Genomic DNA, 41,987 nt, shown 5'->3' with positions numbered 1-41,987 from the left:
ACGCTGAAACGATGACAAAGGATGTAACTGATCCTCTCGAAAAACAATTTCGCAATTTAGAACACGTCGACACCATTACTTCTTCTACATACGAGGGATTATCACGTATCGACATTGCGTATACATCAAAAGCAAACATGAAAGATGCAGCACGCGAAGTCGAAAAAGCCGTCAATACAATTAAATTACCTAAAGATGTAACCAAGCCCGTAGTTAGTCAATTAAACACTTCTATGATTCCACTCGCTCAAATTACTATCCAGAAACAAAACGGTTTTTCAAAAGCAGATGAAAAACAAATTGAAAAAGAAATCGTACCACAACTCGAAAACATTGATGGTGTTGCCAACGTTATGTTTTTCGGAAAATCCACCTCTGAATTATCTATCGTACTTGATCCGAACCAATTAAAAAACAAAAACGTAACATCACAGCAGGTACTAACTGTTTTACAAGGAAAAGAAACTTCTACTCCAGCTGGGGCAATTACTGTTAATCAGGAAGAATACAACCTCCGCGTCATTGGGGACATAAAAAATGTAAATGACATTAAAAACATCACTGTGGCACCCCAAGTGAAATTGCAAGACATTGCTCAAATTGAAATCAAACAACACTACGATACAATCTCACATATAAACGGAGAAGAAGGCACAGGATTAATCATCATGAAAGAACCGAGTAAAAATGCAGTTGCCATTGGAAAAGAGATTGATAAAAAAGTTAAAGAGATAGATAAGGAATATAAAGATCAATTTTCCATTAAACTTTTGGCTTCAACCCATGAACAAGTTGAAAATGCTGTTACTAGCATGGGAAAAGAAGTAATACTTGGAGCAATCGCTGCAACTCTAATTATCTTAATCTTTTTACGTAACTTCCGAACAACACTCATCGCTGTTGTCAGTATTCCATTATCCATTTTATTAACACTCTTTTTACTACATCAATCTAACATTACGCTTAACATTTTAACCCTCGGTGGTTTAGCTGTTGCGGTTGGACGTCTCGTCGATGATAGTATCGTTGTCATCGAGAATATTTTCCGCCGTTTACAAAAAGATTCTTTCTCTAAAGATATCATTCTCGATGCAACGAAAGAAGTCGCAGTCGCAATTACTTCTTCTACTTTAACAACGGTCGCTGTTTTTTTACCTATCGGCCTCGTATCAGGAGCAATCGGAAAATTAATGTTACCTATGGTATTAGCAGTTGTATATTCTATATTATCATCCTTAATCGTTGCACTAACAGTTGTTCCACTTATGGCTTTTTTACTACTCAAAAAAACAAAGCATCGAAAGCCAAGTTCTTCATCACGATATGTCGCTACATTAAAGTGGGCTCTTTCTCATAAATTCATTATTCTACTTACTGCATTTTTATTATTTGTAGGATCAATTGCAGCTTATATATTACTACCGAAAGCAAACATAAAATCTGAAGACGACACAATGTTATCTATTAACATGACATTTCCAGCCCATTATAATGCTGAATCTCAAAAACAAAAAGCATTTGATTTTGAAAAAAAATTACTTTCTAATTCAGATATAACAGACGTTATTTTACGAATGGGATCTAGCGCAGAAGATGCACAATGGGGGCAAACAACTAAAAATAACCTCGCTAGTATATTCGTAGTCTTTAAAAAAGGTTCTGATATTGATCAATATATTAAAGAGTTAAAAAAGGAAAATAAAACTTTTGAGCCTGCTGAACTTGATTATATAAAAACAAGTTATTCAAGCTCTGGCGGCGGCAATAACTTACAATTTAACGTAACAGCTACTAACGAAGCGGATTTAAAAGAGGCGGCTACTATCGTTGAAACAAAACTAAAAAGCATGGATGATCTTTCTAAAGTAAAAACAAATTTAGAAGACTCTAAGAAAGAATGGCAAATTCATATTGATCAAACAAAGGCTGAACAACTAGGTTTAACACCAGAAATAGCTGCGCAACAAGTAGCATTCCTTATGAAGAAATCACCTATTGGCGAAATTACAATTAATAATGAAAAAGCTACTATTATGATAGAACAGAAAAAAGAAAACATTAATAAACAAGAAGATATTTTAAATACAAACATACTATCACCTATTAATGGACCAATACCTTTAAAAGACATCGCAACTATTTCAGAAAAACAAACACAAACAGAAATTTTCCATAAAGACGGAAAAGAAACAATCCAAATTACAGCCGAAGCTTCAAATGAAGATTTGAGTAAAGTAAACACAGCAGTAAATAAAGCGATGACTGACTTAGATTTACCTGGTGGTGCAAAAGTAAATATCGCAGGAGCTACTGAATCTATGCAAGAGAATTTTACAGATTTATTCAAAATTATGGGGATTGCAATCGGGATCGTATATTTAATTATGGTTATCACCTTCGGGCAAGCACGTGCTCCTTTTGCAATCCTATTCTCCTTACCATTAGCTGCTTTCGGTGGTATTTTAGGATTAATCATTTCACGAACACCTGTTGATGTAAATTCCTTGATCGGCGCATTAATGTTAATCGGGATTGTTGTTACAAACGCTATTGTATTAATAGAAAGAGTCCAACAAAATCGGGAACATGGAATGGAAACTAGAGAAGCCTTACTTGAAGCAGGTTCTACTAGACTACGCCCAATTATTATGACAGCTATTACAACAATCGTTGCTATGCTCCCACTCCTATTTGGCCAATCCCAAGCAGGAAGTATGGTATCAAAAAGTTTAGCCGTCGTTGTCATCGGCGGTTTGGCAGTCTCAACTGCTCTTACATTAGTAGTCGTTCCAGTTATGTATGAACTATTAGATAAAATCGGGAGAAAAAGACGCTCCCGTAGGAAAATAAGCACTTCTACAGAAACACCTGATATTTAAAAACAAAAGGCGTTATCTTCACAAATGAAGATAACGCCTTTTCTCTATTTAGTCATATAATCCATCATTTTTTCCACATATTGCTCTATAGGTTTACTAGAATCCACAATAAGGTATTCATTATTTGAAGGTCTTTTACTACCATTTAACCACTTTTTAAAACCTACTTCCGACTCCACCTTTTCAATTTGACTGATCATACGCTTACGTGTTTGCAGTCTCCTATTAATCTCTTCCATATCATTAAGATAACACTCAATATATTTATATTTCACACCATGTTTATTTGATAGTTCAATCCCTTTTTCAACCATTCCCTCATATAAACACGAACTATCCAATATAACACTATGCCCTTGTTCTAAATAAGAATCAATCAATACCCATTCGGCATCATACGCAAGCCCACCAACAATCGTTGATTCAATTCCTTTTACTTTTAATGATTTTAACAACGCGGATTTCAAAACATCATGATCTATAATTACAGCACCTGTTAATTTCGCTATATACTTAGAAACTGTCGATTTTCCTGACCCAGGAAAACCTGACATTTGCAGAAAAAACAAATTAAAGCTCCTCTCTAAATTACATCTGTTCTTCTTTATAATTAATCACAAATTCAACAATCATTACATCCATTCCTTCTATATTAAAATACAAAAGAACCCCCTACCTATAAATAGAGAGTTCTTCTTTATAATTTATGCCGCTTTTACCTTTTTCGTTGTTTTACTTTTTCTTTTCGTTCCTGTAAAGCGCTTGTGTAATATAGATGCTATCAAGCGTGAAATAACATTGAATAGTAATACCATAATAATTAATACAGCTGCAGATTTTGTCGCAATCAACTTCGCATCTGGAATAACTCCTTCAGAATTTAATTTCCAAATGTGAACCGCTAATGTTTCAGCTGGTCTAAACGGATTTAAAGGATGCGCAGGACTTGAGAAATCCGCTGCTGAATTTAAAATCGGGGATGTTAAACCCGCTGTGTAAATTAATGCTGCCGCTTCCCCAAATATACGACCCGCCGCTAAAATAATCCCTGTAATAATTTGTGGTAATGACGATGGGATAATAATACGAGCGATTGTTTGCCACTTCGTTGCACCTAATCCAAGACTTGCCTCTTTTACATTCTGAGGAACTTCTGAAATCGCATTTTCACAAACACGCGTTAAACCTGGTAAATTTAAAATAGTTAAAGCAAGAGCACCACCCATTACTGTGTATCCCCAACCTGTCATTGTAACGAACACTAACAAACCAAATAAACCAACAACAATAGAAGGTAAAGACGCCATCGTCTCTATACATAGACGAACAAAATTTAAAAAACGTCCTTGTTTTGCGTACTCCGCTAAATATATTCCAGCACCTAATCCAAGAGGAATAGATATAATAAGCGTTATAACAAGCATGTAGAAGGAATTGAATAACTGCGGACCAATCCCACCACCAGCTCTTGTATTGCTTGGTTCTCCAAACAAGAAATTAGGATCCCAAAATCCCCATCCCTTTTGTAAAATCTCAAATACTAAGAACACTAGCAAAGCTACAACTAAAGCCGCAACCGCATAAAAGATACCCGTCCAAACTTTATTTACCGTTCTTGCATTCATTATTATCGCTCACCTCTTTGCCCAATCGCTCGAATTACTAAAATAAACAGGAATGAAATAACAAGTAAAATCATCGCTAAAGTCCATAGCGCATTGTTCCAAGCAGTTCCGTTCAATGTATTCGTCATGTCCATTGTTAAAATACCAGTTAACGTCGCTGTCGGACTATATATTCCTTCTGGTAATTTAATCGTATTCCCGATTACCATTTGAACCGCTAACGCTTCACCGAAAGCACGCGCTAAGCCTAAAACAACACCTGTTAAAATCCCTTTTTTCGCAGCAGGAACAATCACTCGGCTAATCGCTTGCCATTTCGTTGATCCTAGACCATAAGAAGCTTCTAAATAATCAAATGGAACAGAACGTATTGCATCAGAAGCGATACTAGCAATAGTAGGTAAAATCATAATACTTAATACAACAATACCTGCAATTAAACTAAAGCCTACTCCCCCAAACGAATCACGTAATAGTGGTACTAAAATCGTAACACCTAATAATCCGTATACAACCGAAGGAATACCAACTAACAATTCTAGAACAGGCTTCAATACTTTATTTCCAAACTTTGGCGAAATTAAATTCATGAATATAGCAAGAGCTATAGCAATTGGTGCACTAATAATAACCGCGCCTAACGAAACCACCGTTGAACCTACAATGAAAATTAAAGCCCCGAAGGATCCTTGCTCAGCATTTGGATTCCATTTTGTCGATGTTAACATCTCAGTAAATGAGATACCACTTTGTGTAAAAGATTGAATACCTTTCCCACAAATAAACGCAATAATAGCTAATGTAATTAAAACAATAAAAATACCACAAAACGTAACAAGTGATCTTCCTATATATTCACTTTTCACGTAATTAATTTGTTTTTTCCCCTTCATCACAGGACAGACCCCACTTCACAGATTGAAATGAACAGGACTGGCCTTGCAGCCAGCCCCATAAAATTTTATTACTTATTTAATTTAGACATTGGAATGTAGCCCATATCTTCTACTTGTTTTTCAAAATCTTTACCTTTTACATAATCGATGTAAGCTTTCGTCGCTTCCTTCGCTTCACCTTTTGTTACCATATATTCGTAAGACCAGAATGGATATTTACCAGACGCGATGTTTTCAACTTTCGGTTCAGCACCATCAATTTTGACTGTTTGTAGTGCGCCTTTTTTCTCGCCCACCATGTAAGACATTGCTAAATAGCTCACCGAACCAGGAGTAGAGTTAATCGCTTGCTCTACTGCACCGTTAGAATCTTGTGTTGTACCAGTTCCATCATTAATTTTCGCGTCTTTCATAATCGTTTTTTCAAATGTAGCACGTGTACCAGATGAAGCTGGACGATTAATTACATTGATTTTTTCATCTTTTCCGCCAACTTCTTTCCAATTTGTTACTTTTCCAGTGAAGATATCTTGTACTTGTTGCATTGTTAAGTTATCAACTTTTACATCTTTATTTACGACAAGAGCGAATGCAATACCCGCTACCTTGTTATCTACTAATTCTTTCGCCTTTTCAGCATCTTTTATTTTATCTCCGGACGGAACATCTGAATTACCAATTTGTACTGCACCAGATGCTACTTGGTTAATCCCAGTTCCACTACCGCCACCTTGAACTTGAATAGAAACTTTTGAATTTTTCTCCATGAATTTCTTTCCAGCTTCCTCCGCAAGAGGTAGAAGAGCTGTAGAACCAGCCGCTGCAATCGTACCTGATAATTCTTGTTTTGTATTATCGCTTCCTTTAGCAGTGTCTTTACTAGTTGTATCTTCTGCTTTCCCACAACCAACTAATGCTCCTGCTACCACTAAAGCTGCTAAAGAAAATTTAATACCTTTTTTCATAACCATGTCTTGTACCCCCATTTGGATTATCACTTTTCGAATTCATTTTCTTTCGAACACAAATTCATTGTAGGACAACAATATTATGTGAGTGTTAAGCAATTTTTAATTTTAAGTAAATGACGATAATAATCCTTAAAAGCTAGAAATCCCAACATTTATAGTTAAATAACCAAACAAAAACCACACTAACTACGCTGCAATGTAAATATATTCTTAACAATGTAAATTCAATGTAAATGTTTTTCTCTCTTTTTCCCTTTTCGTTAAAGTTACATTTACAATTCCGCTGTATTTTGTAATTTTTACACACCTAATTCATGCACATTAAAAATAATTTCAGTAATATTTTTTAGTACAACTAAATAAATTGGAACAATTCTAAAAATAAATGAATATTTTTAAAGTACTAATTGACAACATAATCCAATGTAGTCTACTATATTACTAACAAAAAGTTTACCTTAGGAAACTTTTTAAACTCAAACTAAAAATATAGAGATGAGGTAACTTTTATGGTATCGGCTAATATAAAACCACTTTCCGAATTTAAAATAGGAGAGTTTGTACAAATTGAGAAGATACAATTAGAAGGAACTATGAAACGACGCTTATTAGATTTGGGATTTATCCCGGGGGCGACGATTAAAGTATTGCAACGCAGTCCACTTGGAGATCCGGTCGCTTATCAAGTGAGCAACACAACTATTGCACTGCGTAAAGAAGAAAGCTCCCTTATTTTCGGGGTATTAGTAGGAGATGATTTCAGATGAGCAAACATCGTATCGCTTTAGCTGGTAACCCGAATACAGGGAAAAGTACATTATTTAATACTTTAACAGGCTTAAAACAACATACTGGAAACTGGACGGGAAAAACTGTTTTAAAAGCTGAAGGAGAATATGAACATAACGGAAGTAATTATACATTAATAGATTTACCGGGAACTTACTCACTATACTCAAATTCCGCAGACGAAGAAGTAGCGAGGGATTATATTATATTTGAAAAACCAGAAGTAACTGTAGTTGTTATAGACGCAACTGCTATGGAAAGAAATTTAAATTTAGCACTTCAAGTGATGGAGATGACAAATAATGTAGTCATTTGCATTAACTTAATTGATGAAGCCGAGAAAAAAGGCATCGTTATTGATGAAAAGAAATTAGCAAAATCACTTGGTGTGCCTGTCGTTAAAATTTCAGCACGTAACCGAGTAGGTATTGGTCATTTGCTAAATGTTATTGCAAAAGTAGCAAATAAAAAACTAATTCCAACACCAATTAAAATTACTTACAGCGAAAAAATCGAAAATATGATTCAGGAATTAGAACCACAAATTTATAAAGTGTTCGGTGATACGTATCCAGCACGTTGGATTGCGTTACGTATATTAGATGGAGATAAAAATTTCTTAACTACACTTCAAAAACACCATAATGAACCACTTGTAAGGGAGGTCGTAATTAATGGAATCTCACTCAGCCAGTAAAGCTCTTCCATTAGACTATATTATTCAACATGCACAAACACTTTCAAAAGAAGATATACGAGATGATATAGTCGGAGATATTTACCGAACATCTGCAAGCATATGTAAAGAATCTGTCCAATATACAAATACTGATAAATTATATCGTTCCGAAAAACTAGATAAAATTTTCACATCTCCAATCTGGGGATTCCCAATTATGCTCGGTATTTTATCTATTATTTTTTATCTTACAATTGCAGGCGCTAACGTACCATCTGATATGATTGCCGAATTCTTCGGATGGGCCGAAGGATATTTAACATCTTGGTTCCAAGCAGCGCATGCACCTGAATGGTTACATGGCATTTTAATACTTGGTTTGTTCCGTGGTATCGGTGCTGTTATTAGCGTTATGTTACCACCTATGGCAATCTTTTTCCCTATGTTCGCGCTATTAGAAAACTATGGATACTTACCACGTGTCGCGTTTAATATGGACCGCTTATTCAAACGATCCGGTGCACACGGGAAACAATCTTTAACAATGGCAATGGGATTTGGTTGTAATGCAGCAGCCATTATGTCAACACGTATCATTGAATCACCACGTGAACGTATGCTAGCAATTTTAACGAACAACTTCGTTCCTTGTAACGGTCGCTGGCCTATGTTAATTTTAATGGCTTCACTATTTATGGCTGCTGGTTATACAGGCAGTATGCAAACATTGGTTACTGCTGGCGTTGTAGTTGGAATGGTTGTACTTGGTGTTATTATGACATTAACTGTTTCTTGGGTACTATCAAAAACAGCCTTAAAAGGGGTTCCAACTCACTACACACTTGAGTTACCTCCGTACCGCAAGCCAAAAGTTTGGAATACAATTGTTCGCGCAACACTCGATAAATCAATCTACGTTTTAAAACGAGCTATAGTTGTTGCTGCCCCTGCAGCTGCATTAACTTGGTTACTTGCTAACATTTTTATCGGTGACACAAGCTTACTTATGTATTTTGTAAATTTCCTAGATCCATTTGCTAAAATGTTAGGACTTGACGGGTTTATTCTAGCTGCATTCATTCTTGGACTACCTGCTAATGAAATTGTAATCCCAATTTTATTAATGTCTTACTTATCAACTGGGGCTTTAACTGAAATAGATGATTTTAATCAAATTAAAAATCTATTCCTAGAAAATGGTTGGACTTGGTTAACAGCGTTAAACACAATGTTGTTCTCACTTCTTCATTTCCCGTGCGGAACAACACTGGTTAACATATACAAAGAAACAAAAAGTGCAAAATGGACATTCTTATCGTTTGCAATCCCTACCGTTATCGCCATTGTTGTGACATTCCTCTCTACACAATTGGTACATTGGTTAGGGCTGGTATAAAGCAAAGCATACATAGAAGGTATCCCCCTTCACATATGCTTTGCACGAAAGAAACCTGAAATTATTCAGGTTTCTTTTTTTGCACATCAGTATTCCACGGCTGTGCTCCATACGTTGTGAGTTTTTTATGAATAAAATATATAGTTCCTGGAAGAACTGCCATTAATATCGTGCAACTAATTCCTAATCCAGTAAACAACTTTCATCACCTTATTTCACTCTTTTCGGTAAAGCTGAACCTGAATGTTCAATTGTTGGATGAACATGAACAGTAATTTCAGCATTACTAAAGTAATTTTCGCCTTGATCCCAATTCTTACTTACCTTTTTCCACTCTTTATAATTATGTCGCTTATACACTTCCCCTAACTCTAGTACATCTACCTTATATTTTTTTTGAACAAGTTTAATTGATTTTTGAATACGCTTCTCCATTTCTTCCGATATATCCTTCTCTAAACGCTTTTCATTCAAAACCTTTTTATGATCACTAAAATGCAACTCAGCCAATGTGCCTTCCAGAGATAAATGAATATCAAACTTTGGTTTTGTAGCATTCGTTGTGGATACTTTAATTTTTCGACGTAACTTATGAATTTCATATGTAATAAGTTGATTCTTTTTACGGATGGTAAAAAAACCTCCAATTTTTTTACCTATTATATAATTCATCCCTACTGTTTCTTCCCCACTCAAATTGCCTACACATTTATTATCCTTTCCACGAAACAATGCTGCACCGTTCATTTGTACTCCTTGTTTTGTTAGTTCCAGAATAGGTAATACAAAACTTCGGTTAGAGATCATCTTTTCCTGCACCTCACCAATTCTTGCAGCCTCAATCATTTGGGCATTTTTCGGAGGGTGTTCAGCTAACATATCAATATACTGCGCCGGTAAATTTTCAGGCTTGGCACTTTGTTTTAAAATAGCTTCGGCATTTTTATTAGAAACGAACAAACGAATATTTCTTCTCATCTCATGATCGCGAATATATACATCTAACGTATTTTGTAAAATGTATGGATGTGAAAGTAATTCTTCAGAGAAAATAATCACCTGTATATGAGGGAAAAATAATGTACGACTAATTTTTTTGGCGATTATTCTTATTTGTTCAAATACACTATCTGCTTTTGCACTAACATTAATATAATTTTCGCTATCCCCACCCCCTTGTCCACCCTGTTGAGACAATTTACTGGGGAGTACCATCTGATAGGTCCCTTTCATAATTGGATTCGCTTTCTTCTCCTTCACAATATCGTAAGCCGCTCCTACTACAAATCCTCTTTCTTCTATCTCTTCTAACTCAGAACACCCACTCATAAATCCAGTTAAAGCCATAACCATTATAATTTTAAGAAGGTGTTTCATTTCCACCATTCCTTCTTTTTATTTTATATACAATTAAAACGAGCAAAGGAGCTAACACAACAAACCCCATATCTATCCAAGCTAAATAAGTCCCATAACTTGATAAAGTATTTAAACTACTAGGTATCATATTCACCATAAAAATAATAGGGGCACTTATGAAAATAAAAATTTGTTTCTTCACTTTCGGAAACATAGCACAAAACAATAAAGATGCGACGTCATAATACATTGCTGTAGTGTTATAAATAGTAATAATCCAAGTCGTAAAAAAAATCGCATCAAACCTTTCTAAAAATCCTCCACCAATTTCAATTTCTTTCCCTAATTCAATTGTTGGATATGTCAATCCACGTGTTGTCATATACGTAAAAACACTAATACAAGTTACATAAATTAAAATGTATGACAGCACGTTTACCATCACCGCTTTCGCGACTGCCATTGGCGCTTTTTTCGCTGTCTTATCATTCAGCAACACCGCATAAAATAAAGCTACTTCAAATCCAATAAACGTAAAAATAGAATTTTTAACTCCAACAGCATATTGACTTACTTTCGTTTGAAAAGCTGGTAGTAAATTATTTATTTCCATTAAATTTATATTCAATAAAGAAAGAAGTACTATCGCAATTAAAACAATAGGCAAGAATAAAACATTTAACCTTAATAAGGCTGCTCTTGATCCTGCTATTCCATAAATAACAACTAATAAGAAGAAAAAAGACAGTAGTTGTATTGGTGTATCACTAAATAAATACGTTTGAGAAATAACTGAAATCATTCGCGATTCATACGCTGTCAAAGCAGCAAACGTTAATACTAAAATACTACTAATTGTGTATGCAACAGGCTTTGTCAAATGCGCACTCGTATATTGAACAAAATTTTGTTTTGGAAATAAGATAGCCACTCTCGTCACAAACCAGCCTAAAACTGCGCAAATCAGTCCACCCAAAAGCAAGATAATCCAACCGTCCGAAAATAAAGTTTGGTTAGCGATATCTCTTGGCATAGACAATGCCCCTATACCAATAATGGTCGATGACACCGCAAACCCAATTTCCCGAGATCCAATCTCTTCATCGCCATACTCAAATGGTTTCACTTATTTTCGCTCCTTTGGACGTATTGTAGAGTCTTTTGTTTGTAAGTACTCTGGTCTATCTTTCAACATCGATTTTGGCATGCGAATAAATTCTTCTTTCCAATCTTTATAAAATGCAGGAGCAATGGGAGTTGTATACGGTATACCAACACTTGTTAAATTTGTAATATGAATAGCAAGTGCGATCAGAGCTAGAATAATCCCATACAGTCCAAAAGCCGTTGCAGCTAATACAAAGACGAAAAGTAAAATTCGGAACGTAATCGTAATACTATATACAGGAAGCGAAAACGTAGCAATCGCAGTAACTGCAATAATAATAACTAAAAACGGATTTACAATCCCTGCATTTACCGCAGCTTCTCCAATTACAAGACCTCCTACAATCCCTATCGTTTGCCCCATCGGTTTCGGCAATCGGATTCCAGCTTCTCGTATTAATTCCATAGTCAAGGCCATCATTAATGTTTCAATATATGCAGGAAACGGAACACCTTCCCTCGCACCTGCAATTGAATAAGCCAATTTAGAAGGAATAAGTCCTTGATGATAAGATACAAGTGCTACATACATAGCTGGTAACAAAACCGCAATTATGCCTGAACCCATACGTAAAAATCTTAATAACGTTCCAATCACCCAGCGCTCGTAATGATCTTCTACAGATTGAAAAATATCAACAAAGACAAGTGGTGCAATAAGAGCAAACGGGGATCCGTCTACTAAAATGGCCGCCTTCCCTTTCGCTAATGAGGCTATAATATTATCAGGCCTCTCTGTATTCAAAAACTGTGGAAATGGGGATAAATTATTATCCTGAATTAATTGTTCAATCGTACCTGTTTCCAAAACGACATCTGTCACTATTGATTGAAGACGGCGATCTAACTCTTTTACAATGTGAGGATTAATAATATCTTCTATATATACTAGGGTTACTTCTTTCTGCGATCGCTTCCCCATAATATAAGATTGGAACCTCAACTTTGGATCGCGTAAGCTGCGTCGGATTAACATTTTATTCACATTAATATCTTCATTTAATCCAACTCTCGGTCCGCGTATTAAATCTTCTGTCACTGGTGGTTCTAAACTTCGCTTCTCCCAAGCCCTACTATTAATAATGATAGCAGTTTGAATATTATCAATTAATATAACTGTATCTCCCGCTAAAATCGCATTTATAATATCCGGAAATGTTGTCTTCTTACCCACTTCCGCAATAGAAATAAAACGATCCAATAACGTCTGAACGACAGCCGCTTCATTTTGCACTTCTTCATATTGAAGAGTACGAACTACATATTTATAAACATTATCCTTGTCTGTTAACCCACATAAAAACACAACCGCACAACGTGTAAAACTCCCAGCAAGAGCAACTTCTCTAATTGTTAAATCATTAGGCGAACCTAACTCATCCCTAATTTCTTTCATAACTTCAAATAAGTTACCTTCAAGCTCTAACAATTTCCCCACCTAACTTCCTTTTCAACAAGTTTTTAGTTAGATTCCGCTAATTGAAGAAAATATATACAAAAAAGAGCTATCTCTTTTCAAAGATAGCTCTAATAAAGTAAAACTTTAATCAACCCTCACCAATCGGGCTTTTACAGGCAGCAGGGCCCCCACCTAACTTCTTTGCTTCCGCTGAATTTTGAGGTGGGGGTCTTACTGCTTGTTAATGCGGGATAAACGAATTACTTTTCCACTATTATAGTGTTTTTCTTTATAAATACACCTTTTGTAAATCCACTGACTACAAACATCACAATTATATTAATTAACAATGCGACTATACCTACATTCAAATCTTTTATATACTGCGGGAAACTCGGAAACATCGTGGCTATAGTTGAACCAGATAAGGTAATATATGCGACCACTAATAGCCCAACTCCCATTCCTGCAATAGCTCCTTGCTTCGTAATAATTTGACGTGGAAACAAACTACATACAAGTGCAGGGAAAAGTTGTGTAACGATACTGTATCCCATTAATAGAAGCGCTCCTATCGTTTCTCCTCCTTTAAATGTAAATAAAACTGCCACGAGCGTTACTACAGGCACAAATAATTTTGCCATCTTAGCAACTTGTCTATCTGAAGCAGATGGAACTATCGTTCGATAAATATTTTTCGCTAACAGTGTAGAAGCCGCCATAACAAGCATCGAACCCGGAACCAATGCCGTTAATACTCCCGCACTACCAATAATTCCAATAAACCAAGGGTCAAACGTTTGAAGAGCAAGTCTGAACAATGAAAGGTCTACATCCGCTCCTTTTAATCCCGGAACCTGTAATATAGCAGCAAATCCTGCAAAAAATACGAAAAGTAAAACTAAAGAATACAATGGCATAATTGCTGCATTTTTACGAAATACTTTTTCATTTTTTGCAGAAAAAGCAGAAGCAAATGTATGAGGCCACATATAAAAACCGAGGGCCGTTAATATAATAGTAGAAACAAACCAAGAAATACTCATTCCTTCTTCAGGTAAAGATAAAAATCCCGGTTTCGCTGCCTCTACAGCCTCAAACATCGGCTGAAATCCTCCATAATAATGATACGGCAAATATATACCTAAAAACATAACGATAAACAGTATCATAATATCCTTCAAAGCAGCCGTCCAAGCCGAACCATGTATACCTGAAACCATTACATATATAGTTATAACAATAGCACCGATCCATACTGCAACAACAGGTGACACCCTTCCGTAAGAAGCTTCTGAAACGATAATTCCCAGTCCTTTTAACTGTAAAACAAGATATGGGATGATGGAAACAACACCAACAATCGAAACAATAAGTCCAAGCGCTTTACTTCTATATTTCTTCGCAAAAAAATCTGACTGTGAAACAAGGTTATGCTCTTTCGCATACTTCCAAATGGGTGGCAATAAAAAATACGATAAAAGATAAGCTAAAGCACCATATCCCAAAATATAAAAGGTAGGTGCTCCTTTACTATATGCCCAGCCGCTTCCCCCTAAAAATGTAAACGTCGTATAAATTTCACCTGCCATAAGGAGAAAAACAAAAATAGTGCCAAATCCTCTTCCTCCAACTGACCATTGTTCTAAATTCATATCTTTTCCATGTTGTGCCCGAATCCCTAAAAATAGTGCGAGAAACAAAAATAAAATAATGATAAGTAATGCAGTCATTTTACATCCTCCTTATTAGCAGGATCAAACACGTACACAAGCCCCATACAAAAAGATGTAATAAACACTGATAATAATACCCAAAATAATAAAAATGGCATCCCTAATACGTAAGGAGTAACTGAATTCGCAAATATTGGCCCAACTACTAAACAAAGAACTGGGATAAGCGCTAGAATGTGTATTTTCTTCATCTCATTCTCCTTTACTTATAAAGTTCATAATGGCTGATACAAAGACTTCCACTCCAATCGGTAATGCATCTTCGTCAATCGTAAAACGAGGGTGATGGTGAGGATATATAATACCTTTCTCTTTATTTCCCGCTCCAATAAAAAAGAATGTCCCCGGTGCCTTTTGTAAAAACGCTGAAAAATCTTCTCCAGCCATCGTCGGCTGTAAACGAACAACTCTATCCCTTCCATAAAGTTGTAATGCCGTTTGTTCAATAAGCTCTGTAGCTTCATAATCATTTACAACTGGTCGATATCCATATTCATATGAAAATGTATATTTCGCTCCGTAAGATTCCGTAATATGCTTCACAATCCGCTCAATCTTCTTCTCTGTTTCACTTCGTAATTCATGTCTTAAACTTCTTACTGTCCCTTCAATCTCAGCTTGCTCTGGTATTACATTATGAGTTGTCCCAGCATGAAATTGCGTAACAGATATTACGAGAGAATCTAATGGATTCGTGAGGCGAGATACAATTTGCTGAAGTTGCGAAACGACTTGTGTTCCGATTACAATACTATCCACCGTTTCATGAGGGATTCCAGCATGTCCACCTTTTCCCTCTATCTTAATTTTAAAAACATCCGGTGCAGCCATTGCAGGACCATAAATAACACCTATTTTCCCAACCTCTAACGACGCCCAAAGGTGAGCACCAATAATATAATCCACACCTTCCATTACACCTGCAGCAACCATCTCCTCTGCACCACCAGGAAAATTCTCTTCAGCATGTTGGAATAGAAAACGAATCTCCCCTTTAATCTTCTCTCTTTCTTCTACCAACTTATGTACAACCCCAAGTAATATCGCTATATGTCCATCATGACCACATGCATGCATTACACCTTTATATGTAGAAATAAAATCAAACTCATTTTCTTCATGAATAGGAAGAGCATCCATATCGGCTCGAATCGCAACTGTTTTGCCCGGATGTTTACCTACTAACTTTGCCATCACACTATATTTAGTCGGCCGTGACACTTCTAAATATGGGAATTTCTGAAGTATATCGAACACAAACTGCGATGTTTTCTCTTCTTGAAAAGATAACTCTGGATACTTATGAAAATGCCTTCTCCACTCAACTAACTGATTTTTTGACAAAACAAGTTCCTTTGCAACATCCATTTCTCTTCTCCCCTTCTTCACCAAGTTAAATGTTATTATAACGTGAATCGTTAACTTTTAAAAGAATCTTCTGAATTTTCAGCGTTAATAAACCAAAAAGAAAAAGCCATCCCAAAGATGACTTTTTCATTATTATAAAATAGTAATTGCTTGTTTTCCCATTTGCTCCCAAGCTTTCTCAAATTCTGCTCGCGGAACAGCCAAACGTGGATTATTTTTAAGAGGATCATTTACATATACAAAGTTTTGATCATATCCAATTACTACTGCACTATGCTCATAATATGTAATTTTCACTTCGCCTGAACTCGTATTCCATGTTTCAAAACTACTTTCAGCTAGCGGCTTAAACGTCGTATTAATAATGACCCATACCGGAGAACCAGAACTAATTACTTTATATATATCTTGCATGTCTCTACCTGTTAAATTAATTACTTTTTCAGGAACATATTTTTCTGCTAAATCAAAGATTGGTTTATTGTATACACCATATCCAGGCTCTGCCTTTGTATAAATATTTCCCACAAATCCCTCGTAAGGATTTCCACGCAAACCATTTTGTTCAAATGGAACACGATGAATTTCGCTAGCAAGTTGCATCTTATCTACTTGTACACCTTTATATTGCAGCAACATAGCTAAACTTGTCACTTCACACCCTCTAGGCAATTCTGGTAATTGTTTAATAAACGGAACATCTTCAATCATAGCTGCTTCTTTCATTTCAGATAGAAACTCTAAGCGTAGAACTTGCGCCTTTTGTATGATTTTATCTTTTCCTATAAAAAATGCAGCAGCAAGTATAATCCCAAAAACAAAAAGATATTTTAACTTTTTCATTATAAACAAAACTCCATTAATTATTATTTTACAGATACACCTCTTATCATTGTACCCTTCTTCTTACTAGTTTGCTAGAAAGATCATGTGAATTATCGCTCATAGAATTAATTATAAAAATTCTAATTATTTTTAATAAAAAGAAAAATAAATATACATTTACAGAATATTTTGCTAAAATCAAAATTGTTAACATAGTGAAGATATCACCATGTTAACAAACATTCTTAGAGTATTTAGTCATAGTTCGTTTTTTTACATACTCCATTCATTTCATAGCAAATAAACCGAGTGTGTGTTGCATCCCCCACTAATGATTAAAAACTCAGAATAAAACGAAGTTCACACATTCAAGAAAATACGGGGTGAGGGACATATGAATCAACAAATTGAACAAACAGATTTAAAACGAACAATGAAAAGTAGACACCTATTTATGATTGCACTCGGCGGTGTTATCGGAACCGGGTTATTTATGGGATCTGGTCAAATTGTCCATAATGCCGGACCTGGTGGTGCTATTCTTGCATTTTTAGTCGGTGGATTTGTTATGTATTTAACGATGTTATGTCTTGGTGAATTATCCGTCGCTATGCCAGAAGCAGGTTCATTCCAAAGTTATGCAAGCAAATTCATTTCACCTGGTTTTGGATTTGTTGTCGGTTGGATGTATTGGTTAAATTGGGCTGTTACAGTTGGCGTAGAGTTAACAACTGTAAGTATTTTAATGAAACGCTGGTTTCCAGACGTTTCTTCCTGGATTTGGTGCGTTACATTTGCAACAGCACTCTTCCTCGTAAACGCTTTATCAGCAAAAGCATATGCAGAAGCAGAGTTTTGGTTCGCAAGTGTAAAAGTCGCAACAATTGTTATTTTCATCGTACTTGGCGGCGCTGTTATGTTCGGTCTACTAGACTTTAATGGAAAGCCAGCTCCAATGCTTCATAATTTCACTGAAAATGGCGGGCTATTTCCAAATGGTGCATTAGCTGTTCTTCTTACGATGATTACAGTAAATTACTCCTTCCAAGGAACAGAATTAATCGGAATCGCTTCAGGCGAAAGTGAAAATCCTGAAAAAACAATTCCAAAAGCAATTAAAAACACAATTTGGCGAACTCTCTTCTTCTTCGTCTTAGCGATATCAGTTGTTGTAGGTTTACTCCCATGGCAAGAGGCTAATCTAGTCGAAAGTCCCTTTGTACTTGTATTTGATGTAGCCGGTGTCCCATATGCAGCAGACATTATGAACTTTGTTATTATTACAGCTGTATTATCCGTTGCTAACTCTGGTCTCTACGCAAATTCTCGTATGCTGTGGGCGATGGCAAAACAAGGAATGGCAAGTCCAGCATTTACGAAATTAACTAAAAAAGGTGTACCGCTAAATGCATTAATTTTCAGCCTAATTTTCGCTAGCCTGTCCTTACTAACAAGTGTATTTGCGGCAGATACTGTCTTTCTAGTTTTAACATCTATTGCAGCAATGGCTGCCGTTGTCGTTTGGATGTCAATCGCCGCTTCACAGTTTTTCTTCCGTAGAAATTTCGTGAAAAACGGTGGCAACATAAATGATTTAAAATATCGTACACCGCTCTATCCACTAGTTCCAATCGTAGCGTTTTCGCTGAATTTCATTACATTTGTTAGTTTGGCTTTCATTCCAGATCAAAGAATTGCTCTTTATTGTGGCATTCCATTTATGATTATTTGTTACATTTTATATCAAGTTAAATATAAAAAAATTGTCACACTTGAACAGCCACGAACTGTCATACGAGAAATAAACTAAATATACAAAATATTCAGCTATCTTTCTTATGATAAGATAGCTTTTTTCTATTTCTTGGATATCCTGGTATAACTTTATTTATCTTAAAATTTTCACAATCACGTTTTTCTCTGGAAAATAGTTTACAATGTAATCAAGTTACAAATGATATTCACCTTAAAAAGTGTGCATTTGTGTCTATTTTTTAACAATATATCAAAAACTATTGCCTTCTATAAATTAATAGGTTTATATTGTTTTATTGGCATAGTTTCAATCCAAGGAGAAAGGAGATTTTCAATCGTGCAACTAAAGAAAGCGTTTTGGAAGTTGGCTTCGCTTCTTCCGTTATCATTACTTCTGTTCCTCGGTGGCTGTGATAAAAAACTCGCAGTATTAAATCCGCAAGGACCTGTTGCAAAAGCACAGTATGATTTAATTGTTTGGTCATTCTTGCTTATGTCATTAATTATCGCAATTGTATTCATTCTGTTTACAGTCATCTTGATTCGTTATCGTGAAAAACCAGAGAATATGGACTATGAGCCACCTGAACAACACGGTAACACATTACTAGAAATTATTTGGACGCTTGTTCCTGTTATTATCGTTATCGCATTATCGATTCCAACAGTAAAAGCAACTTATGCTTCGGAAGAGGTTCCGAAAGAGTCCAAACATATTAAACCAGTTGAAATTTATGTTACATCTGCAAACTGGAAATGGTTATTCAGTTACCCAGAGGAAAAAATTGAAACCGTTAACTATTTAAACATCCCAGCTGGTGTACCAATTCAATTCAAACTGACTTCTGTCGGCCCAATGAATGCTTTCTGGGTACCAGAACTTGGTGGTATGAAGTACACAATGGATGGCATGATTATGGATCTTTATTTACAAGCTGATAAGCCAGGTTCTTACCTAGGCCGTAGTGCGAACTTCTCTGGTGAAGGATTCACACACATGGAGTTCGAAGTTGAAGCAAAAACTAAAGAGAAATATGACAAGTGGGTTAAAGAAGTACAAGAAACTGCTCCTAAACTAACAGAAGCTAAGTACAACGAAATTGTTAAACCTGGTGTAGTTGGTCGTATGACATTCTCTAGTCACCACTTAAGTTATGTAGATCCAAAATCACTTGAATATTGTGATTACAACTACTACAAAAACAAAAAATAATAGCTATTATTCCAACAGATTGGAGTGAACACAGTGAAGCTTGATGAATTCTTTGTCACAGGTGACCCGATTATTTACGGTGCAGACGCTTCTATCGTTCTTGTGACATTAGCAATCATTTTCGTACTAACAAAGTATAAAAAATGGAAATGGCTTTGGGACGAATGGTTAACAACTGTTGACCATAAAAAAATCGGAGCTATGTATATTATTTCTGCGGTTATCATGTTATTCCGTGGTGGTATGGATGGTTTAATGATCCGTGCACAATTAACATTCCCAGAAACAACTTATTTAAACGCTGAACACTATAACGGGATCTTTACAACACATGGTACAGTAATGATTCTTTTCATGGCAATGCCATTCGTTATGGGATTAATGAACCTTGTAGTACCATTACAAATTGGTGCTCGTGACGTTGCATATCCGTTCTTAAATGCTTTAAGTTTCTGGTTATTCTTTGTCGGAGCAATGTTATTCAACATCGCTTTCGTAATCGGTGGTTCTCCAGACGCCGGGTGGACTTCTTACTTCCCAATGGCAGGTACAGAGTTTACTTCGGGCGTAGGAAATAACTACTACGCAATTGCATTACAGATTTCAGGTCTCGGTACGCTAATGACCGGTATTAACTTCCTTGTTACTATCTTAAAAATGCGTACACCTGGTATGACTTTAATGAGAATGCCAATGTTTACTTGGTCAATCTTAATTACAACAATTATCATTATTTTCGCTTTCCCAGTATTAACAGTTGCTCTTGCATTAATGACATTTGACCGTCTATTCGATGCTCACTTCTTTACGATGGCGAGCGGCGGTATGCCAATGTTATGGGCCAACCTGTTCTGGGTATGGGGTCACCCTGAAGTATATATCGTTATTTTACCGGCATTCGGTATTTTCTCTGAAATCATTAGTACATTCTCACGTAAACGTCTATTCGGTTACAGTGCAATGGTATACTCAATGGTTGCAATTTCTTTACTAAGTTTCGTCGTATGGCTTCACCACTTCTTCACGATGGGTGCAGGTCCAGCGGTTAACTCATTCTTCTCGATTTCGACAATGGCGATTTCGATTCCAACCGGGGTTAAGATCTTTAACTGGTTGTTTACACTGTATAAAGGACGTATTCGTTTTACAGTTCCAATGCTTTGGTCATTGGCATTTATTCCAAACTTCGTAGTCGGTGGGGTTACAGGGGTTATGCTTGGAATGGCAGCAGCTGATTATCAATACCATAACAGCTACTTCCTAATCGCTCACTTCCACTACGTATTAATCGCAGGTACAGTATTCGCTATGCTTGCTGGATTCACATTCTGGTATCCAAAAATGACTGGTCATATGTTAAATGAACGCCTAGGTAAATGGACATTCTGGATCTTTATGAGCGGATTCAACATCTGTTTCTTCCCAATGTACTTCTTAGGTTTAGACGGTATGACTCGTCGTATGTACACTTACTCTGAAAGTCTTGGATGGGGATGGCTAAACCAAATCGCATCTGTTGGTGCGGTAATGATGGGTATCGGCTTCCTACTTCTTTGCTACAACGTAATTTGGAGTGCACGTCACGGTGAACGTGACACAACTGGAGATCCATGGGATGGTCGTACACTTGAATGGGCAACTCACTCTCCTGTACAACATTACAACTTCGCGAAGCTTCCTGAAATTAAAGAAGCTGATGCTTTCTGGTACATGAAAAAACGCGGAGAAACAGTTACACCAGCAGCAGAAGATATTAAACCAATTCACATGCCAAGTAACTCTGGTGTGCCTATTATTGCGTCTGGATTCTTCGGTCTTGCAGGTTTCGCATTAGTATTTAGCTGGTTCTGGCTTGCAGCAATCGGTGGTATTGGTATTTTAGCTTGCTTAATCTATCGTTCATTCGATTATGATGAAGGCTACTATATCAGTGTTGATGAAATTAAAAAAACAGAACATATAGCATGAGAGGTGAAATGACATGGCGGCTTTAGATAAAAGCTTACCTTTGGAATATCAATCCGAACAAAGCAGATTGAATATCCTAGGATTCTGGATTTTTCTTGGGGCTGAAATTATGCTGTTCGCAACACTTTTCGCCTCTTATCTAGTCCTTGCTGGTCGTACGGCAGATGGCCCAACACCAGCGCAATTGTTTGAACTTAAAACGCTTTTAATTCAAACATTACTACTTTTAACAAGTAGTTTTACATGCGGTATCGTAATTCATGAAATGCGTAAGCATAACCAAAAAGCGATGCTTGGATGGTTCGTCCTTACATTACTTTTAGGTGCAGGTTTCCTATTCTTCGAGATCGAAGAGTTCATTATGTACATTGGTGAAGGCGCAACAATTCAAACAAGTGCTTTCTTATCTGGATTCTTCGTTCTTCTTGGAACGCATGGAGCCCACGTAACAGGCGGTATCATTTGGGCAATTTGTGTTATTATCCAAATTTTAAAACGAGGTTTAACACCAGTTACAGCTCGTAAAGTATTCATTATCAGCTTATACTGGCATTTCCTTGATCTTGTTTGGGTCTTTATTTACACACTAGTTTACTTGAACGGGATGGTGGCGTAAATGGCTCAAAACAACAATCAAGCAAACGGACATGCGCATAGCGGATTCCCTTGGTCACACGTTTTCGGATTTATTTTATCGCTTGCATTAACGTTTCTAGCGTTATACGTGGCACTTTACACAACATTGCCACTTTCAACAGTCTTAACAACTATTATCATAATGGCTGTTGCGCAAGCATTGTTACAATTAATTATGTTCATGCATTTAAAAGAAGGAGAAGGAAGAGTTCAAATTCTTACAATGATATACAGTTTCTTCGTTGCAACTGCAACAGTTGGTTTAACTGTATGGATCTTCTTCTCAATGTAATGTACATGAAAAAGACTGCTGAGGAATCAGCAGTCTTTTTTTATTCCGCATTAACGAGCAGTAAGATTCCCTCCCCTATTACATCCACATTACGGAATTAACAGCATAATCATGAAAAATATACTTATTATGACAAATGTTAAGAAAAGTCTTTCTTTATGAAATCGAATCCATATGCGTTGCTTTTCTACCTATTATATGGCTAAATAGGTACTATATTTATTTGAAGGGAGAGAACGCAATGGAACATCATACTTCTGTTCTATCACTTATGGTTGTCGTTGCAATCGCGTTTTTCGTTCCCCTTTTGTTACAACGCTTTAAATTAAAAGCACTTCCTGTGGTCGTTGCAGAAATTATTGCAGGAATCTTTGTAGGTAAAAGTGGGTTTAATATTATTGAGCCAGATATATGGCTTCAAGTTTTATCAACATTAGGATTTATCTTCCTCATGTTCTTAAGCGGTTTAGAAATTGATTTTTCTATCTTTAAACAAAAAGGGAAAAAAAATAAGACAAACGAACCAAATACATTTCAGGCAGCAAGCATTATCTTCTTATTTATTTTCATCTTATCTTATGCCCTATCATTACTATTCGTATGGCTAGGATTCGTAGATAATGCAATGTTCATGACTTTAATTATTTCAACTATTTCTTTAGGTGTTGTTGTACCAACATTAAAAGAGAATAACCTAGGAAAAACTGCAATCGGACAAATCATTTTATTAGTTGCTGTTATTGCAGACTTAGTTACAATGATTTTACTCGCTGTTTTCGTCGGATTAAATTCCGAAAGCGGCCAAAGTATGTGGCTCTTACTTATTCTATTCGGTGCCGGTATTGTCATTTACTTTATTGCAAAACGCTTTAAAAACATTCCATACTTAGATAGTTTAAAAGCTGGTAGTGTACAAATTGATACACGAGCTGTTTTTGCACTCATTTTAATCTTAGTTGGGTTATCGGAATCTGTTGGAGCAGAAAATATTTTAGGGGCCTTCTTAGCAGGTGTACTCGTATCGTTATTATCACCAAATGAAGATATGGTGGAAAAACTTGATTCTATCGGCTACGGTTTCTTCATCCCTATTTTCTTCGTAATGGTTGGTGTAAATCTAGAGGTGTGGTCTATTTTCAAAGAACCTTCTAGCATGCTAATGATCCCAATCTTAATTGTAGGACTCTTTATTTCAAAACTCTTACCATCACTCGTCTTAAGAAAATGGTATCCACGTAATATCGTACTTGGAAGTGCAATTTTATTAACATCGACACTTTCTTTAGTTATTGCGGCTGCACAAATTGGTGAAAAACTGGAGATCATCAGTCCAAGTTTATCTGCCTCTCTTATTTTAAGCGCAGTTATTACTTGTATTTTTGCACCTATATTGTTTAAAAAAATGTTCCCAAAAGTAGAAACACCAAAACCAAAAGTAGCTATTATTGGCGCGAGCAGAATTACCCTTCCGTTATCACTAGATTTAAAACGAGAAGATTATGACGTAACGCTATATATGATGCGTCAAAACAAAATAAATGATGAAGAAGCGAAATCGCACGACTTCCCTATCGTGAAATTGGATGACATCACAATCGCATCATTAACTGAACAAACAGCATTTGATGCAGATCGCGTCGTTGTTGCAACAAGTGATGATGAACAAAACTTATTATTGGCAGAACATGCAAAAGAGCTAGGTGTTGAACATGTTATTGCAAGTGTAGAAGATCCACTTCTACAAGAAAAAGCAACGCAAGAACATATCGCTGTATTCTCAACAATTAACTCTACACGTATTTTATTACGTGCGCTTATTGATAAACCTAGTCTCGTTCGCTTAATTACAACAGCAAACGAAACAGTCCGTGAAGTTGAACTACGGAGCAATAAATATAACGGCGTTGCACTTCGTCGCCTTCCGTTTTTAGGTGATGTACTAGTCATTCAAATTTATCGTGGAAATAAAGCATTAATCCCACATGGGGATACAAGACTACAACACGGTGATACATTACTTGTAACAGGCTCAAAAGAACATATCGATACACTAAAAAACATATTAGAATAAAAAAATGCCCCTCACATAATTGAGGGGCATTTTTTCCATTTCATATGGTAAAATGTTACTATCACATATTATGGGGATGGATTACATTATGTCTATTATAACTTTAGCTCTCTTATTATTAGCCGAAATACTCGTTGCCATTATTCTCATCGGTGTTAGTATTGAGATTTGTAGTTACGGATGGAAAAAATCGAATGGAATAAAATATTCTTGCCTCCTACTTTCATTCCTTCTCGGAACTGCTAGCATACTCGGACTTCTCGCCGCACCTGCCTATTTCTTTATACAATTAACAGAAAAAGCGTTATAAGAAAGGATGTTAATATGATTACCTTGAAAAATATTGAGGGATCTGAAACTTACGTATTACGTCAAAAAATTTTACGCCCCAATCAAACATTAGCAGATTGTAAATACCCTTCCGATTATGAAACAGACACCTTCCACTTAGGCGCATTTATAAACGATGAACTAATTAGTATCGCTTCCTTCTCAAAAGAAATATATCCCGACTTACCAACGGGTATTCATTATCGTCTACGAGGAATGGCAACATTACCTGCATTTCGAAACAACCGTGCTGGAAGCTCCTTAATTCAGAAGGCGGAACAAATCTTGCAAGAACGCCAAGCAAATATATTATGGTGTAATGGCCGAATTACTGTAGCTGACTATTACAAACACTTAGGCTTTCAGGAATATGGTGAAATCTTTGAAATTGAACCGATTGGCCTTCATAAAGTACTATATAAAAGAATATGAGAAAAGCTTTCCTCAATATGGGAAAGCCTTTCTTATATTTCAATCTTCTCTTTTTATTTTTTTCATATATATGTATATAAACAAACTTGGAACTAAAAAACAAGCAAACATAATAAGTCCTGTCATACTAATTTCCTTTATCGAAATATCTGGTGTTACAACGATACAAATAGCTAAAATCCCAATAATAATACCCACCGGAATGAATAATAGCTTCATAAAATAACGACGCGACACTCCGCCCGTATGCTCATACACTTCCACTGAATTTTTCAGATTTAAAAAGTTAATAATTATTATCCCGCCCATAAATACCATTAATAAATCCGAAACACTTTCATATCCTGCCCCTTGCAAGACATAGCGGTAAAAGACGATAGCTAGTATGACGATATTTTGTAAGATGAAAGCTAATCTAATATGTTTTAACCCTTCAATCATTAAACGTTCATCTTTCACGATTTTCATCCTACCACTCCTTTTCCTCCCAAAACAAATCATTCAACGTTTTATCTACTGCATAACAAATTTTTAAACATAAATCTAAAGATGGATTGTATTTCCCCTTCTCAATTAAACTAATCGTTTGCCTTGTAACGCCTACTTTTTCTGCTAATTGTTGCTGTGTTAAATCTAATTGAACACGCGCGACTTTTATTTTACTTACAGCCATTCATGTTCCTGCTACTAAAAATATAGACAAATGTATATTCTTAGAGTATTCCTGCTTCTACGTGCCCTGCCTCGCTAATCACTTGCTACTACAGTTTGCTGTGACACTTCACAGGCGTAAATTCCGATGTAGCCCACCGTACATATATACAATCTATTTACGTTAGTATTGTATATTTTTTTGCTTGTAAAAGGTTGATTGACGCATTTAAATCTCTATCTATTACATTGCCACATTCACATGTATATACTCGGTCAGACAGCTTTAAATCCGACTTTTTTTGACCGCAACATGAACACATTTTAGAAGATGGATAGAATCTGTCCACTTGCCGTAGTTCAATTCCATATTCCCTACATTTCATTAATAACCATGTTTTAAAAGCATAAAAACATTGTTGCGCTACAGCTTTAGATAGATGTTTGTTCTTCATCATACCTTTCACATTCAAATCTTCTACTACAATAAACGTTGGCTTGGTTTTCACCACATCATTTACAATAGACTTTACATACGCTAATCGAATATTTGCTAGCCTAGCATGTAGTTGTTGCACCCTAAGAATATTTTTGTTTATATTCGCTCTTTTATTAGTAACAGGTTGTTCACCTCTCTTTCTTATATTTTCAAATTTGCGTGATAAAGAGCGTTGTTCACGTTTTAAACGTTTTTCTATCTTTTTTACTTGTACTGTTTTATTTATATTTTTGTGAGTTTTTCCATCGCTACGTACAGCGAAGTCTTTAATTCCCAAATCAATTCCTAGACCTACTGTATTGAGAGTTGCATTTGGTTTTACCTCTTTCACTTCACAGAGTATAGACACATAGTATCTTCCTGCTCTTTGATATACTGTACCACTTTTTACAGTTGTATTTTTTGAAATATATCCATACTCTTTTAACCTTATCCAACCAATTGTAGGGACTTTTACTCTATGTCTTTCTACTGTCCAATCTGTTTTGTTGTTTTTCGGAAAGTAGCACTTCACATCTTGCTTCTTCTTTTTTTTATATCGTGGAAACTTAGATAAACCTTTAAAAAACCGCTTAAAAGCTTTATCTCCATTCATAATCGCTTGTTTTACCGCTTTGCTCGACACTTCTTTAATCCACTGGTCACACTCTTTTGTATGAATGTTGTTTAACCATTTGGAAAAGTCATAACCACTAAGAAATTTCCCCTCCGACTCATATACCTCTTTATTTTTAGAGATATACAGGTTATATACATATCGACACACCCCAATAGTTTGACGGATTTTACTAATTTGTTCAGTTGTCGGTTTGATTTCTATTAAATATGCTCTTTTCATAAGCCTTCATCCTCCGACATTTTCTTTTTGTATTTTCTCAACCCATATATTCTACAGCTAAATACATGAATGATAGATATTAAATCCTGAACAAGTTCTTCTTGAATACCCATATATTTCTTATACTGTTCTTCTGTATAATATCTTCTTCCTTTTGGGTTTCGGTAAGCAGGTAAAACAACTTGATTGTCCCACCTTTGCAATGTCTTAACAGAGACATTAAGCATTTCTGAAAATTCTTTCGGTTTATATTGTTTCATAATTACTTTTCACTATATATGCCTACTTTTGTCTATGTTTTTGTTTACTGTTTCTTTCTCCTCCACCCTTATTATAATATATATTCCAATAAGTAATTTATATTTTACATTACTAATTTAAGTTTCACTTTATTATACACAAAAAAGGAGCCCCTCATAAGAAGCCCCCTCTCCTATATTATAAGAATAAATGACATCCAAATAAAATTGTAAATAAGTATAGTAACGGATGCACTTCCATCCCTTTCCCTTTCACAATTTTCAAGACTGGATACACTAAAAATCCAATTGCAATTCCATTCGCAATACTAGATGTTAACGGAATACCTATAAAAATTAAAAATGCTGGTAATGCATCTTCAAATTCATTCCAATTAATATCTCGAATGCTTTGTGCCATTAAACTACCTACTATAATTAATGAAGGAGCTGTAATAGCGGCTACACTTGATAAAGAAGCAATAACAGGACTAAAAAATGCCGTTATAATTGTTAGACCAACAACTACAATCCCTGTTAACCCAGTTTTACCACCTGCAGCAATACCTGCTGACGATTCAATCGTCGCTGCTGTTGGGCTTGTTCCAAAGATAGAACCTGTAGTCCCGCCAATTGCATCTGCAATAAACGCTTTACCAAAACGCTTCTCTGTATTGTCTGTAATTAAACCTGCTTGTTTAATTAAACCAAGTAATGCACCTGTTGTATCGAATAAAAGTACAAGTAAAAATGAAAATACAACGCCGTATAATCCGTATTCAATTACATCTGAAAAGGCATTGATTGGGTTTGAAACGATGATACCCTCTGGTAAATGAGGCATCGCCACAATTTTATCAGCAAACTTCAATTGCCCTGTAAAGAAGGCAATAATTCCTGTCACAATCATACTAATAAATAATGCACCGCTCACACGCAATGTCATTAATACCGCCGCTAATATTAAACCAATTAAAGTTAAAATAACAGCTGGAGAATGAAAATCACCAATCGTAACTAAATTAGACGGATGATCCACGATAATTCCAGAAAGGCGCAATCCAATAAAAGCAATAAATAGTCCAATTCCACCTGCAATTGCATGCTTTAAACTATCAGGAATTGCTAAAATTAACTTTTGCCTAAACGAAGTAAAAGATAATAAAAGAAAAATAATCCCCGTTACAAATACAGCTGAAAAGGCAACTACATATGTAATCCCTTCTGTCTTCTGTACAACAGAATAAGCAAAATATGCATTCATTCCCATAGCTGGAGCAATAACAATCGGGTAATTCGCGAAAATCGCCATACCTACTGTTCCAACAACGGTTGCAATAATTGTTGCTGTAAACGCTTGGTCAAATGGTACACCTGCATCAGATAATATTTTTGGATTGATGACAAGAATATACGCAAATGTAAAAAAAGTTGTGATGCCAGCTAAAAACTCTTGCTTCACAGAAGTATTATATTTTTGTAATTGAAACATGCTTATGTACCCTTCCTACACCTGAATTATTATCACACATTCTTTTTCTTACTAGTATGTGAGAAAATATAATACTTAATCTTAACAATCAATAAAAAGAAGAGTCAATATATTCCCTAATAGTTAGAATTTTAAGTTTAAGTCTGACAAGTACAGATGTAGTACAGTTCATTATGATTATTTTTGTAGCATAACAGATAGAAATGTTTTATAATTTGAAATAGTTAAATATTTAGTAAACGCATTCAAATATCGTTCACTCTACAAGGGGGATTCTTCTTATGCAGCACACAAACAAATCTGGAACTTTAAATCGTGGTTTAAAAGAACGACATATTACTTTAATGTCACTGGGCTCAGCTATTGGCGTTGGGCTATTTTTAGGATCCGCTTCCGCCATTAAACTAGCAGGTCCTTCTATTTTGCTAGGCTATATGATTGCCGGTCTCGTTATTTTTTTCATTATGCGAGCGCTTGGGGAAATGGCAATTGAACAACCTGTTGCTGGTTCTTTTAGTAAATATGCATATGATTATATTGGACCACTCGCTGGTTATATTACTGGTTGGAATTACTGGTTCTTATGGGTTGTTACTTGTATGGCTGAAATTACAGCAGCTGGTATTTACATGCAGTACTGGTTCCCAGATATCCCGCGCTGGACTTGGGCATTACTTGCTCTATTATTAATGAGCGCTTTTAACTTCTTATCGGTAAAAGTATTTGGAGAACTTGAGTTTTGGTTTGCTCTCATTAAAATTGTCACAATTATCTGTATGATAGTAGTCGGAGCTGGTATTATTTTATTCGGATTCGGAAACGGTGGTATCGCTACTGGTATTTCAAATCTTTGGTCACATGGTGGCTGGTTCCCAAATGGATTTTCTGGGTTACTACTCTCCATGCAGATGGTACTATTCGCTTATTTAGGCGTTGAATTAATCGGTGTTACAGCTGGTGAGGCTCAAAATCCGAAGAAAACACTCGCAAAGGCAATCGATAACGTATTTTGGAGAATTCTACTCTTTTACGTTGGGGCATTATTCGTTATGATGGCAATTTATCCATGGAACGAACTTGGTGAGAAAGGCAGTCCATTCGTATTAACATTCCAACAAATTGGTATCGCAAAAGCAGCAGGTATTATTAACTTTGTCGTATTAACAGCAGCTCTTTCTTCTTGTAACGGTGGTTTATTTAGTACAGGCCGTATGCTATATACATTAGCTCAGCAGAAAAAAGCTCCTGAAAGATTTGGTCGTTTAAATAAAAATGGCATTCCAAGCCAAGGAATTGTAGCAACTGCTATCGTTTTACTAATTGGTGTTATATTAAACTATCTCGTACCTGCAAAGGTATTTACATGGCTTACTAGCATTTCAACTTTCGGTGCAATTTGGACTTGGGGAATTATATTAGTCGCTCAAATTAAATTCCGTAAAAGCTTGCCTACTCAAAATAAACAAAAGTTATCGTATAAAATGCCTTTATACCCATTAAGCTCATATTTCTCACTCGTTTTCCTTGTATTAGTATTAGGTATAATGGCGTATTCAGAAGATACACGAATTGCATTGATTGTCGGCCCAATTTGGCTTATCGGCTTAGCAATCGTATATTACATGAAAGGGTTTCATAAGATTGATGAAACACCTAACTCAAAAATTAGTTAAGCAAAACATCCCTTCCTTATTACTTGGAAGGGATGTTTTTATATCTATATAAATATTTCTCAACAAAATTCACGGTATTTTTACAATTTTTTAATATTTTTTATGTTTTCCGTCTTTATTTTTACAGAAAAATAAATTACATTATTAAAGCACATATATTTATTATTAGGGGGATTCTTCTATGAAGAATAAAAAATGGATTACATTTTCTTTAGCAACAGCAATTACACTAAGTATAGGGACCTCGTTCATACCGTCTACTTATGCCGAAAGCTCTGTAGACCCAGCTCCTGAAATTGCTGCAAAAGTTGTAAATCAAAACAATGGGAAGAAAGTATTATTCGATAATACACACGGTCAAACTGCTGGGACAGCTGACTGGGTTATTGACGGCGGCTTTTCTGACTTCGGAAACGGCATTGCAAAAAACGGATATCACGTAAAGGAACTTCGTAAATCAACACCTATTACGTACGAAGACTTAAAAGATTACAATGCATTTATCGTTCCAGAAGCTAATATTCCTTACAAAAAATCTGAGCAGGACGCTATGTTACAATATGTAAAAAATGGTGGTAGTATCTTCTTTATTGCTGATCATTACAATGCAGATCGTAATAAAAATCGCTGGGACTCTTCTGAAGTATTTAATGGATATAGACGCGGTGCTTGGGATAATCCAGCAAAAGGAATGTCTAATGAAGAAGCAAATTCACAAGCTATGCAAGGAGTAGAAAGCTCTGATTGGCTCTCTGACAACTTCGGTATTCGCTTCCGCTACAATGCACTTGGTGATGTTTCAGCGAAAACAATTGTATCGCCTGAACAATCTTTCGGAATTACAAAAGGTGTTTCGTCTGTAGCAATGCATGCTGGTTCTACTCTAGCAATTACAAACCCAAAACTAGCAAAAGGACTTGTTTACCTTCCAGAAAATCCATCAAAATGGAATAACGCTGTTGATAGTGGCGTTTATAATGGCGGTGGTATTGCAGAAGGCCCATATGCTGCTATCGCAAAAGTAGGACTTGGAAAAGCTGCCTTTATTGGTGACTCTTCTCCTGTTGAAGATGCTACGCCAAAATACGTTCGTGAAGATTCTGGCCAAACAAAGAAAACTTACGATGGTTATAAAGAAGAAAACGATGCGATTTTATTAGAAAACATCGTAAATTGGTTATCAAATAAAGAGACATTTACAAGTTTAGATCAAGTAAATGGTTTACAACTTGATTCACCTACAGCTCTACAAACATTTGAACAGCCAAGCTTATCAACAGAACCACAACCTGAACCTTGGAGTGCACCAAATGCAGGTTATCAATGGTTTAATACAAATACTTTTAAACCAGGTTCATACGGTTATAACGGTGCGGTAACAACAAGCGACTACGTCGTTACACACCCTAGCATTCTACCAAACAATGAAATTTTCCAAATGAAGATTCAAGTAAATAACTTACTACCTAATACAACGTATAACAACTATTCTTTAGGTATCTTCACTACTGGTGGAACACAAGTGGCTAAAGTACAAAATGCAAACGGCACTTGGCCATCTACTTTCGGATATAGTAGTGCATTTTCTTTCACAACAAACAGCTTAGGCTCTGCTGAGAAAGTTGTAAATGTACAGATTGATTCAAATACAACTGGACAAGCAACGCTTCGTCTACGCCAAAATACAACAACGAAATATAATGAAACTGTAACGATTAATAAGAAATAATAAAAAAGGCAATCCATACATGGATTGCCTTCTTCTCACTTCTCTTCCTTCGAGAAAAACATTCTTGAAATAACGATACCTATACTACCGACGATTAGGAATAACACTGCCCTAATCATCATCGATACCTCTGGTAAGTCAAGTAAGAATAACTTCCCTACCGTTACGACTAAAACGACTAAACCAGCATATAATATTTCATTCATATTTCTATTTCTTCCAAACCAAACCGCAAATAATGCATATACCATCCATAATAACGATACTGATACACTAATTACGCTTCCATCTGTAGATAAAACTTCACCGATTCTCGTAATTGTAATAAATACAATTATCATAAACCAATAGAGCACTATAGAATACATATATTTGCCGAAGCTCGCTAATACTTCTTTCGCTTCTCTCATGCAATAATAGAACGTTCCTATTAAAATAAGATGAGCAACAAAGCCTGCCGAAATAAATTGATCAAACGGGCTAAAAATAGTCTGTATCATTCCAATTGCGTAAACCGTCGCACTAACATACAATTTTATCTGTTGTTTTACTTTAATAGAAGTGACCATGCCGAGGAAACCTTGTAACAATAGTACAATCGCTGCATTCACTAAACTATACTCATATAAAATTGCTAAACTAAATGCTCCCATTGCGAAACCAAATAAGAGATTTGTAAATGTAGAATGTCTATTTTTCCTATATTCACATACGAACATAGCGGCATGCACGAGTGCACTAATAATTAATCCCCATGTTGTAAAATCAGGTATTTTTGAAATAGCTAGTATAAAGAACACTGCATTCGCACTAAATATCGCCAAACGTGGTTCTAGTATAAAACTTCTCTCCGTAAACATATGCCAAAATAATAGTAAATGAATCAAACCATATACAATCGTTAACTGTATTTGCAAGTTCTCTACTAACATTGACATAACAGCAAAGAAAACGAAAAGGACAATGGCAGCAACAGCGTAAGAAATCATATATAAGTATTTATAACGATTTTTCAACGCATACCATAATAAACTAAGTGTTAATACTGTCTCATATCCAAAGAAAATATAAGGATTAGGAGTCGTACTATTTAACAAGAATGGTACGAAGAACGCACCGACCGCTACGAAAATAGTGAGATATTCCGATTGATATCTTTTCGCTAAATAAATACCTAAAATAACCCATGCAATATTACAGAGAAACGCGACACTTGCCGGAATAAATCCATATAAATAATGTGCTGCAAACGTCGTTAGAACAATCCCGGTAATACTTCCTCCAGCTAATACTAATCCTAACGCTTGCCGCTCTCTTTTAATTTGAATATCTCCTATATAATACAACCCGATAGATAATGCGATACCAAACACAATTCGTATCGCTGGTGTTAATAAACCAACATCTACCCCTGCTTTAAATAACCAGATCACTCCAAGCAACATAATACCGACAAATACACGCGGTAACCACGTCTGACAAAACTTAATAATATTAAATGGCTCTGGTTTAAAAGCCGATATATCTACTTGTTTTAACTCAGGTTCTTGCAAAGGCTCTTTTATCTTAACTATTTCTTCTTTTGGCTTTTCCTCCATTACCGTTTCAATATATTCTTTCTTGTTCTTACTAACATGTTGCTGAGCGTTTTCTACTTCTATTTCCCTTTGCTTTACTTTTAATTCAGCAAGTGCTTCTTGAATTGTTTCAATTGCCGTTTCGAGTGCTTCTATTTTCTTATCCAAATCCTTCTTCATACGCTCCCCCCTTATTCGTAACTCTCATTGAACCTATATATTACCAATTATCTTTATCATACTCTTAGTCTATTCATTTTCAATAGTATTTTTCCAAAAAAAGAAAGGTGTCTTCCCAAAATAGGAAAACACCTTTTTACTCATTTATTCTTATTTAGAAAAATGCTAACGATAAAACCAAGACACATGCCTACAATAGCTGGAACAATCCACCCAACACCTTCTGTATAAAACGGGATGTATTTTAATGCTGACGTCCACTGATTCATCATTACATTTTTATTTAAAATGTCAATTGCACTAAATATCGCTACAACCAAAACAGTTACTGCATATACGTATGCATACTTTCCAATATACTGATGGAATAACCCTAGAATAATAAGCGTTAACGCAATTGGATAAATAAATCCAAGAATTGGTACTGATACTTTTAAAATTTGCGTTAACCCTAAATTAGCTAAAATCATACTAACAACGCTTACTATAAATGCCCACAATTTATAAGATACTTTCGGAAATGCACTCGCAAAAAATTGACTACAAGACGTAACAAGTCCAATTGAAACACATAAACACGCGATAGTAAAAATAAGACCTAATAAAACGACTCCGCCCTGTCCAAATAATGTAATCATAACTTGTGCTAACACTTTCGCACCGTTATCAAATGTTCCTAATGAGCCACTAATTGCCCCCACATATCCAAGGATGACATAAATAATAGATAATAATAGTCCTGCCCCAATTCCAGCAATACTCATATATTTCGCTAAACCTTTATCATCTTCAATACCCTTTGCACGTAATGCATTTGCAATAACAATTCCAAAGATTAAAGCAGCTAACGCATCCATTGTTAAATATCCATCTAAAAATCCTTGAAACATAGGAGCTTGGCCATAGTTCCCTATTGGTTCTTTCATATCTCCTACTGTTGTAAACATACTCTTTATAAAAATGAGTGCAATCATACATAATAATAACGGCGTCAATACTTTTCCAAACAACCCCATTAATTTAGATGGGGATAAACTTAACCAGTAAACAATACTAAAGAAAATAACTGTGTAAAACAATAATAATCCGTTTCCTGCTTCAGGGAATAACTGACCTGGCCCCATTTCAAAAGCTAAACTTCCCGCACGTGGTATACCAAGCCCAGGTCCAATAAATACATACACGATACATGGAAAAATAATTGCAAATGAAGAATGAACCCTACCCGCTAACGTTTGAAAACTTCCTGCTTTTGCAATAGAGATAACACCTAATATAGGAAGACCTGTTGCTGATATAATAAACCCTACTAATGAAATCCAAACATGTTCTCCTGCTTCATACCCAAGGAAAGGTGGAAATATCAGATTCCCTGCTCCAAAGAACATAGAGAATAACATAAGGCTAATAAGTAAAATTTCTTTTTTCTGTAACAATTTCATTTCTTTCTCCTTCTTTAATTTCATCTTTTATGAAATCAATTTCACATATAAAAAAGTACAATAACCCGCTTCCTTACAAAGAAAACATAGTCCATAGTCTATCACAAAAGAAACACCCATTCTATAGCTATTCCTCTTTTCCAATTTCTTCTGAAAAATCAACCTTTATTGACTTATAATAGTTAATAAAGTAAAATATTAAATGTACAAAATTATTAACTTTGTTTTTGTTTGTGTCAGGAGGAAAATAACATGGAATCAGCGATACAACTAGAAAGAGAACAACAAAGAAAAAAGAAACATCCTCCAGGTTTATACTTACTCTTCTTTACAGAAATGTGGGAAAGATTTAGTTACTATGGATTACGAGGATTATTAACATTATATTTAACGACAGCTTTAGTAAGCGGTGGTCTTGGGTTTAGTCCCGCATGGGCACTCTCTATTTACGGATTTTATACTGGGGCCTGTTATTTCACACCAATGATTGGTGGATACTTAACAGACCGTTTTCTAGGTAGACGAAAAGCAATCACAATTGGTGGTATAACAATGGCAATCGGTAACCTTACACTATTTGCCTTGCAAAACCAATTAGGCCTATACCTCGGATTAGCGCTTATTATTATCGGTAACGGATTCTTCAAACCGAACATCTCTACACTGGTTGGGGAATTATACGAAGAGAACGATCCAAAACGTGATAGTGCATTTACCATTTTCTATATGGGTATTAACGTCGGTTCATTTTTAGCTCCACTCGTTTGCGGATTTTTATCAGAAAATTTATTCAAAACAACAGTTGATGGCGTTGTACATTACGGATTCCGTTACGGTTTCTTAGCCGCTTCAATCGGAATGATCATTGGACAAATTTTATTTACAACACTATCAAATCGCTTCCTTGGTAATATCGGTAAAAAACCAACTCGCGATTTACAAACAGCTGCTGGACAACCATCAGTAGGAGATACACCGTTAACAAAAAAAGAAAAACAACGTACCGCAGTTATCGTCATTTTAACATGCTTCGTTGTCTTCTTCTGGGCTGGCTTTGAACAAGCTGGTAGCTCATTAACATTATATACAAACAAATTTGTAGACCGCTCTGTGTTCGGATGGGAAGTTCCAACATCTTGGTTCCAATCGGTCAATCCATTATTTATTATTTTGCTTGCTCCAGTCATTTCTGCATTATGGGCAAAACTTGCAACTCGCAAGCAGGGTGATTTAAAAATCCCAACTAAAATGGGACTTGGTATGATCTTGCTCGGTATCGGTTATATCATTCTCGTTATCGCTACATTAAAAACAGGTAGTGATGAACATAACATTACAGAAAAAGCAAACTTACTGTTTATCGTCTTTACGTATCTTTTCCATACGTTAGGTGAGCTATTCTTATCACCTGTCGGACTATCAATGGTTAGTGCGCTTGCTCCGGTAAAATTAGCATCTTTACTAATGGGTGTATGGCTAGCAAGTTCAGGTATCGCCAACATTTTAGGCGGACAACTTGCAAGCTTCACAACTTCACTTGGATACGCTGAAGTATTCACAGTTATTGGCGCTGTGGCAATTGTACTAGGTTGTGTTTTATTATTAATTTCTAAGAAATTAGTGAAATGGATGGATTAAAAAAGATGAGGAATTTCTCCTCATCTTTTTTTATGCTGTTTTCCCTTGTTCTATTGCTTGTTCGTACAGCTCTTTATGTTCTTTATATTCACTTGGTACGAAACTCTTATAGAAGAATGAGAACCAGCTGTCTCCCTTTTTATACCCTTCTTCTCGAATTTCCGCTGCTTTTTTATTCGATTTAAATCCTTCAGTAAACCATTTCTTTAACAATTCATTTCTTTCATACTTAGCAGGAACTTTTAAATCATAGTTTTCAAATGCATACTTATAGCCAGCTTTTTCTACTGCCTTTTTTGTAGATTTATAGCCTTTTTCATACGCTGTTTCATATGCCTTCACGTATACTTCTTTCTCTCTATTTCCAGAATTCTTTTCAGCTAGTTCTTTCCCTGTCTTTTCCCCTAACTCAGCTTGCTCTTTTTCAATTTTTTCTGTTCTTTCTTTATTCCCTACTTTGAATCCGTCTGCAAAGTTTACCTTAAACTCTGAAGCAACTTGACTATCGTCCATCGTCTCTTGTGCTAAACCTTGTTCTTTTCCTTTTTCAAAATGCGTTTTCTTCTGCTCTTCTAAAGACCATGCGGCTGCATAAGTCGCTTTAAACGCTTGTTTATATGCATCAGATTTTTCAGCTACATGCACTTCTACATCATTTTTTCCTGCCTTAAAATCAGTTTCTCCATTCTTTTGACCTTCAAGTTGACCTTTTTCCATATCAGCTTGGCGCTGCGCTTCCTCTTGTTTACGTGCCTCTTCAGCTTTTCTTTGTTCCTCGGCTACACGCTGTCTCTCTTCTTCAGCTTTACGCTGTGCTTCTGCAGCACGTTGTTTTTCCGCCTCGGTATTGCGCTGTGCTTCTGCTTGTCTCTCAGCTTCTACAGCACTATTATTATTCTGGCTAGGAGCTGGGCTCGTTGCACCACTACTAGAAGCTGGTTTATTGTGATAATGATATTCCCCGTACTGTAATCCCCATTTCTCACAATTTGTACGACACGTATGTCCGCCATTAGCATCTGTACGCCCTGGATGTGCATAAGCTGAAATCGGAGCTACCAATAACGCTATACTCGTTGTTAAAAGAAGTTTCTTCACCTGTTGTCTCACTCTTGTCCCTCCCAAAATATAGAATCCTAACTTTATTATACATAAATAGAATAATATTTGAATACAAACCAAAATATTCTATTATTTCTCAACATTAGTAAAAAAGAAGGTGAACTCTTTAAAGAGTTCACCTTCTTTTTTACTTCTTCGCCTTCGTTCCTACTAAATCACCAGCAACAACATAACGCTTAGAATTATCCTTTACAGATACACATGTAATAAGCGTTATCTCATCTTTCCCATGATCCTCTACAACTTCCCACTTATCAGGAGTCACTTCAGATACACCAGTAACCGCATACTCATATTCATTTTCATTGTCATACAAATAAATTTTATCGCCTTTTTTCAAAGAAGCTATATCACTAAATAAAACACCTTTTTTAGACATGTTATGTCCTGCTAATGCGTAATTTCCTTTTCCCATAACTTGATTCTCTTTTACTGTCGCTGCACCTGATAATAAGTTTTTTTCAGTAGAAGCTTTTAAAACAGGCAGTTCTACTGAAACACTTGGAATCGAAATACGACCAATTACTTGTTTCTTATCTAATGATGCATTCGCTACTTCCGCCAAGTCTGGTTGATTAATTTTGGAAGCATCTACAAATTCCGTCTCATGCTTTTCATAATCCATCTTTTGAACAGCCTGCACATTTTCAGTCTGTTTCTTTTCAGCCTGATATCCATCATAAAATGGCTTTCCAATTAATACGCCACCTACAACAAATAGCAGAATTGCTACTATACTATAAATTCTTTGCTTATTCATACACAGTTCCTTTCCCTTACAAAATCTTACTCTATATAAAATGATAAAATAATATCGCTATATGTACAAGTATTAGCTTAAAAAGAAACCTTCTTGCCAGTGCAAGAAGGTTTCTTTTTAAGCTAATTTATTTCTGTATAGTGATACGTGAAATACTGTCATTTGAATAAAGAAAATAGAAAATAGAATATATAATGGGTATCCAGGAAGATATTCATTAATAATAGGCGAAAAAGTTAAAAATCCAACTGCACAAGGTAACACAAACCATAACGATACAAATGTTGTTCGACAAGCTTTATCCGTAATCGCTTTTTCACGTTCATCTTCTAGCGGAAATAATAATGGATACATCCAAAAAGATAAATTCTTATATTTTTTCTTTTGAATTCTATAAAAAATTGTAACTATAATTGCTCCAATAAATAATAAAATGAATGGTACTCCATTAAACCATACTTCAAATGGGAATTTCTCGTTTTTAATTATATCGGCTAACTCTGTAATGACACTATAAAATTCAACAAATGTCCAGCATGCTAAAGCAGTATAAAGCACGTTTATGATATAAGAAAAAACAATTCTATTCATCCTCTTCCCCCTCCTTATTTAAAACAAACACGTCTTCCATCTTTAACTGGAACACATCACAAATCGTAAGTGCTAATAACAAAGAAGGAACGTAATCCCCTTTTTCAATTGCAGCAATTGTTTGTCTCGTTACTCCAACCTTTTCTGCTAATACACTTTGCGTAAAGTTAAAACGAGCTCTTAATTCTTTTACTCTGTTTAAAATGGTCAAATTTACCACCTCTCACCATTATTGTATGCTATCCTTAACAAAATGTAAACTCAACTTAACATTATTATTATAAAAAAATCCAACTCTACGTATTGTAAAGTTGGATTACGTTTTAGTTTAAAATTGTAACTTTAACAATTTTTCTTCCCCATTGACTAGAAGACCCTTTATCAGGCATTAACACATCAATTCTGTTACCTTTAATCGCTCCACCAGTATCTGCTGCAATTGCGACTCCATACCCTTCAACATTTACAGTTTTGCCTAATGGAATAACTTTTGGATCTACAGCAATTAATTTCATTCCTGGGTTTGCAGTTAGATTATAACCTTTACCACCTGGTCCCCATGCAGAAAATACTTGTTGACCTGGCGCATAACCATTTTCTCCTGGATCAGCTGTATAAGCTGTAGCTTCTACATAAATTTCTTTCCCACCAGCAGTTGGCTTAGAAGATGGTTCAGGTTGTGCAGGTTTTGTAGGTTCTACCTTCGAATTATTATTAGCAACTGGTTCAGCTGGTTTATTAGCTTTTTCCTGCTTTTGCTTTTCAGCAATTTCTGCTTGTGCTTTCGCTAAAGCTTCTTGCTCTGCTTTTGCAGCCGCTTCTGCTTTTGCACGCTCTTCCGCTGCGATTCTTGCTGCTTCTTGTTCACGAGCAATCGTTTCTTGTACTGCCTTCATATTTGATTCAATTTTAGCTTTCTCTTCCGCTGCTAAATTAAGTTGGCTTGCAACTTCATTATATTTAGCTTGAACTGTTTGTAAGTTATCTTGACGTTTTTTCAAGTTATCTTGCAGTTCAGCTTGCGCTTTTGCTAATTTTTGTTTGTCTACTACTAAAGATGCTTCTTTTTCGTCAATTGTTTTCTTGTCCTCTTCAATTTGACGAAGATCTTGTTCTTGTAGACGTAAAATTTCTTTATCAGCTTCTAGAATAGTAGAAACTGCGTTCATACGTTGTAAGAAGTCTGCAAAGTTTTTTGACTCTACTACAACTTCTACTACTAAACTTGTATTTGAACTGTTCTGAACAGAAACCATACGTTTTCTCATAATATCTTTACGAGCAAGGACTTTATCCTCTAAAACGATAATTTCTTCCTTTTTTTGTTCAATCTGCTTATGTGTTTCATCAATTTTACGTTGAATAGCAGCTTGATCCTCTTTATTTTTTGCAATTGTATTATTTAAATTATGTAGTTCGTTTTCGATACCTTTAATTTCTTTACTAACAGCTTGCTTTTCTTGCTCTTTCTTTTGCATTTCTGCATCGTTTTGTTGCAATTGCTGTTGCATGTTGTTAAGTTTCTCGTCGTTTGACTCTGCTTTAACAGCGACTGTACTAGAAAGACCGATAATTCCTGCTAATACTAGACAGCTGATTCGCTTAAAATAGTTCATAATCCGACTCCCTTCTTATACAGTTATACATGATTTATTTTACAGTTTGTTTACAAAACGATTAAATACAGTTTATTTTTCGTGACGAAAAAAAGAGAATTATGAATAAAATGTAATAGATTCTTAAATATTTAACAATTCCTATATTTAAAAA

Annotated in this window: 38 protein-coding genes and 2 pseudogenes (1 of these 40 cut by a window edge); 15 read left to right on the top strand and 25 right to left on the bottom strand. The window is 35.6% G+C overall.

All coding sequences use genetic code 11. The features are described from left to right. A protein-coding gene (locus ACTL4X_RS03740) for an efflux RND transporter permease subunit (protein ID WP_441394983.1) crosses the window boundary here: on the top strand, positions 1-2,879 show its 3' portion. It extends 166 nt beyond the left edge of the window; the window shows 2,879 of its 3,045 coding nt (coding positions 167-3,045); the start codon falls outside the window, past its left edge; the stop codon is at positions 2,877-2,879. 44 nt (positions 2,880-2,923) lie between these two features. Here ACTL4X_RS03740 and ACTL4X_RS03735 read toward each other — a convergent pair whose 3' ends face one another. The 4 genes from ACTL4X_RS03735 to ACTL4X_RS03720 all read right to left on the bottom strand — a co-directional run bounded on the left by ACTL4X_RS03735 (position 2,924) and on the right by ACTL4X_RS03720 (position 6,371). Next, positions 2,924-3,448, bottom strand: a complete 525-nt coding sequence (locus ACTL4X_RS03735; protein WP_441394982.1) for an AAA family ATPase — start codon at positions 3,446-3,448, stop codon at positions 2,924-2,926. Between the two features lie 135 nt (positions 3,449-3,583). Continuing rightward, entirely contained in the window at positions 3,584-4,504 is a 921-nt protein-coding gene (gene pstA, locus ACTL4X_RS03730) for a phosphate ABC transporter permease PstA (RefSeq protein ID WP_000994141.1), read from the bottom strand. A 2-nt stretch (positions 4,505-4,506) separates the two neighbouring features. After that, entirely contained in the window at positions 4,507-5,397 is an 891-nt protein-coding gene (pstC, locus tag ACTL4X_RS03725) for a phosphate ABC transporter permease subunit PstC (RefSeq protein ID WP_000676677.1), read from the bottom strand. A gap of 71 nt (positions 5,398-5,468) precedes the next feature. Beyond that, on the bottom strand, positions 5,469-6,371 hold the full coding sequence (locus ACTL4X_RS03720) for a phosphate ABC transporter substrate-binding protein PstS family protein (protein WP_000245108.1): 903 nt from the start codon (positions 6,369-6,371) through the stop codon (positions 5,469-5,471). A gap of 509 nt (positions 6,372-6,880) precedes the next feature. On the opposite strand from ACTL4X_RS03720, the gene ACTL4X_RS03715 reads away from it, so the two are divergent. From ACTL4X_RS03715 to ACTL4X_RS03705, 3 genes are read left to right on the top strand one after another with little or no spacing between them, the layout of a single operon-like run. Beyond that, positions 6,881-7,138 carry a FeoA family protein gene (locus tag ACTL4X_RS03715; RefSeq protein WP_071740706.1) on the top strand — a complete coding sequence of 86 codons (258 nt, stop codon included), beginning with the start codon at positions 6,881-6,883 and terminating at the stop codon, positions 7,136-7,138. Beyond that, positions 7,135-7,857 carry a FeoB small GTPase domain-containing protein gene (locus ACTL4X_RS03710; RefSeq protein ID WP_000033865.1) on the top strand — a complete coding sequence of 241 codons (723 nt, stop codon included), beginning with the start codon at positions 7,135-7,137 and terminating at the stop codon, positions 7,855-7,857. The genes ACTL4X_RS03715 and ACTL4X_RS03710 overlap by 4 nt, the downstream gene beginning before the upstream one ends. Beyond that, positions 7,835-9,235 carry a nucleoside recognition domain-containing protein gene (locus ACTL4X_RS03705; RefSeq protein ID WP_000443605.1) on the top strand — a complete coding sequence of 467 codons (1,401 nt, stop codon included), beginning with the start codon at positions 7,835-7,837 and terminating at the stop codon, positions 9,233-9,235. Before ACTL4X_RS03710 ends, ACTL4X_RS03705 begins: the two co-directional genes overlap by 23 nt. A 61-nt stretch (positions 9,236-9,296) precedes the next feature. Here the strand turns inward: ACTL4X_RS03705 and ACTL4X_RS03700 are convergent, their stop codons facing one another. The 8 genes from ACTL4X_RS03700 to ACTL4X_RS03665 all read right to left on the bottom strand — a co-directional run bounded on the left by ACTL4X_RS03700 (position 9,297) and on the right by ACTL4X_RS03665 (position 17,107). After that, positions 9,297-9,434, bottom strand: coding sequence for a hypothetical protein (locus ACTL4X_RS03700; protein ID WP_000493997.1), 138 nt, complete (start codon positions 9,432-9,434; stop codon positions 9,297-9,299). Between the two features lie 11 nt (positions 9,435-9,445). Then, on the bottom strand, positions 9,446-10,612 hold the full coding sequence (gene gerLC / locus ACTL4X_RS03695) for a spore germination protein GerLC (RefSeq protein WP_000681631.1): 1,167 nt from the start codon (positions 10,610-10,612) through the stop codon (positions 9,446-9,448). Then, complete coding sequence (gene gerLB, locus ACTL4X_RS03690) at positions 10,596-11,720, bottom strand: spore germination protein GerLB (RefSeq protein ID WP_000802008.1); 1,125 nt, start codon at positions 11,718-11,720, stop codon at positions 10,596-10,598. The genes gerLC and gerLB overlap by 17 nt, the downstream gene beginning before the upstream one ends. After that, complete coding sequence (gene gerLA, locus ACTL4X_RS03685; RefSeq protein WP_001999095.1) at positions 11,721-13,199, bottom strand: spore germination protein GerLA; 1,479 nt, start codon at positions 13,197-13,199, stop codon at positions 11,721-11,723. A 221-nt stretch (positions 13,200-13,420) separates the two neighbouring features. After that, entirely contained in the window at positions 13,421-14,893 is a 1,473-nt protein-coding gene (locus ACTL4X_RS03680; protein WP_000125937.1) for a sodium:solute symporter family protein, read from the bottom strand. Further along, positions 14,890-15,087 (bottom strand): DUF3311 domain-containing protein, encoded by a 198-nt coding sequence (locus ACTL4X_RS03675; protein WP_000719833.1) that lies wholly within the window; start codon positions 15,085-15,087, stop codon positions 14,890-14,892. The genes ACTL4X_RS03680 and ACTL4X_RS03675 overlap by 4 nt, the downstream gene beginning before the upstream one ends. Position 15,088: 1 nt before the next feature. Next, positions 15,089-16,264: an amidohydrolase gene (locus tag ACTL4X_RS03670; RefSeq protein WP_071740704.1), complete on the bottom strand. Its 1,176-nt coding sequence runs from the start codon at positions 16,262-16,264 to the stop codon at positions 15,089-15,091. Positions 16,265-16,396: 132 nt separating this feature from the next. Then, positions 16,397-17,107 (bottom strand): C39 family peptidase, encoded by a 711-nt coding sequence (locus tag ACTL4X_RS03665; RefSeq protein ID WP_071740703.1) that lies wholly within the window; start codon positions 17,105-17,107, stop codon positions 16,397-16,399. Between the two features lie 376 nt (positions 17,108-17,483). On the opposite strand from ACTL4X_RS03665, the gene ACTL4X_RS03660 reads away from it, so the two are divergent. The 8 genes from ACTL4X_RS03660 (at position 17,484) to ACTL4X_RS03625 (ending at position 25,786) form a co-directional block, all read left to right on the top strand. Beyond that, positions 17,484-18,899, top strand: coding sequence for an amino acid permease (locus ACTL4X_RS03660; RefSeq protein WP_086692362.1), 1,416 nt, complete (start codon positions 17,484-17,486; stop codon positions 18,897-18,899). Positions 18,900-19,181: 282 nt separating this feature from the next. After that, positions 19,182-20,057 carry a cytochrome aa3 quinol oxidase subunit II gene (locus ACTL4X_RS03655; protein ID WP_001176165.1) on the top strand — a complete coding sequence of 292 codons (876 nt, stop codon included), beginning with the start codon at positions 19,182-19,184 and terminating at the stop codon, positions 20,055-20,057. A 33-nt stretch (positions 20,058-20,090) separates the two neighbouring features. After that, complete coding sequence (gene qoxB / locus ACTL4X_RS03650) at positions 20,091-22,025, top strand: cytochrome aa3 quinol oxidase subunit I (RefSeq protein WP_000762366.1); 1,935 nt, start codon at positions 20,091-20,093, stop codon at positions 22,023-22,025. 13 nt (positions 22,026-22,038) lie between these two features. After that, a complete protein-coding gene (gene qoxC / locus ACTL4X_RS03645; RefSeq protein WP_000729317.1) occupies positions 22,039-22,641 on the top strand; it encodes a cytochrome aa3 quinol oxidase subunit III in 603 nt (200 codons plus the stop codon). Next, complete coding sequence (gene qoxD / locus ACTL4X_RS03640) at positions 22,642-22,953, top strand: cytochrome aa3 quinol oxidase subunit IV (RefSeq protein WP_000068425.1); 312 nt, start codon at positions 22,642-22,644, stop codon at positions 22,951-22,953. It abuts the gene before it with no gap. 241 nt (positions 22,954-23,194) lie between these two features. After that, on the top strand, positions 23,195-25,024 hold the full coding sequence (locus tag ACTL4X_RS03635) for a monovalent cation:proton antiporter family protein (protein WP_000399957.1): 1,830 nt from the start codon (positions 23,195-23,197) through the stop codon (positions 25,022-25,024). Between the two features lie 52 nt (positions 25,025-25,076). Beyond that, a complete protein-coding gene (locus tag ACTL4X_RS03630) occupies positions 25,077-25,334 on the top strand; it encodes a DUF4022 family protein (RefSeq protein ID WP_017657800.1) in 258 nt (85 codons plus the stop codon). 14 nt (positions 25,335-25,348) lie between these two features. Next, positions 25,349-25,786: a GNAT family N-acetyltransferase gene (locus tag ACTL4X_RS03625; protein WP_000631362.1), complete on the top strand. Its 438-nt coding sequence runs from the start codon at positions 25,349-25,351 to the stop codon at positions 25,784-25,786. Positions 25,787-25,825: 39 nt separating this feature from the next. Here the strand turns inward: ACTL4X_RS03625 and ACTL4X_RS03620 are convergent, their stop codons facing one another. From ACTL4X_RS03620 to ACTL4X_RS03595, 6 genes and pseudogenes are all read right to left on the bottom strand, one after another. Further along, positions 25,826-26,254, bottom strand: a complete 429-nt coding sequence (locus ACTL4X_RS03620) for a hypothetical protein (RefSeq protein WP_000706629.1) — start codon at positions 26,252-26,254, stop codon at positions 25,826-25,828. 1 nt (position 26,255) lies between these two features. Further along, positions 26,256-26,459 (bottom strand): helix-turn-helix transcriptional regulator, encoded by a 204-nt coding sequence (locus ACTL4X_RS03615; RefSeq protein WP_000301183.1) that lies wholly within the window; start codon positions 26,457-26,459, stop codon positions 26,256-26,258. Positions 26,460-26,616: 157 nt separating this feature from the next. Continuing rightward, positions 26,617-27,774, bottom strand: a complete 1,158-nt coding sequence (locus tag ACTL4X_RS03610) for an RNA-guided endonuclease InsQ/TnpB family protein (protein ID WP_071740700.1) — start codon at positions 27,772-27,774, stop codon at positions 26,617-26,619. Beyond that, a pseudogene (locus ACTL4X_RS03605) lies at positions 27,771-27,878 on the bottom strand (IS607 family transposase); the annotation flags it as partial. The pseudogene ACTL4X_RS03605 and the gene ACTL4X_RS03610, both read right to left, overlap by 4 nt. Before the next feature lie 27 nt (positions 27,879-27,905). Continuing rightward, positions 27,906-28,034 (bottom strand): annotated as a pseudogene (locus tag ACTL4X_RS03600) (MerR family transcriptional regulator); the annotation flags it as partial. A gap of 178 nt (positions 28,035-28,212) precedes the next feature. Then, positions 28,213-29,505, bottom strand: a complete 1,293-nt coding sequence (locus ACTL4X_RS03595) for an NCS2 family permease (protein ID WP_071740699.1) — start codon at positions 29,503-29,505, stop codon at positions 28,213-28,215. 281 nt (positions 29,506-29,786) lie between these two features. On the opposite strand from ACTL4X_RS03595, the gene ACTL4X_RS03590 reads away from it, so the two are divergent. Both ACTL4X_RS03590 and ACTL4X_RS03585 read left to right on the top strand, forming a co-directional pair. Continuing rightward, positions 29,787-31,178, top strand: coding sequence for an amino acid permease (locus ACTL4X_RS03590; protein ID WP_001164897.1), 1,392 nt, complete (start codon positions 29,787-29,789; stop codon positions 31,176-31,178). A 181-nt stretch (positions 31,179-31,359) separates the two neighbouring features. Further along, positions 31,360-32,907 (top strand): DNA-binding protein, encoded by a 1,548-nt coding sequence (locus ACTL4X_RS03585; RefSeq protein WP_086692364.1) that lies wholly within the window; start codon positions 31,360-31,362, stop codon positions 32,905-32,907. Positions 32,908-32,942: 35 nt separating this feature from the next. On the opposite strand, the gene ACTL4X_RS03580 is transcribed toward ACTL4X_RS03585, so the two are convergent. Next, on the bottom strand, positions 32,943-34,664 hold the full coding sequence (locus tag ACTL4X_RS03580) for a DUF2339 domain-containing protein (protein ID WP_017657803.1): 1,722 nt from the start codon (positions 34,662-34,664) through the stop codon (positions 32,943-32,945). Between the two features lie 140 nt (positions 34,665-34,804). Continuing rightward, on the bottom strand, positions 34,805-36,106 hold the full coding sequence (gene brnQ1 / locus ACTL4X_RS03575; protein WP_000771689.1) for a branched-chain amino acid transport system II carrier protein BrnQ1: 1,302 nt from the start codon (positions 36,104-36,106) through the stop codon (positions 34,805-34,807). Between the two features lie 252 nt (positions 36,107-36,358). Between brnQ1 and ACTL4X_RS03570 the strand changes: the two genes are divergently transcribed. Then, positions 36,359-37,744: a peptide MFS transporter gene (locus ACTL4X_RS03570; RefSeq protein ID WP_000443143.1), complete on the top strand. Its 1,386-nt coding sequence runs from the start codon at positions 36,359-36,361 to the stop codon at positions 37,742-37,744. A gap of 30 nt (positions 37,745-37,774) precedes the next feature. Here the strand turns inward: ACTL4X_RS03570 and ACTL4X_RS03565 are convergent, their stop codons facing one another. The 5 genes from ACTL4X_RS03565 to ACTL4X_RS03545 all read right to left on the bottom strand — a co-directional run bounded on the left by ACTL4X_RS03565 (position 37,775) and on the right by ACTL4X_RS03545 (position 41,833). Then, on the bottom strand, positions 37,775-38,854 hold the full coding sequence (locus tag ACTL4X_RS03565; protein ID WP_001249816.1) for a YHYH domain-containing protein: 1,080 nt from the start codon (positions 38,852-38,854) through the stop codon (positions 37,775-37,777). A 139-nt stretch (positions 38,855-38,993) separates the two neighbouring features. Beyond that, positions 38,994-39,626, bottom strand: coding sequence for a class A sortase (locus tag ACTL4X_RS03560; RefSeq protein ID WP_001041724.1), 633 nt, complete (start codon positions 39,624-39,626; stop codon positions 38,994-38,996). 117 nt (positions 39,627-39,743) lie between these two features. Further along, a complete protein-coding gene (locus ACTL4X_RS03555; RefSeq protein WP_001080043.1) occupies positions 39,744-40,217 on the bottom strand; it encodes a hypothetical protein in 474 nt (157 codons plus the stop codon). Then, positions 40,210-40,428: a helix-turn-helix transcriptional regulator gene (locus ACTL4X_RS03550; protein WP_000154019.1), complete on the bottom strand. Its 219-nt coding sequence runs from the start codon at positions 40,426-40,428 to the stop codon at positions 40,210-40,212. The genes ACTL4X_RS03555 and ACTL4X_RS03550 overlap by 8 nt, the downstream gene beginning before the upstream one ends. A 112-nt stretch (positions 40,429-40,540) precedes the next feature. Continuing rightward, positions 40,541-41,833, bottom strand: a complete 1,293-nt coding sequence (locus ACTL4X_RS03545; protein ID WP_001105776.1) for a 3D domain-containing protein — start codon at positions 41,831-41,833, stop codon at positions 40,541-40,543. Positions 41,834-41,987 lie beyond the last annotated feature (154 nt).

Origin of the sequence: Bacillus sp. RE35, assembly GCF_052146655.1 — a bacterium.
In the GTDB taxonomy this organism is placed as follows: Bacteria; Bacillota; Bacilli; order Bacillales; family Bacillaceae_G; genus Bacillus_A; species Bacillus_A cereus.
The sequence above is the reverse complement of the archived record's forward strand: the minus strand, read 5'-3'. Positions and strand labels throughout refer to the sequence as shown.

What these genes read in the sequence shown, in the direction of transcription:
- qoxC (WP_000729317.1), top strand. Translation starts at nt 22,039, where the DNA reads ATGGCGGCTTTAGATAAAAGCTTACCTTTGGAATATCAATCCGAACAA.
- pstA (WP_000994141.1), bottom strand. Translation starts at nt 4,504, where the DNA reads ATGAATGCAAGAACGGTAAATAAAGTTTGGACGGGTATCTTTTATGCG.
- ACTL4X_RS03630 (WP_017657800.1), top strand. Translation starts at nt 25,077, where the DNA reads ATGTTACTATCACATATTATGGGGATGGATTACATTATGTCTATTATA.
- ACTL4X_RS03675 (WP_000719833.1), bottom strand. Translation starts at nt 15,087, where the DNA reads ATGAAGAAAATACACATTCTAGCGCTTATCCCAGTTCTTTGTTTAGTA.
- ACTL4X_RS03715 (WP_071740706.1), top strand. Translation starts at nt 6,881, where the DNA reads ATGGTATCGGCTAATATAAAACCACTTTCCGAATTTAAAATAGGAGAG.
- ACTL4X_RS03615 (WP_000301183.1), bottom strand. Translation starts at nt 26,459, where the DNA reads ATGGCTGTAAGTAAAATAAAAGTCGCGCGTGTTCAATTAGATTTAACA.
- ACTL4X_RS03580 (WP_017657803.1), bottom strand. Translation starts at nt 34,664, where the DNA reads ATGAAGAAGGATTTGGATAAGAAAATAGAAGCACTCGAAACGGCAATT.
- ACTL4X_RS03590 (WP_001164897.1), top strand. Translation starts at nt 29,787, where the DNA reads ATGCAGCACACAAACAAATCTGGAACTTTAAATCGTGGTTTAAAAGAA.
- ACTL4X_RS03595 (WP_071740699.1), bottom strand. Translation starts at nt 29,505, where the DNA reads ATGTTTCAATTACAAAAATATAATACTTCTGTGAAGCAAGAGTTTTTA.
- ACTL4X_RS03555 (WP_001080043.1), bottom strand. Translation starts at nt 40,217, where the DNA reads ATGAATAGAATTGTTTTTTCTTATATCATAAACGTGCTTTATACTGCT.
- ACTL4X_RS03635 (WP_000399957.1), top strand. Translation starts at nt 23,195, where the DNA reads ATGGAACATCATACTTCTGTTCTATCACTTATGGTTGTCGTTGCAATC.
- ACTL4X_RS03710 (WP_000033865.1), top strand. Translation starts at nt 7,135, where the DNA reads ATGAGCAAACATCGTATCGCTTTAGCTGGTAACCCGAATACAGGGAAA.
- ACTL4X_RS03570 (WP_000443143.1), top strand. Translation starts at nt 36,359, where the DNA reads ATGGAATCAGCGATACAACTAGAAAGAGAACAACAAAGAAAAAAGAAA.
- ACTL4X_RS03680 (WP_000125937.1), bottom strand. Translation starts at nt 14,893, where the DNA reads ATGACTGCATTACTTATCATTATTTTATTTTTGTTTCTCGCACTATTT.
- ACTL4X_RS03545 (WP_001105776.1), bottom strand. Translation starts at nt 41,833, where the DNA reads ATGAACTATTTTAAGCGAATCAGCTGTCTAGTATTAGCAGGAATTATC.
- gerLC (WP_000681631.1), bottom strand. Translation starts at nt 10,612, where the DNA reads ATGAAACACCTTCTTAAAATTATAATGGTTATGGCTTTAACTGGATTT.
- pstC (WP_000676677.1), bottom strand. Translation starts at nt 5,397, where the DNA reads ATGAAGGGGAAAAAACAAATTAATTACGTGAAAAGTGAATATATAGGA.
- ACTL4X_RS03560 (WP_001041724.1), bottom strand. Translation starts at nt 39,626, where the DNA reads ATGAATAAGCAAAGAATTTATAGTATAGTAGCAATTCTGCTATTTGTT.
- ACTL4X_RS03625 (WP_000631362.1), top strand. Translation starts at nt 25,349, where the DNA reads ATGATTACCTTGAAAAATATTGAGGGATCTGAAACTTACGTATTACGT.
- ACTL4X_RS03660 (WP_086692362.1), top strand. Translation starts at nt 17,484, where the DNA reads ATGAATCAACAAATTGAACAAACAGATTTAAAACGAACAATGAAAAGT.
- ACTL4X_RS03585 (WP_086692364.1), top strand. Translation starts at nt 31,360, where the DNA reads ATGAAGAATAAAAAATGGATTACATTTTCTTTAGCAACAGCAATTACA.
- ACTL4X_RS03620 (WP_000706629.1), bottom strand. Translation starts at nt 26,254, where the DNA reads ATGAAAATCGTGAAAGATGAACGTTTAATGATTGAAGGGTTAAAACAT.
- ACTL4X_RS03720 (WP_000245108.1), bottom strand. Translation starts at nt 6,371, where the DNA reads ATGGTTATGAAAAAAGGTATTAAATTTTCTTTAGCAGCTTTAGTGGTA.
- ACTL4X_RS03705 (WP_000443605.1), top strand. Translation starts at nt 7,835, where the DNA reads ATGGAATCTCACTCAGCCAGTAAAGCTCTTCCATTAGACTATATTATT.
- ACTL4X_RS03665 (WP_071740703.1), bottom strand. Translation starts at nt 17,107, where the DNA reads ATGAAAAAGTTAAAATATCTTTTTGTTTTTGGGATTATACTTGCTGCT.
- ACTL4X_RS03610 (WP_071740700.1), bottom strand. Translation starts at nt 27,774, where the DNA reads ATGAAAAGAGCATATTTAATAGAAATCAAACCGACAACTGAACAAATT.
- qoxD (WP_000068425.1), top strand. Translation starts at nt 22,642, where the DNA reads ATGGCTCAAAACAACAATCAAGCAAACGGACATGCGCATAGCGGATTC.
- ACTL4X_RS03670 (WP_071740704.1), bottom strand. Translation starts at nt 16,264, where the DNA reads ATGGATGTTGCAAAGGAACTTGTTTTGTCAAAAAATCAGTTAGTTGAG.
- brnQ1 (WP_000771689.1), bottom strand. Translation starts at nt 36,106, where the DNA reads ATGAAATTGTTACAGAAAAAAGAAATTTTACTTATTAGCCTTATGTTA.